This is a genomic window from Agrobacterium sp. Azo12 (genome assembly GCF_029193765.2).
Lineage (GTDB): Bacteria > Pseudomonadota > Alphaproteobacteria > Rhizobiales > Rhizobiaceae > Agrobacterium.
The window spans coordinates 689,172-746,842 of the sequence record NZ_JARFYO020000003.1 but is presented as its reverse complement, the minus strand read 5'-3'; the positions used below and the strand labels follow the sequence as shown (position 1 = coordinate 746,842).

Genomic DNA, 57,671 nt, shown 5'->3' with positions numbered 1-57,671 from the left:
TGCAACCTGATAGGCCGCCGTCGCATCACCGACGATCTTGATATGACCAGGCTGCTCATCGACTGAAACGATACGTCCGGCGGCACGCCGTGCCAGTGCCTTGTCCTTTTCGGCATATTGGCCTTTGCCGCCAATAAGCACCGCATTTTTCGAGCGGGTCTGGCGGCGCCAGTTCACATGCATTTGTGAATTAAAGGCGACATAATAACCGGACTGGATCGCCAGATCTTCGCCATAGGCATAGAGCACAAAGGCGTTCTGATCGCCGTGGCTGTGGCTCAGCGAACCGTACGGGCTGGATTTGAACACGAACTGCAGATGCCGGTCCGGATCTTCCATGTGTTTCTGGATGGTCACCCAGCCAATGTCATTGAACACGGACAGTGCTGGCAGATCACTTGGCGGAACCGCCTCCACCTGCTGGTAGTCGTGGCGATAAACAAGATCGTCAAAATTCAGATCCCACCAGCCGTAATTATAAAAGGCCATTTCGGTACCAGCCGCATCCTGTTTGATGCGATCGAAATACCATTGGTAATGGCCATTGCCGGTCACACCGGCAAACTGGCGCACATTGTAGCCGACCTTCAGACCGGGCAGATCCCCCATGGTGGAATCGTCACCAAAATTGGCGCGGCGCGTTCCCGGAGCCTTGGTGTAGAGCGGAAACCGTCCGGTGTTCTGGAAGAAAGGACGCTGATAGAGGTCGTAACCGATGTAAGAGCGGATCAGGTTAGCGGCTTCGATCAGATACGCCATGCCGGTCATCCAGTAGTGCGGACCTTCGGCCCAGCCACCATCGGTGCCCGCCCATGGGGAATAGAGGGTCGACAGGAACTCAACCGTATAGTCGAGCCATTCGCCACCTTCTTCGCTTTCACCCAGCAGTGAAATGCAGGCTGGTGTCAGAACGGCAGACAGAGAGCGTACGGCGTGACTATCATAGGGGAAGACGTGGATGCGTGCATGCGAAATCACATGGTCAGCAACCTCTCGCGTACGGCGCAGTAAAACGGTTTTGACTGTCTCGCGCTCTTCCTCGCTCAAATGGTCATAAAGCCAGTCATATCCCCAGGCGAGAGCGACAACGACACGGAAGCCAGCCTCGTCATTGTAGGCGCGGGACGTCGCGCCAGTCGGATCCCAGGCGGCAACAGCCAGCAGCCAGTCCCGCGACCTGTCGAGCAGGTCTTCCCGACCCAGAACACGTCCCGCAATCGCCAAATGGCGAATGGCGTAAATCACTTCCTGGCAATCAATATACATTTGCCGCCACAAGGTCGCGACGCGGACGTTGTCGGGGTAGGGTTTCGGTTCAGGCATGATCGGCCGGTCCAACCAGGGTTTGACGGACTTTTCAAAAAAGTCGGACCATCCGCAATGATCGGCATCCTTTGCCACAGCGGCTGAGAAGGATTTTAGCTGATCGCCATTCAGCCAGAGCCTTGGATGGCTGGTGTGGGCGGCGGCATGACGGGCTGCCCGGCCTAGTAACGGTGTTTTTGGCAAAGCAGCGGTGATTTCGAAATCGCGCACCTTGCTCCAGTTGGAAAGAGGTTGTCCTGCATTCTGATCCCAGAGCGCGTAGCTCCAGTGATAATGGCCATCCACCAGCACCGTGTCCGGGGTGAAGAAGTTCCAGGCCAGATCTTCATAGACAGTTGTTTTCGCATCGGAAAAATCGGGATCAGTCGAGATGCGCAGCACATAGCGCGCACCGTCATCAATATCGGGAAGCCAGGAAAAACGCGGTGGATTTTCTGTAGGCGGTAATTGCTCACTCGGCATGTAGCCAATGGTCAGGGAACCCGGGCGCGGTTCATCGAGATGAGCTTGTCTGGCGATCGCCGAGGCAGAGGGACGCATTGCGCTCTAACTCCTGTAAAAACAAAAAAGGAGATGGCGGCGACAGGGCCGCCATCGCGATAGACTGATTTACTGGGCCGATTTGTACTGACGGTCGTAGGCCGACTGCATCATCTTGATGACCTCATCGTAACCCAGTGCGGCCAGCCTTTTCTTGTAGGCATCCCAACCGGCATCGACGTCCTGTGCACCCAGGATCCAGGTTTGCTGCATCTCGGTCATGTAGGTGAGAAGGCTCGGCCAGTAGCGGTCGAAGATTGCCTTTTCCTCGGCGTTCAGCGACACGCCCATGAACTCGTCCTTGAGGCAATTGCACTTGTCGTACATATCGATGCCTTCAAGCGCGATCTTGTTGGTCCACTGGCGTTCATATTCATAGTCCATCCAGTAACCGCGCGGCACTTGTGCACCGACGGCCCAGAGCTGGGCATTGACCGGGTCCTTGTTTTCAAGAACTTCCTTTTTGAACTGCGGCTTGCCGTCGACCATCTCATAGGTCAGGCCTTCGACACCGAAGTTCGACAGGATGCGGCCCTGCTGGGAGAACCAGAAATCGAAGTACTTGATCGTTTCGACTGGATGTTCATTGGTGGCGGAAATTGCCCATCCAACCGGCTGAACACGCAGTCTGCGGGCATCTTCGAAACGCTCCCCAGACGCTGACTTTGGTGGCAGCATCGGTTTCAGCGCAAAACCTTCGATCTTTGGCGCCAAAGCATCATTGTAGGTCGAAGTGCTGGCAAACCAGTCATGGGTCATGCCGCCAAGATCGTTGCCCAGCAAGTATTCACGCGAACGGGCACCACGGGTGAAGACTTCCTTGTCGATCAGCCCTTCCTTGTACCACTTGGCAACGTTTGAGATGCCAGTTTTATAGTTCTCTTCAGCCCACGGATGGCGCAGTTCGCCGTCATAGACTGCAAAGTCTCCATAACGCTCAGAACCTGACACGCGTGCGTCCCAGAGATTGATGAGACGGATCGCATCAATCGGTTCACGGGCAAAGTAAGGAACCTCATCCTTCTTGCCGTTGCCATTCGGATCCTTGTCGCGGAATGCCTTGAGGACCTCATAGACTTCTTCCGGCGTCTCCGGCTGCTTTAGCCCCAGCTTGTCCAGCCAATCCTGGCGGATGAACCAGCCACGGGAATATTTCCCATCCGGCACGTATGGAATGAAATAGAGCTTGCCATCAGGGCCGGAAATCGCGTTGCGAATATCCTTGTGGCTATCAAAGAATGCTTTGAGATTGGGGGCATGTTCTTCGATCAGATCATCAAGCGGAACGAAAGCGCCTTCCAGCCCGTAGCGGATAAAGTCTTCCTTCAGGCCGCCGGAGGCATCGCCGCCTATGATATCTGGCAGATCACCCGATGCGATCAGCAAGTTAAAGGCATCGCGACTGCTGGTCGTTGCCAGTGACGCAACACTACGCACGTGGATGTTGGTGATCTCAGCGGCTTTCTGCTCCACCGGCCATTTTTCTGAGTAGACGTATTTATCGCGGAAGTGAAAATGGATCGTCAGTTCCAACGGGTCTTCTGATATCTTGCCGGTGTCTTGCGCGGCAACAGGCATTGCCATTGTCACGGCTGTCATTAACGCCAGAAGGGGCGTGCCTTTTCGTAGTTGTCTCACAGGTTCTCCTCCCTTGTGCTGCTACTCTTTGACTCCGCCCAGCAGAATTCCTTTTGTGAAATACTTCTGTGCGTAGGGGTAAATGATCAGAACGGGAATGATCGACGCGATCATGATCGCAGAGGTTACCGTTTCGAATGAATATTGGGCTGTCAGTAGGCTTGAAGCGAATTCATCATTCGAATTGAGATCGACGACGACGCGTTTCAGGTAGACCTGCAGCGGGATTTTTTCTTCACCGCGCAACAGGACCATGGCCCAGAAATAGCCGTTCCAGCGCGACACGATGCAGAACAATGCAACGGTGACGATTGCGGGTTTGGAGAGCGGGATAAAAACCTTCCACAACAGCTGCAACTCGCTCGCACCGTCCATCTTGGCGGCTTCCTCGAAGGATTTGGGCACGGCTTCGAAGAAGTTACGCAGCAGGATGACGTTGAATGCGCTCGCCGCGAAGCCAATGATGATACCGAAACGACTGTCGAGAAGACCGAGGTCACGCATGTTGAGGAAAAACGGGATCATGCCTGCGTGGAACCACAGCGTGAAGGCAATCGCGATGTTGAAGAAGGTGCGACCACGCAACCTTTTACGCGACAAGGCATAGGCGCCGGGTATCATGATCAGCAGGCTCATGAACGTGCCGCCAAAAGTGTAGATGAAGGTGTTGCCGTAGGCGATCCAGAACATTCTGTCGGACAGCACATGTTCATAGGCCGCAAGCGTCACATCAACCGGCCACAAAGTCACGCGCCCGGCGGTCACCGCTGCACCCGATGATATCGAGACGGCCGCGACATAGATAAATGGGTAAAGGGTCGACAGAACAAACAGCCCCAACAGGATGGCGTTGGCCCAGCCAAAAATCCTGTCACCACGGGAATACAAATTGAAACTTGCCATTTTTCAGCTCCTCACCACAGCGATGTCGACGAGACTCTTCGGCTGATACGGTTAGCCGAATAGACAAGAACGAAAGCAATGACCGCATTGAACAGACCGGCAGCCGTGGCCAGATCATACTGCGTGCCTTGCAGACCGGTGCGGTAGATGAAGGTCGACACAACGTCGGCCGTTTCATAGGTGGATGGACGGTAAAGAAGGATGATATATTCGAAACCGACCTCGACCAGATTACCGATGCGGATAATCAGCATGATGATGATCGTCGGCAGAATGCAGGGCAGGGTGATCCGCCACATCATTTGCCAGCGCGACGCGCCGTCAACACGTGCGGACTCGTAAAGTGTCGGGCTGACACCGGCGATCGCTGCAAGATAGACGATCGATTCAAAGCCGGATTCTTTCCATACCGACGAACCAATGAACACCGGACGGAACCATTCGGGCTGCGTCAGGAAGTATATTGGCTCAAGGCCAATGCCTTTCAGGAAAAGGTTGACGATGCCGATGGAAGGCGACAGGAAGTTGATGACGATACCGGCAACAATTACCACGGAAATGAAGTGCGGCAGGTAGACGACAGTCTGCGCCCAGCGTTTGCCGATTTCGCTCTGCACTTCATTGAACATCAAGGCCAGGATGATCGGCACCGGAAATGCAAAAATCAGTCCGAGGCCGCTGATCGTGATGGTATTCCAGAAGGCACGTACGAACATGTCATTCTGGAAAAGCTCGATGAAATTCGCAAACCCGACAAAGGGACTTTTTTCGATGCCGCGGAAGATAGAAAAGTCCTGGAAGGCGATGATCAGGCCGTACATCGGCTTGTAAAGAAACAGCGCAAACCAGATGGCCATCGGTGCCAGCAGCAAATAGAGCTGCCAATCGCGGCGCACATCGTGCCACACATCATAAAGTGATTGTTGGAAATGCTGTTTCATGACCGCGTCTCGCTTGCGGTCTTGAGGGATCGACCTGTTTCGGAATCGAAAACATGGATGCGGGTCGTATCGATAGCGAGCTCAGTCACACCATTGAGCCCGTGGTCCGCGTAAAGCGTTTCAGCCTTGGCGATAAACGGCTGGCCGTCGGCCTTACCATGCAACAGAGCCTCCGCTCCAAGTGGCTCGACAAGTTCGATGTTGCAGTGAAGAACCTCACGCCCTTCTTCCGTTTTTACGGACATGATTTCAGGCCGGATACCGAGCTTGACCGACTGCCCCTGCGTTGCATTTTTTGCAAATGCATCGGGAATTGTGAGGCTCTGGCCAGAGCTGCCGGCAATCACGGCTTTGACGCGGCCGTCCTGTTTGTCGATTGTCGCATCCAGCAGGTTCATCGGCGGTGACCCGATAAAACTTGCAACGAATGTGTTTGCCGGCTCGAGAAACACTTCCATTGGTGAGCCGACTTGCTCGATATTGCCGCGGTTCATGATGACGATGCGGTCGGCGAGCGTCATCGCCTCGACCTGGTCATGGGTCACGTAAACGCTGGTTGCCTGCATGCGCTTGTGCAGTTGCTTGATTTCGGCCCGCATATGGGTGCGCAATTTGGCATCGAGATTGGAGAGAGGTTCGTCGAAAAGAAAAATCTTCGGGCGGCGCACGATAGCGCGGCCCATGGCAACGCGCTGACGCTGGCCTCCCGAGAGGTCGGCTGGCTTGCGTGCCAGATATTCCGTCAACCCCAGGATTTGTGCGGCTTCGGCAACGGCATTGTCGACCACATCGCGTTTCTCGCCCCGTACACGCAGGCCAAAAGCAATGTTCTCAGCCACGTTCAGATGGGGATAAAGCGCGTAGTTCTGAAACACCATCGCAACATCGCGGTCTTTGGGCGCGATCTTGTTGACGACGCGCCCGTCAATCGAGACGGTGCCGTCGGAGATATCTTCCAGGCCTGCGAGCATGCGCAGTGTGGTGGATTTTCCGCAGCCCGATGGCCCGACGAGCACAACGAATTCTTGCGGTTGAATGGAAAGGTTGATGCCATGTACGACTTCGAGAGCACCGTAGCGCTTGACGACATCGTTGATTTGAACTGCAGACATGAAAGGCCCCTCCTCAAAAGCCTTGAATGTTCAGTCAGGCAGGGGCCTTGGCTCCTCTTGACACACGCTTTCTCGTGACGCGCGTATTGACCTGCTCGATGAAGGTCCAGATTTTGGGGTTCTTGGAGAGTTCTGCGATCTTGGATTCCAGCGATCCCAGATGACACTGGACGGCATCACGCGCCGCCTCGACATTGCCGGACTCGATGGCATTTACGATCGCTTCGTGTTCTTCGATGACCTTTTCGGTGCGACGCACCGCAAACACCCTTTTCAGGTGGCGCATGCGGTCCATTTCACCCTTTGCCTGATTAACGACGCTCCAGGCGCCGGGCAGACGGGCAGCGGTGAATATTGTGCGGTGAAACTCTTCATCCAGCAGGAAGAAATCGGTAAATTCCTCATCTTCCGCAGCGGTACGCTGCTGGGAAATACAGGTTTTCAGCCGCGCAATATCTTCAAGCGAATGCCGCTTGGTCGCCTCTATGACAGCACCTTCTTCCAGTTTGAAGCGGATGAAGCAGGCCTCCATGTAACGCTGCACATCAATCGGCGAGATGTAGGTTCCGCCCTGCGGCACCACCGTCACGAAACCTTCCTCGGCCAGGCGGATGATGGCCTCGCGCACCGGCGTCTTGCTGACATGCAACAACGCCGCAATTTCCTTCTCAGACAGCGCCCGTCCCGGAAGCAACTTCACTTCGACAATCAATTTGCGAAGCAAGGCGTGGATCCGGTTGGTCATGTTTCCATCGACCGGCAAGTCCTGTGGTGTGACAAGATCGGAGAGGGGCAACGATGGAAATTCAACAGCGTTAGACATATCAACAACCAAACTGAGATATCAGAATATAACTTGACATATCTGCTGTTTTTTAGAGAGTCAAGCTTGTGATGACGATGGAGACGTCACCCCGGCCGAAATTCATCCGGATTTTCTCGGAACTCGTCTTCATCCACAGGGTCAAATGCCTTGATTACAAAGCCTTTTCAGCCGAATGGGCACAACATACGGAAATGACAATGAACAGTTCGAACAGCGAGAAATGACCATGAACCCCGATACTCGTGACAAATTGATGGGCGTATCCGTCGCAACACTGTGCTCGGCGCTTTACAAGCGCGGTCTGAAAAACCAGACTATCCAGGATGTGCGGCCAGTACGACCAAAGGGCCGCAACATGGTCGGCCCGGCATTTACGCTTCGCTATATGCCGGCGCGTGAAGATCGTAATCCGATGTCCGTGTTTCGCGACCCGAAACATCCACAACGCCATGCCATCGAGACCTGCCCTGAAGGCTCGGTACTGGTCATGGATAGCCGCAAAGATCCGCGCGCGGCTTCGGCCGGCGACATTCTGATCACAAGGTTGATGGTACGTGGCGGGGCAGGTGTCGTCACAGATGGCGGGTTTCGCGACGCAATGACGATTGGTGAACTGGACATTCCAGCCTATCACAACCGTCCATCCAGCCCGACAAACCTGACACTGCATGAGGCAATTGATATCAATGTGCCGATCGGCTGCGGTGACGTGGCGGTATTCCCGGGAGATATCATGGTTGGTGACGACGACAGCGTTATCGTCATACCCTCTGAAATTGCCGATGAGATTGCTGATGAGGCCGTCGAGATGACGGCGTATGAGGATTTCGTCACTGAACGGGTCAAGGCAGGCCAGACGATTATCGGTCTTTATCCGGCAACGGATGAAAGCAACCTGGCCCTGTTTGCTGAATGGCGAAGCCAGAACGGGCGGTAACCCGATCCGGGCGCGATTTTGATCGCGCCCACTTCAGCATTAGACGGCGTGAGGCAATGCGCCCTTACCGGTCATTTTGTCAGCGGAATACGCTACCCCACAGGAAGCAGCTTTCGTGCGTGACTGATATGCCGGACCCGACACCATGAGATAGGAGGTCATGATGGCCTCGAGCCCGGGGAGAGGCTGGCAGTACCTGCCAGGCCGCTCAGCAGTGGCCGGCTCTAACGCCTGCCAATTGTGTAATTTCGTGTGTCGACAGGTCGGCGGTCAGCTCACTTTTCAATTCGCCCATCAAAGTCTTGCGGGCTGCGTCCAATTGAAAGGCTGCCGATTTCGAGGAAAGGCTTTCAGCGATCCCAACGGTATATTCGAGCATATTGATTAGCGCGAGGTATTCCTCATGGCGCTCGCTGAGCTGAATGCTGGCATTGATGTTCGTCATGCTATCCTCGATATGTTGTCGAGGTCATTTTTAAGCACGGAAACCGTTTGCGTGCGCGTTGCAAAAGCGTTGCACACGCGAAACGGGATTTATCATACTTGTTCGCCTTCGTTTGCGCGAAACAAACTACGCCACACGGAAATCTCGTTAAAAGTCCAAGTCTTGGCCGATTGAGCAGCAATTGGTCGCTGGATCACTTCAAGCAGGTCAACGGCATCCAGGCGCTTTTGATCAACCCATGCTTGTTTTATTACGTTGCGAAGCACAATCACATCAAAGCCTGCAACTTCCGCGATCCGCGTCCAACTCCTTTCCTTGAAGAAGATGTGACGCGCTGCACGCGAAATATCCAGGCAATCGGCGGCTGCCAGCACACCGAGGTTTTCCGCACGCGCCAAAGTAGCATCAACATTGACCATCGGTATGGTCAGCGGCATGTAGGCCAACTCAGCTGGCCCATGCAGCAAGGCGACATCACCATCGTCATCGCGTCGACCACTGGCATAATCGTCAAAAATCTTGCCAACACCGATCATGCCAAAGGCTGCACATTCTGCGGCACGCAGTGCGCCCATGCTGGCAGCTCCGAACACCCCGATGTTCTGCGAGAGAGCAAACAGAAGTTCCTTATGCCAGACGGGCGGCACAAATTCGAACTGACCATCGATAAGGCCAATCGCCGTTGCACCGTCCCGCACGGCGCGCATGACATCACCCTGGCAGGCAGGAGGCCTGATCTCGACATCCGACAGTTTGCCAATGTCTGGGAAGCTCGGACCGACAAAGACGACTTTCATTGCAAGGCTCGCGATATCGCCCGGCCACCAAATCTCTGGCGACGTTCACCGTCGGGGTTTTCAAGCTGCGGCACAACAACCTTTACCACCGCTGCGGGCAACCAGTCGGGCGAGATATCAACCGCGTAGATGTCAGGGATAGCTTTGGTTCGCAGGCGCTCTACAACCCGCTGTAAAGCCTGCTCAGCGCAGCTGGCAGTAATGCGGGGCAAATCTTCGAGGTGCATGGAAACCGGCGCATCGAACGCGGCAATGATGGTCGGGTCAGCCGGTTTGCTAAAGGTCTTCGGCATGACGTCATCTCTTGCTCCGGCAATGAAGGTCATGCGTGACTGCACGGCTTCGGTAATCGCCCGCATGACAGCGATCTCAGGAGAGATGGAACATCCTGCCCCAAGTGTGATGTCAACGTGGCGGAAGCCCTCACCGGCTTGCGGTTGATGTCGCGGCTTCAGAAGCGCAACCACACAGGGAACCGCGAGGTCGCTGGTGATGTCGAAAACAGCGATTTCCATGTCTGCAGCCGAAATTCTGCCGAGCAAACCCTGCAAGTCGGGATTTACGATCTGGCTGGTGTCAATTCTTGGCTGATAGCGCTTCGCTGACGTTGTTACCTGCCACAGTGTCATGGCATCGCGTTCAACACGCTCCAGCAACCCATGCAGTGTCGCTTCGATCAAACTATTGCCGGACGCAAGTCCATCCGACGATTGCCAGAAACGCGGCGCGATCAGCGTGCGGTCGAGTTGAATGGCTTCCACAGGCAGCCAGACTTTTTGTCCTGTCAGCAAATTGGTCGCACTTGCCCATAAAACCGTCTCGTCATCGCGGATCGGCATTGATTTTACAGCCAGCAGGCTATCCAGCGTGTTTACGACCTCGCCAGCCGAGCGGAGAGATGAAGGCGTATCAGATACTATCTGACAGGCCGGGGTGGCGGCAACGGCACGTTCAACGGCTTCCATCACAGCTGACGTTCGCGCAGCATCGTCATTTATGCCCTTGCCTTGCGCAATCACAATCGCTTTGGCGTTTGGCGTACAGGCACACCAGACCGGCACACCGATACGATCAAGGCTGGTTTGTTTGGCGACCCTGGTAATACCAAGCCGAGACAGAATAGGAGAGACCCGTTGAAAGGTCTCTCCCGCAGAACATGAGCGGAAATCGACAATGTCGATTTCTGACGGATCAGGATTCATGATGTCCGGATGCGGCGACCTCAGCAGACGAAAATGCGACCGCAAAGTTTACACCCTTGACGATTGTCGAGCCCTGCTGGCGAAGCGTCTGAGCGTTGGCGAGGTCACTACCAGCAGGAGGCGCGCTCAGTGGAGAAACGGTGCCTGATGTAAAATCCACGAGCCAGAGCTGTTCATCTCCGGGAAGTCCAATAACTGCAACCTTAGACACGATGTTCTCCTTTGTTAAAAACCGGCCTTGATCAGGCCTTCCCGGTAAAGCTCTGTCTGCCAGGGCTCCTTGTGGGGTACCATCTTGAGCCAACGCTCGAGATCGAAATCAGGATTACTTTTCAGAACGCGCAACCTGCAGGTACGTGCCTTTGCCATATCGCCAAGCATACCCCAGCATGCCGCAGCAAGACGTGATGCCGGTGCGCTATCGCGCATCTGTCCGATGTAATCCAGTGCCTGACGAAACTCGCCAAGGAAGTAACTGGCGCCAGCCGCAGTCCACAGGTAGGTGTCCGGAGACAGAGGATTGAGCGCAATGGCCGAACTGATCTTGTCCAGCGCAGCTTTGGGATCACTTGCGTGAACAAGGCTGTCTGCGTGACTGTAGAGCACGTCGGCATAGGTCGGGTTGAATGTTTCGGCCTGGCCAAGCGCCGCCAAACTGTCGTCGATTTTTCCGCCATAGAGCTGGCTGACGCCGAGTTCCTTGTAGGCGCCGGCAAATTCGGCATTCTCGGCTACGGCTATCTTGGCCTGCTCTTCGGCATGCTGGAGAAGCTCGCTGTCGCCTCTCGCCGTCAACAGCCATTCCATGGTCAGTGTTCTGGAAATTCCAGCCCGCGCAGCAGAGAAGCTCTTGTCACCATCAAGAGCCTGCCGGAAATGCCGGCGCGCTTTTCTGATCGATGGCAGATCCAGTTTGGAAAGGCTCTGCAGGCCACGCAGATAGGCGTAATAGGCGTCCGGACGGCTATGATAATCGGCCACATTGGACGTGCGACCACCGACCTTGTCGAAGATCGACTTTTGAATGACCTCGGCGATTTCGAGCTTCTGGATCGCAACTTCGTCGGGTTTCAACTGAAAACGGGTTGCCCACAACACCTCGTCACTCGGCATGAAGATCAATTGCACAAACAACTGATCATCAGACCGCTTCGTGTCGAGTGCATACATGACCGAATGTTTTTCGAGAATCCCGGCCTTGTCTTTCGAGGCGCGAATACGTTCGGCGGTGTAGGGGGCAACCACCGAGACCGATCGGCTGGTGCAGAGGCCAATTGTCAAATCTTCAATCAGCGCGTTGGCCACGGAGCCATATTGCTGGGCACTGTGAAGTGTCTCAGGGGGCAGCAGTGCAATTCGCGGCGGAACGGTAATGTCAAAGGCCGTCTTTACGCCCGATGATTGAAGGTTGGCAGGCTGCGGCGCTAAAAAGCTGACAAGAGGACGGGCAACTGCAGCAGTTTGCTGTTCTCCCAATTCCACAGGCGACGAAATCGTTCTTCTGACCTCCTCGTCGTCAGGATCGCATTCAAGCAGCAACACTGCAGCACGTCGAAGATCGGACCGCCTCTGGTCGGAGGCCGGTAGCGTTTGAAACTGCATGAATTCGGTACGCAACTGGCCGACCAAACGCGTGCGGACGTCACGAACCCAGGCATCCAGCGCACTTGATCCGTCGCCATGCAAGGGAAGAAACTTCAAAGCCACGGCATCTGTGGCTGCTTTGAGGCGTTCTGTGGGATCTGTCAGCGCAGACATCGCCAGATCACAGCGCATGGCCTGCGGGGCAAGGGACAAGGTCGTGCCGTCTGCTACAACTAGCGGGCCTGAGGGATCGGTTGCCATTGCCAGGCGCCGAAGCATGGAGCGCATATTGGTGGCTGCGGCCTCTCCACGGTCAGGCCATAAAAAGCTGGCCACTTGCCGCCGGGCGACCGGCCTATCCATGTCATGAAGATAGGCCAGAAACACCAGTGACAGGCCGGGCACAGATAAATTCTGCCCAGCGCCGTCGCGTAGACTGCTGTCACCAAGTGTCGTTAAAACAAAGCCCATATGGTATCAGATGGAGGCGTTATTATGATCTTCCTCACCCGCACTGGACGGGTCGTTTCTCAGCGTCCGGACGAGATTGAGAACGCTCTGACGCAAGCGCGGGCTCTTGATCGAGTTGAACGCGGTCACCAAGGCAATCGTCTCCTTGGAGCTCATCAATTCATTAAACTCGCCCATAGGGGAGCCGGCACTGTTGACCAGTGCGTTTGGGCCGTTTTCAAAGAAAAAGCTGATCGGGACCTCAAGCACTTCGGAAATGTGCTGTAGTCGGCTGGCGCTGACCCGGTTGATACCCTTTTCGTATTTCTGAACTTGCTGGAAGGTTAGGCCAAGTCCATCGGCGAGCTGTTCTTGCGACAGACCAGCAATCGATCGACGAAGGCGAATACGAGAACCAACATGAACGTCAATAGGGTTGGGAAGTCTATTCATTGCAGTGATCCCCAAAACGTTTCGTTGCAGGAATCTATGCGTGAAAATTCCGGGTTGCGCAATCTACTTTTGCCAAAGATTTTCTACTCTCACGCGACCATTCGGCACCAACGCGCAGTTGATTGTATCAGCTCTGATGGCTCGATAGCGCACTGCGAGATCCGGCGATCAACGGGAGTGACGTTATAATGACCGGCAACAACAATACTGCCCAGGCGACGCCATAACCAAAATAGTCGGCCAGCAGTCCGAACAGGTAGGGTCCAGCCGCCATCACGGCCAGGCAGATCGTCGAGGCAAAGGCGATTGTAGAGGCAATCGAACTTTTCGGCGCACTCTCGGCAATTTGCAGCAGGTAAAGCGGAAACCAGCCAATCCCAAAAAATCCAAGGACGAGCAAAATGGCTGCAATCGTTATCGTTGACGATCCGACCGGCAGGACAGCAAGAAGGACAGCCGACGCCGCAGCAATGAGTGAAACGGCGCCAAAGGATCTGGCACGTAGACCCGGCCAAAGCCGATCACTCAGCCACGGCAACAGGATGCGGCCGGGTATGCCTGCAAACTGGGTTGCCGCAAACAATGACGATGCTGCGATCAAACCGAGTTTCAACCCGTCTGCAATAAAGCCGATCATGTGGGCCGTGAACGTAAATTGAAATGCTGACATTGCGATGCCAAGGCGCAGTACGGGCCAGAATTGTGGATCCTGACCGACAATCCTTGCCAGCGACAACAGGCGCAGAGGTGCGCTCTTTGAAGACGTAAACTCGCTGCCCTCGCGGTAAAGCCCGAAAAACAAAATCGCACCCAGCATGGACACTGCAGCACCCAGCCAGGTTGCAGCCTGCCACCCGTAATGGATTGCCAAAAGCGGCAACAAAGCTGCGGCAATCATCGTACCGAACGGAACGGCAGCCTGCCGAAAGCCGGTGGCAATTCCACGGTGCGATGGGGGAAACCAGCGCATGACCGCTCTCGTGCCACCGGGCTGCACCGCAGCATAGGTTCCACCGAGACATGCCATGCAGATCAAAAGGGCGACAAAACTGTCGGCGATCGTGGCGGCACAGGCCATGGCAATTGCCATGCCGATCATCGCCAAGCCGACGATCCTCCGCTCGCCATAAAGGTCGATTGCGCGACCGAGTGTAAACATAGTGACGATCTGCACCCCGTTCATGACGGTGACGGCAAGTGATGCGGAGGCTAGAGATATACGAAATGCCTCCCGCCAGAACGGCACGAGGATATAGACGCCTTGGGAGACAAAGGAGCCTGCGGTCTGCGTTCCAACCGCAATCGCCAAGATGGCCCAGATATTGGGACTTGTATCGATAGAGGATGGTGAGGGTTGGGGGGATAAGCGACGCAGCATAATAGGGCTCCAGACAGGCAGATCACACCTGAATAGCCATCCGCACCCATATTTGAAATTAGGGCTTGCGCGTTACAGCGATAACGGTTTGTTATAGATGACATGCGCTCCCTTGATCCTGAAGCCGTCGAAGCCTTCCTCCTTGTTGCTGAACTGCAGTCCTTCACGCGCGCCGCAGGTGTCATGAACACCACCCAGGCTGCGATATCCCTGCGTCTGCGTCGGCTGGAAGAATTGTTGGGCGTACGCCTTATTGAACGCACACCTCGGCGCATTCGGCTGACCAGCGCGGGCGAGCGTTTTTTGGAACCGGCCCGCGACTATGTCAGCGCCGGTCTACGTGCCCTTGATGTATTCGGCGCAGAGCCCATGCGCCTTGCGGTTGGCGTCTCACATCATCTGATCGGCGCCGATCTTCCCCATTTGTTGCGATTGATCAGCGAACGGGAAACCGGCATCACCTTGCATTTAAGGACCGCTGGCACAAGAAACCTGCTGGAACTCTATGATGCAGGCGAATTGGATGCGATCGTGGTGTTGCGCCACGACGATATCAGACGCGACGGCGAAGTGCTGTCGCAGGAAAATTTCGGATGGTTCTGCTCACCGGGTTTTCAACTGCAGCAAGGTGCGCCCTTGCCACTTGCCCTGCAGCCAGAGCCATGCAACCTGCGTGCAATGGCATTGCGCACTCTGGATGCGGCAAAACTGCCCTGGCGGGAAGTGTTTGTTGGCACCGGCGCAACGGCAGTCGGGGCAGCGGCGGAAGCCGGTATTGGCGTAGCTCTGATGGCGCGCAGCGCGGCACCGTCAGGTGTGATCGAAGTGACTGCCCGCACACTTCCACAACTACCTCCACTGGACGTTTTGTTGGTCTCAAATGTCACCGGGGATCTTGCTCCGGCTGCATTACGACGGATTGCCAAGGCGTTCCGTTCATCCGCCTCGGGGTCGTAATTTTCATGGAGCAACGACAGAACTTGCCTCACAATGGTCCATTTCATTCACACTCACGCGATATTGCTCGATAATCGATTGTCAAAAAGACATCTTTGTCCCACATCGCATTATAAAAATTGTCTTCACAACCAGGATCACAGCTGAATGCACATTAGATATGGTCTCATCGCCCTAATCCTCGCAATCGCTCCACCTGCTTATTCGTTTGAAGGTGCGGCACCGGTTCTGGCACCAAAAGAGCAGCAGGCACAGGCCGCGCACCTGAGTTCGCTGTTTCTCGCCCGCAATGCCTACAAACCGGTCGCCCTGGACGACGCCCTGTCCGCCAAGGTCATGGACCAGTATGTCGACGCCCTCGATCCTGACCGGAATTTCTTCTTGCAGGCCGACATCGACAGCTTCATGGCCAACAGGACCAAGCTCGACGACGCTATAAACACCGAAAATCTCGATATCCCGTTTTCGATCTTCAACGTCTATTCGCAGCGCATGATCGACCGCATGAGCTATGCGCGGGAGCTGTTGAAAAAGAACTTCGATTTCAGCGTACAGGAAAACTATTCGCTGTCAGAAGACAAAGGCCCCTGGCCACAAACACAGTCCGAGATCGACGACATCTGGCGCAAGCGCGTCAAGGCCGATTGGCTGCGTCTGAAACTTGCAGGCCAGTCCGACGCGGCGATCCGTGATACGCTCGATAAACGCTACAAAAACATTCTTGAACGCGTTTACACCTACAAGAGCGAAGACGTTTTCCAGTCATTCATGGCTGCCTATACCGCATCAGTTGACCCGCATACCGACTATTTCGGCGCAGCTGCATCCTCTGCTTTCGACATTTCCATGAAGCTTTCGCTCGTCGGCATTGGTGCCGTTCTGCAGGAGCGTGACGGTTACACCACCGTGCGCGAACTCGTACCAGGTGGCCCAGCACAATTGTCGGGACAGCTGGCTGTCGGCGACCGCATCGTCGGTGTCGGCCAGGGCGAAGAAGGTTCGATTGAAGAAGTCGTTGGAACGCGCCTTGATGCCGTCGTGCAGTTGATCCGCGGCGAGAAGGATTCCGTTGTCCGTTTGGATATCCTGCCGGCGGCCGCTGGCGACGCAGCCACACACCGGGTAATCCATCTGGTGCGTGACAAGGTCAACCTGGAAAAGCAGGCCGCTCAGAAGGCAGTTCTTCCAATCACCAGCGAAGGTGTAACACGCAAGATTGGCGTGATTACCCTGCCGACATTTTATGAAGACTTTGATGCTCGCCAGAATGGCGACAAGGACTATAGAAGCGCAAGCCGTGATGTCGCCAAACTTCTTGCCGAGCTAAAGCAGGAAAAGGTTGATGGTGTACTGGTCGACCTGCGCGACAATGGCGGTGGCTCATTGTCCGAAGCAATCGAACTCACAGCATTGTTCACTGGTAAAGGCCCTGTGGTCCAGCAGCGTAACGCCGGTGGTAAAATCAAGATACAGGGTGATGATGTCTCCAAAGCGGCCTGGACAGGTCCGGTCGGTGTGCTGATCAACCGTGCATCGGCGTCAGCATCGGAAATTTTTGCCGCAGCGATACAGGATTATGGCCGTGGCGTGATTATCGGTGAACAGAGCTTCGGCAAGGGCACCGTGCAGACAGTTGTCGACCTTGATCAGGTAGCACGTAACAGCGAACCAAGATTTGGCCAACTGAAGTTTACCGTCGCCCAGTTCTTCCGTGTCGATGGCGGAACAACGCAGTTGCGCGGCGTGACACCAGACATCATCCTGCCTGGCCTCTACGATCCGAAGAAACTCGGCGAGGCAAGCTATGACAACGCCTTGCCATGGGCACAAATCAAGCCTGCGAAATACAAGGCTGATGCCAAAATTGCCAATGTCCTGCCGCAGCTGCAAAGTCGTCATGACACCAGAGTGAAAACAGATGCCGATTTCCAGCGCTTTGTCGAAGATGTCACCGAGCTGAAGGAACAGCGCGAAAAACGTGCGGTTTCCCTCAACGAGAACGAGCGCCGCAAGGAACTGGCAGCTGCTGAAAAGCTCCGTAAGGCGCGTCAGGAAGAAGATGGCGGCTTGTTCAGCCGACAGGATGACGGCCTGCAGGCCGACGAGCGTGGCCTTCAGGCCGACATCGCACTGGAGAATGCCCGCAAAAACGCCAAGGATGTGCTGCGCAACGAAGCAGCCTCCATCGTGGCCGATCAGTCGGAACTGCTCGATACGATCCGCTAAGTTCGGCTGAAACCAAACAAAAACTGTTGGCAGGCATTTTACCAATGCCTGCCAATTTCATATCAGAGACTGCCTTACCGGCCTCAGTTGAGGATAAAGATCGCAGCGTTCAGGGATGTCGCGTAACACAACCACAGGGCATAAGGGCCAAAACACCAGCGGGCCGTCTGATCCGTGACCTTGCGCATAAACGCGATGACGGTGATCAACAGGCAAAGAATGATAAAAAGTCCGAGGCCAACCTTGTGAAACCCGAAGAATACCGGCGTCCACGCCCAGTTCAACAGCATTTGCGTCATCCAAAGACGAAAGGCTGTAGAATTAAACCCTTCGGATATTGTCACCCGCCAGCCTGCAACCGCAATCAGGATGTAAACCAATGTCCATGCGGGTCCAAACAGCCAGTTCGGTGGGGTAAACCACGGTTTGGCCAAGGCCTCATACCATTCACCCGGCTGGATCGTCAGGCCTATGGTAAAGCCAACGCCCAAGACAACAACAAGGAAGACGACCAGAGACGTGTAGTGGGTGCGTGATGCTGTCAATGAACTGCCCTTTTACATGACACCGCGTATGGACGCCGAACGGAGCCGTCAGTGTCAGCGATCAGCTATCCATTCTGCTTGTTGCTCGAAACGGTCAAATCCGGTTCTGGTTCCCAACCGAAAACGCTGCGACCGCCCCATTCGTGAGAATGGGCATATTCACCGGCAACAATCTCCTTGAGGTCGGGTCCAGTGACATAACGCTCCATCTCACGTGCTTGTGCATCAAGCCGCTGCAGTGCCTGCAATTCTTCATCACGTCCCAGGCGCGCCTTGCTGACCGCGGACTTCATGACCCGGATGGTTTCGTCATAGACCTTCAAGGGTACCGGGAACGGATGGCGGTCCTTGCCGCCATGCGCCAGCGAAAAACGGGCCGGATCAGAAAACCGACAGGGCGTGCCATGCACGACCTCTGACACCATTGCCAAAGCCCGCACGGTTCTAGCTCCCACCCCCGGTGTCAGGATGAGGTCTTCAAAATCCTTGGGTCCACGGTCGGCCGCTGCCGCCAGCGCACCATGGAGCCGTCGCATATTGACGTCTTGTTCCCTCACATCATGGTGGTCAGGCATGATCAGATGCGGCAGCATCGGTTGTGCGACCGGTTCTTTTGCTTTTGCCGAAGGTTCCAGAACAGACAATTCCTGCAGGATACGATCGGGTCCGAGCGCCGACAAGAGATCGACCTGACCAATACGCGACGGTGCCGCTCTGCTATCGGCGAGATTGACGATGTTGCCCTGCTGTCTGCCTTCGATTGCCGAATGCGGGGAATCGACAAAACTGCTCATGCCCTCCGACAGCCAATGGTAGCGACGCGCCTGACGTCGTTCGCCATTCATGCCTTGCTGAACAACCACCCATTTGCCGTCATTCGTGACGATGAAACCATGCAGATAGAGATCAAACCCATCCTGCACGGCGGCGCTATCGACCTTGGCGACCAGACGGCTGGTATTGGCCAATTCGTCGCCATTCAGACCGGTTCGGCTGGCAATGTCTATCAATTCATTGGGTGTTTTCCGCGAATGCTGGCCACGTCCTCCGCAGACATGAATGCCCAATTCGCCCGACATCGGCGTTAGCCCACGTTTCAGCGCACCGATCACGCTGGTGGTAATGCCTGAAGAATGCCAGTCCATGCCCATCACACTGCCAAAGGATTGGAACCAGAAAGGATGGGCGAGGCGCCGCAAAAGTTCATCACGACCGTAATGGATCACGATCGCTTCGGAAATGATGGCGCCAAGGCGTGTCATCCGGTCGCCAAGCCAACGCGGGACGTGACCGCTATGAAGGGGAAGATCAGCACTGCCAGCTCGTTTGAACATGGTCTTCTTATAGATCTCCGGCAGTCACGCTCACAAGCAAAATCGCATGTCACAGAAGTCAGGATCGCGGCGCGGTGACCAAAAACACAGCCCCCTGATCGCCAGTATCTTGCAGCGTAACATCTCCGCCATGTGAGGCCAGCATGGTGCGGGCGATCTCAAGTCCCATGCCCGTGCCGCCATCTTGCCGCCGGGTGGAAAAAAACGGCTGGAATATGCGCTCGCGATTGGCTTGCGAAATGCCATTGCCATTGTCGGCGACCAAAATCCGCACGATCTGCGCATCGCCTTGCACGTCGAGATCGACACGCGTCGCACCATTCTGGAAAGCATTTTCGGCGAGATTGCCAAACACCACGGCCGCAGCTTCAATCGGCAGTGCAAACCGAATGCCCGCTTGGCCGGAAAGACCAATCATATGGTGTGGAAACCGATCGCGCAGCATGTTGCAGACATCATCTGCCGTGCTTTGATCGGCGGGAATAGGGATCTCGGCATAGGCCAGTTCCCTCAATCTGGCCAGCAACAGGTCCAGCCGTTTGGAATCGGCAATGATGTTGTCAAGAAACCGCTGGCGTTCCTCTTTGGTCATTGGCTGCTCGTCGTCGTCATCACGCATCAACTCGGCCGCACCACGGATTGACGTCAGCGGCGATTTAAGCTCGTGTGATACATGCGCCGCAAACGAGCGCACATATTCGTTGCGATCGACCAACTTGCTGGCAAGATCGAGAAAACTTTGCGACAGGGTCGCAATCTCGTTTGTGCCGTAACTGTCAAGCGGCTGGATTGCCGCCCGTCCCCCGCGCGCGATTTCATCGGAACGCGAAATCAGCGCGTTGATCGGCCCGGTAATGTTGCGGCTAAGCACATAGGCAACACCGAGTGTGACCAGAAGCACGCCCAACAACGCTCCCGCCTCCGTTGTGGTCGTCAGGGACGCCGTGCTATCGATGGTGCGAAACCAGATGATGCTGATAATCGGCAGCGCCATGATCGACAGCAGCACCGAATACACGATCAGGGCCAGTCGTGGCCGCCATTTTGACTTTACCTGCGGTGCCGGCATGTCAGTGACCCCGCTCAGTATCGACGCGCAGCTTGAAACCGACACCATGGACTGTCGTGATCACGCTGTCGGCGCCAACAACTGCAAGTTTTGCCCTGATGTTACGGATGTGGCTGTCAATGGTCCGGTCGGCGACGTAAGTTCCCGGGCCGTATGCCGCCTCCATCAATTGTTCACGGCTGAACACCATGCCCGGACGCGCCATCAGCGTTTCGAGAATGGCAAATTCCAGCGCGGTTGGGAGAACGGCATTGCCCGCAAAGGTCACAGTCCTGCCAGCACTTTCCAGCCGCAGTTCCCCAACGGTTAAATCCTGTTCGTTTCGACCTGCTGTGCTTGTCGTGCCGGTTCGTTTGAGAATGGTTTTGACCCGCGCGACCAGTTCGCGTGGGCTAAACGGTTTGGTGACATAGTCATCGCCACCGATCTCGAGCCCCAGGATCCGGTCGATTTCCTCGTCCCGCGCCGAGAGAAACAGGATGGGAATAGAGGATGTCTTGCGGATTTGCCGGCAGACGTCTAGGCCGTCCATGTCAGGCATACCGATATCAAGAACGATGAGATCGATTTTGCTCGCACGAAACGTTGCCATCGCCTGTGTGCCGGTTCCGGCCGTAGCAGTCGCCATGCCAGCGCGTTCAAGTGCAAAACAGATCACCTCACGGATGTTCGGCTCGTCATCGACGACAAGAATGCGCGGCACCATAAGGTCTCCTGATAACTCCAATGCGTCGGTGATATCGCTGTTTCATTGTTCGATCAAAGCGGTAGACCGAATATAGTTTGCAATTCTGTGGTCCCGGTAGCTCCAGCTTCGCCAATCCAATGAGCGCATTGCAAACCTGGTAGCAAGACGATCCCGCACGCGCTTGGCTATCTCGTGCCTCCAGTCATGTCCTGGCATTTTTGCAACATAGATATCGATAGCCGGGATTGCCGATGGTCCAAGTGAATTGAGGTAATACAAGTCGAGTGGTGTGCCCAACTGACTGACCTCCGCACTGTTTTCGACATTAAAGCGGGCAATGAAGCCCGAGAAATCGAAGAATGCAGAGATGTAAAGAACAGCCAGCAGCGTCGCGAAGTTCATGGAAATCAGCCATTCATTGGACCGACGCAGTGCAATGCGCAGCAGGATGAAGACCAGACCTGTCGCCACCAGGCCCATCCAGATACCGGCTGCCATGCGCAGACCTGTCAGCGAATAGGTTTGTACGTAAAGATCGAGCCTGAGAATGGACGATAGGCAGAGCAGGACATTCTGCAAAATCCAGGCAATGACGAGCATGCGGATCAGACGGCTGCTGTCACCGGGACCGCCACTGCGCATGGCAATCAGCACGAAGGCTGCTGCAAGCAAGGCGGTTGCCACAAGCGGATAGGCACCACGATGGGCATATTCCGCATGGCTCATATCGGTCGGCAGTTCCGCGCCGCCCCACAGATACAGCACATCCAGCGTCGTCTGCATGGCAAACAGCAGGTTGAAGATCCACAGGCACCGGAGGAGGGCGGTGTGATCGAGAAAGCCTGTCGATTGATGGCTGACCTGCGGGGTTTCCGTTATGTGATGTCTGATTTTGCGTATCAGGCGCGGACGCAGTATCGCCGAGATACCGATTGCCGCAAACAACCAGAACCCGATGCGCGTTATATCAAAGAGGTTTATCAGAAAGCTGAGATCGATATTGTGCAGCCCCATCGCGATCAATGGATTGGCCACCGTGAACAGCAGCAGGAACACCAGTCCCATGCCGAGTGGCAACAGCCAGCCGGCAAGCGACGTCAACGTCGTTCCGAAAATTGGTTTTCCCGAATGCGAGACGAAATAGCGGCGGTAGAAGTGCGGCAAACGCAACGGCACCAGTGGAATGAAGCGAAGCAGTGTCAGCGGTACGGCCATTGGTGTTTTCGGCAATAGATTTGTACAAAAAAGCGCGATGGAAACGACAGCCGTCATCGCAAAGATAACACCTGTTACGCTTGGGGTTTCCAGTAAGGGTGCTGCGGCCAGTGCAGAAATACCCAGGCAGGTGGCTGCCTTGATGCCGCTCGGTGGTCGGCGTGCTGTCATGAGAACGGCTGATGTCAGCGATAGCGACAACAGGAAAAGGTTAAGGCCCGGCGCCTGCTGGAAAATCAGATAATCGGCGACTGCAATCGTAGCAATGAACACCAGCAGCAGTTTTTTGTTGGCAAGAGTACGGCCTGGGGCAACAGTTTGCTTGTGTGTCAGTTGCATATCGGCACCTCACGCTTTTGCGACTGAAGGTGTCGAACCCTGTCTTGGCTTATAGGTGAAGGCGGAATGCGGGTTTCAAGGTTGGAATTGTCTTCCAACCACCAACTTTCTTGAAGCAGACGGTAGGGCAGGCGGGGAAGGGCGGCTTGATCAGGGATGAGGTGCTTTTTCATATGAACAGGCTAGGCCCGGCGTTTGCAGATTTTGTGCAGACGATGAGCAGCTATTCAGGAATTTATACGGCGCGAACCTTTTGATGACTCCGGAATAAACGCGTTTGCCGGGGTGTCAGGCATTGCGCTGTGCGGCGGCACCTGCTGCAATCATCATGATGATCTCATCAAGCTCATGCCCGAGGCGTTCTGGCGGCAAGCCGACAAATCGCGCTTCCAACGTGATGCTGATGATGCCGTGGACGGCACCAAACAGCGTGCGGGCACGCACGGCGCGATCCTCCGCACTCATATCCGGCTGCAATTCCGCCAGAGGCTCGGCAATGATGCTGAGCAAAAACAGATGCTCATCGAGATGCCACTGGGGGGCGGGTGACTCTTCAGGCGGATAATGTTCGAACAGCGCTTTCCAGAGATTGCGATTGGCCATCGCAAACTTCAGATAACCTTGCCCGAGATTGCGCAACTTGTCGGTTGGTGACTTGTCCTTGACCTCAGCCAGCGCCAATGACTGCTCGAGAGCCTTTAATGTCGTTGAATTCACATGGATGATCAGATCATTGAGATCCGTGTAGGCACTATAGAGACCACCCAGCGCACAGCCGGCATCCTGCGTGACATCACGTGCCCGCAAATTTGCCAATCCGTCGCGTTTTATGCGGTCACGCGCCGCGTCCAGCAATCGGGCCTTGAGATCTTCCCGTTTTTCTTCCCGTCGACCCATGCCAGCCACCTCGTAAAATTTCTGAACACCGTTCAAATAAATATTGAACACCGTTCATTTTTATGCGAAACAAAAATTCATGAACAACGTTCATAAACGGGAGAGGCCCAATGTTCAACCGGATCACAACAGTTTTACGTGGCCGCCTCGTCACCGCAGCCTGAACCTCATTTCAACACATCAAGGAATTAAAACCGTGAACGACAGTTTTCAGAAACATTCCTCCACCTGGGTCAGCTTTTCCTACATCTCCTTCGGTGCTGCCGCTTTCATGCTGGTGCTTGGCATCTGGATGATGCCACTTGATCTCTGGGGCAAGGGATATCTCGCCATGGGCATTCTCATGCTCGTTCAGACCACGGTCAACATGACCAAGACCCTGCGTGACAATGCTGAATCGGAAAAGCTAATGCGCAAGATCGAAGACGCAAAGACTGAAAAACTGATGGCAAAGTTCAACCGCGATAGCGACAGCTAAAATAATATTAACCACACCCTGGGGTTGTTTTAGCTGTCAATAATTACCTAACGCCTCCATGGTTTTCCTGTCGCGATCGAAAAGGAAAGCGCCAATGCAAGATAGTCTGATTAAAACGAGGAAATTCGCGCCGCTGTTCTGGACGCAATTTCTGTCCGCGTTCAACGACAACTTTCTCAAACAGACATTGATCTTCCTCATTCTGGCGAAGATGGCTGCGGAAGGTGCGGCCCTCGTGACCCTGGCAGGCGGCATCTTCATTGTGCCCTTCTTGGCGTTATCGGCACTTGGCGGTGAACTCGCCGACAAACACGACAAGGCACAGATGGCCGAAAGGTTGAAATTTGCCGAAATCGGCATCGCCGCCATCTCGGTTATCGGCATCGCCTTTTCATCGATCACTGTGCTGATGGTTGCGCTGTTCGGTTTCGGTGTCATCTCGGCACTGTTCGGACCGATCAAATACGGCATCCTGCCGGACCTTCTCGAAACAAAAGAACTGCCAAAGGCCAATGCCTGGATTGAGGGCGGCACCTTTATCGCCATCCTTACCGGTACGATCGTTGCCGCCTATGCCTTCGCCGAAGGTGACAGCGTCTGGATCTTCGGCCCGATGATGATGGTGCTGTCGGTTCTATGCTGGTTGTCGGCCCGCATGATCCCGCGTACTGGCGCACGGGCACCATCGCTGATCATCGACAAAAACGTGCTGCGTTCCAGCATGACTCTGGTGAAGGAACTGCGTGAGGATAGCCGCGTCTGGCGCTCAGCACTGATGAATTGCTGGTTCTGGTTTGTCGGCGCCTTTGTCATGTCGATGTTGCCGATCATGGTCACCGAAATCCTTGGTGGTTCCGAACTGATCGTTCCTGCCTATCTGGCAACCTTCGCAATCTCGATTGCAATCGGCTCGGCGATTGCCGGCTGGATGTCGGCCGGTCGTGTCGTTCTTCTGCCCGCACCTGTTGGCATCGCCATCGTTGCCCTGTTCGGTATCGATCTTGCGTGGAATCTCTGGGGTCTGCAGTCGTCAGCACATGCCGATACCATGGCCGCCTTCTTCGCCGGTCAAAACACCATTCGTGTGGCGATCGATCTCGCTGGCATGGCCATCGGTGGCGCATTCCTCGCCGTTCCGACCTTTGCTGCCATGCAGACCTGGGCCGATGAGACACGCCGTGCCCGCGTTATTGGCGGCGCCAATGTTCTTTCAGCCCTGTTCATCACCAGTGGCCTGGCGCTGGTTGCCATTCTACAGGCGATTGGCGTGTCGGTGCCAATGATCATTCTTGGCCTGTCGCTCATCAATCTCGCTGTGGCTTGGCTGATGCTGAAGTTTCTGCCAACCAACCCGTTCCGCGATTTTATTTCGATCCTGTTCCGCGCATTCATGCGACTGGAAGTTGAGGGACTGGAGAACATCCGCAAGGCTGGTCGCGCACCGATTATTGCCCTTAACCACGTCAGTTTCCTAGATGGCGCGCTGGCGTTGGCCATCACCGAAGAAGAGCCAGTCTTTGCCGTTGACTACAAGATCGCGCAGGCCTGGTGGGTGCGCCCATTCCTGAAAATGTGCAAGTTCCTGCCGCTTGACCCGACCAAACCGATGGCGACACGTTCGCTGATCAAGGTGGTGCAGGATGGCAATTCTATCGGTATTTTCCCCGAGGGGCGCCTGACGGTGACCGGCACTCTGATGAAGGTTTACGACGGCGCCGCCATGGTGGCCGACAAGACCGGCTCGATGGTTGTTCCTGTTCGTATTGATGGGCTGGAAAAGAGCTATTTTTCACGCCTGTCCGGCGGCCAGGTTCGTCGTCGCTTGTTCCCCAAGGTCAAAGTCACCATTCTAGAGCCGGTTCGTCTTGATGTTCCAGATGAACTGAAAGGACGCAAGCGTCGCATTGCAGCCGGTGCGGCACTCTACAAGATCATGTCGATGTTGCTGTTCAAGACGACGGATACCAACCTCACTGTTCTCGAACGCATCATCAAGACAGCGAAGGAGAAAGGTGGCAGCAAACTTGCCGTCGAAGATCCGATCAGCGGTCCGCTGTCCTACGGCAAGTTGCTGACCGGTGCTGCCGTACTCGGCGCAAAGTTCAAAGCCTTGTTCCCGCATGAAAAGAACCTCGGCGTCATGTTGCCGAATGCCAACGGCACAGCCGCCACAGTTCTCGGCGTCATGTCGGCAGGCAAGGTCCCGGCGATGTTGAACTTCACGGCTGGTGCCGCCAATATCCTGTCGGCCTGCAAGGCGGCGCAGGTGAAACATGTGTTGTGCTCGCGTGCATTCGTCACGCAGGGCAAGCTTGCTCCGATCATATCAGAACTGGAAAAGGACGTGACCATTGTCTGGCTAGATGATCTGCGTGATACAATCACCACTTTTGACAAGATCAAGGGACTGATCCGTCGTTACAAACCGCTGGTGAAACAGACAGCGGAAGACACGGCCGTGATCCTGTTTACCTCGGGTTCGGAAGGTGCGCCAAAGGGTGTGGTGCTGACGCACCGCAACATCCTGTCAAATGCAGCCCAGGCCGCGTCGCGCATCGACTTCCACTCCGGCGACAAGGTGTTCAATATTCTGCCGGTCTTTCATTCCTTCGGCCTGACCGCTGGAACCGTCCTGCCGCTGGTCGCCGGTGTCCCGGTCTATTTCTATCCGTCGCCGCTGCATTACCGCATCGTGCCGGAGCTGATCTACACGTCCAATGCCACCATCATTTTTGGCACCGACACTTTCCTCAACGGTTACGCGCGCACCGCACATCCCTATGACTTCCGTTCGATCCGCTACATCTTTTCCGGTGCCGAACCGGTCAAGGCGTCGACACGCGAAACCTATATGGAAAAATTCGGCCTGCGTATTCTGGAAGGTTACGGTGTAACGGAAACGGCACCAGTCATTTCGCTCAACACACCAATGTTCAACCGTTCCGGCACCGTCGGCAAGATCATGCCCGGCATGGAATGGAAACTGGAACCAGTGCCGGGCATTGATGAAGGTGGCCGTCTGTTCATCCGTGGCGCCAATGTCATGGCCGGTTATCTGAAGGCCGAAAACCCCGGTGTGATCGAACCGCTGGTAGACGGCTGGCACGATACGGGCGATATCGTCACCATTGACGAAGACGGGTTTGTCACCATTCGCGGCCGTGCCAAGCGCTTTGCCAAGATCGGCGGTGAAATGGTGTCGCTGGCAGCGGTGGAAGCACTGGCAGGCCAGTTGTGGCCGGGCAGTCTTTCCGTCGTCTCATCCGTGCCGGACGCCAAAAAGGGTGAGCGCCTCATCCTGCTGACGGATGCCCCTAGTGCGACGCGTGCAACCTTTGCAAGCTTTGCGAAGTCGAAGGGCGCTATGGACATGATGGTACCCGCCGAAGTAACTATTGGTGCCGTGCCGGTTCTTGGTTCGGGCAAGGTCGACTTTGTTGCCGCGAGAAAACTCGCTTTGTCGACGCAGCCGGGTAGCAACGCGGCCTGATGTTTCAAACCCTGCGGACGGCAAGCAATTTGCCGTCCGTATCCATGTCTCATCAGACATGAAGGGGGAAGTGGGCGCTCGCTCAAAGCGTGCTCTGCCACTTCCGCGATGAATGCATCAAACACCGACCGATTGATGCCGCCGTCTCCCGCCGCGGCGGCATCCTGAAACATCTGACGACCCGATCAGATTTCCTTGATTAGCTGCTCGGCAATCCGTACGCTGAGTGCTGCGCCTGTCAGCGTCGGGTTCATGCACGATGCCGATGGCATGACGCTCGTCCCGGCAATGAACATGTTGGGATGGTCGTGTGTACGACAATCACGATCAACAACGGAATCTGTCGGGTCATCACCCATGCGGGTCGTGCCCATGACGTGCTGGCGGTTCTGCCATTTCACATCTGTGGACAGCACTTCGGCATCTAGCAGTTCTGCGATCTTGTTGAGATCCTGCAATCCGCGATCACGACCCGCATTCCAGTAGTCGGTCACGCTGTAATAGAGGACCGGGACAGGAATGCCGAGTGCATCGAACTTTGTTTTCGATGGCGTGACGCGGTTTTCGGCCAGCGGCAGCGGTTCGAAATCGATGGCCCAGTTCAAGGAACGTGCCGAATATTTTCGGATCTGCTCATCCAGCTTGGAACCGAGAATACCCTTTTTGATGAAACCTTCAGTCATCTGCGCGGTCGGAACAGTGTTGCGCACCTTGATCTTATAACTGGGGTAGTCCTTGCGGAATTCGCCATCACGCTGGTTGAGATACACCAGCAGTTCCGTTGGGCCTTCACCCGGCCACATATCTTCCTTGGTCAGCATGTTCATGCTGATACCGGTATGGTCCATGAGGTTACGACCAACCTGATCCGAGGAATTGGCGATGCCGTTTGGATATTTTTCCGATGTCGAAATCAGCAACAGTTTGGCGGATTCAATACCATAGGCAGCCAGCACGAAATATTTTGCCGTCAGACGATGCTCGGAATTGTCGGGCTTCTTGTACCAGATGGCGGTGATCTTGCCGTCGTCACCCGCTTCGATCTTGTAGACCGGCGAGTTGTCGAGCAATTTGGCGCCGTGACGTTCCGCTTCGTCGATATGCATCGAACCATCGTATTTTGCGCCGATCGGACAGACCGGATTGCAATTGTTGTTGCCAGCGCATGTCGGACGATTGCCGTAAGGACGCGAAGCGCGACCATGGGGCTCCAGAACCGGGTTGAAGCCACCGACCAGCAGCTTTTCTGCCAACGTGTCGAACATATAAGTGGAGTTCAACTGCTTCATCGGGAACGGCATGGAGCGTGGTGGCATAGGGCCACCGCCCTGACCGCTTTCGTCCTGTCCGTCGGTGCCGGTGACGCCCAGCTCCAGTTCGGCCTTGTTGTAATATTGTTCTAGATCGTCATAGGCAATCGGCCAGTCACGACCGCGGCCGTAAAGGCTCTGGATCTTGAAGTCGTTGGGTATCATGCGCCAGAGCGCCGAGCCGAAATGCCAGGTCGTGCCACCGACCACACGCAGATAGGAGGTGTTGTATTTGACCGGCCCCTCATACTGCAGATAGTCACCATAGGTGGATGGCGCCCACGGCATGCTTGGAAAGGGAGAGCCCGCACCTTGCAGCTTGGCGTTGGCGAGCGACAGTTTGACCGGCGCATTACGGTAGGTCTCGACGATTTCGCGGCGGTTGACGCGGGGACCAGCCTCCAGCACGATCACCTTCTTGCCCGCCTTGGCGAGATTGGCGGCGACAATGCCGCCCATTACGCCAGAGCCGATAACGATCAGGTCGGCATCATAGGATGTGTTTGCCATTTCAAGTGTTCCTGTCAGATCTTGCTGCCGGGCTTAGGTCCCCAGGCATTGGGGCCTGGACCATAAGACGGAATGGTGAGAAGGCCCTTGGTCGGGCGGTACATCAGGGAATCGGCATATGTGATAAGCTCGGCATCTTCCGGCTCGCCAACCACACCGAGATACCACGCGGAAACGATCTTGGTTGCAGCCTTCATCAACGCGGGGTCGGTGCCGGAAAGGGCGAGAAAACCATCCATATCCGACACACCTGATTGTTTGATGAGGTTTGACAATGCCGCCATGCTTGCATCCAGCTCGGCATCACGTTTTTTCAGTGCGGCCAGAAAACGGCCGCCGATAACCGGATCGAGTGTGTAGCCGGTCAGGAACTCTGACAGCTGTGTAAAGGACGTGACAGCGTCATCTGTGGCAGCGGCCGAAAGTGGGCCAGTCAGGTCGGCAAATACCGCCAGACCGGCAATTGCGACAGTGGTACGCAGGAAGCCGCGACGCGAGACATGTCCTGTGGCAGACGGGGAAAAATTATCGAGAGGCATCAGGATCTCCGAGGGAGCTGTAATGCAAAAAGGAAGGGAAGGTCTTAAGCCTTAAGAGGCAGGCGAACGACGACGTCGGATCAACAGCCAGGAGATCAACCCGACCACAAAGACACCACCAGCAATTGCTGCAGGAGCAGCAAGCGGCGCGAGCCTGACAATCAACGGCTTTTCGCCACCCTCACGAACAAGAGCGACATCTGCAGCACTGACCTTGACGACGGGATTACCGTAATTGGTCAGAACATAATTGCTGACATCGGCAATATCTTCGTCAGACAGACGATCCGTGTAGGAGGCATCAGGTCCAAAAGCCGGCATGAAGGCAACGTTGTCGCCAACTGTGCGATGGACGCCGTAAAGGACTGTTGCAATGAGATTGTCGGCTCGGTGCGCAGCAGTTGCGGTATTTTTAAACAGCGATGGGTAGTGCAGGTTACCCTGGCCTTCCGGCTGATGGCAGGAAGCGCAGCTGCCACTGAAAATATGGAAACCGTTTTCGTTCGGCTCCTGTCCAGGCAGTCCACGCAGCGATGCTTCGATTTCTGTCGACGGCTTGCCGAGATCGGCACGCGATTGTTCGTCGCCGGACGCACTGGCGGGCACATCCCTCAGATAGGTGACGATGGCCTTAAGGTCTTCGTCAGGCAGGTGCTGCAGGCTGTTCTCAACAGCTTCGGCCATAGGCCCGGCGGCCTGTGCCTTGCCGGGGACATTGCCGGTCTTGAGATACTGTACAAGGTCGGCATCCGACCAGCCGCCAATGCCGGCCACCTTGTCAGAGGTGATGTTTGGCGCAAACCACGGACCGATCGCTCCGCCAGCCAAAGGCAGGCTGCCGTCTTCGGCCATAAAACCATTTCGCGGTGTATGGCAGGTTCCACAGTGCTCAAGTGCCTCGGCGAGATAGGCGCCGTGGTTCCATTCCGCGGACTTAGCCGGGTTAGGTTCAAACCGCGTCTTGTCGAGGAACAACATGTTCCACACGGCCATCGATGTGCGGATGGAGAACGGGAAGGGCAGTTCGGTCTGCTGCGGCTTATGGTCGTCCGCTTTCACCTCATTCATGAAATAAGCGTAGAGCGCCTTCATGTCTTCATCGGTGATCTTGGCATAGGCCGTATAGGGCATGGCCGGATAAAGATGGCTGCCATCCTTGGCGACACCGTCACGCACGGCGCGCGCGAATTCCTCCTCGCTGTAATTGCCGATGCCATCCGCTTTTGACGGTGTGATATTGGTCGAGAAAATCTTGCCAAGCGGTGTGTCGATGCCATAGCCACCGGCAAAAGGCGTTCCGCCATGCGGTGCGGTATGACAGGCAGCACAGTCGGCAGCAGTCGCCAGATAACGACCACGCGCAATGAGGTCGGAAGAGGCGCTGTTGGTGTCTTCCGCAAGCGCTAGACCGGACGTAGCGGCCAGCGCGGTCAGACAGAGAAATATGGGTGACAAGGCGGGAAGAAGCTTGGGCATAAACAACGTGCTTTCATCAAGCATGAACGATAAGTGCCAAACCGTGCTTCTCCTCCCACGAGCAAGGCCGATACGTGTCGCCGCGGCCCAGATAGCAACATCGCGGAAAACACCAGTCTTTCCGAAGCAATTCTTGCGCGAAAACGCTTAATTGGATAATTCCTTACGGAAATATCAGCGTGTCGATGTGTCGCGGGTACGACTTGACGAGTGTCATAACGCCGCCCTCGCCATCTTGACTAGGCAGTTTTTTCTATAATCAGATTTCACCATACGTGAAAGGTTGGATGCGATGAAATTTGATCTGACGGACCTTCGTATCTTCCTGTCAGCAGTTGAAGGCGGTAGCCTGACAGCTGCGGCAGCGAAGAACAATATTGTTGTGGCAGCGGTGAGTGCCCGGCTAAAAAAGCTGGAAGAATCATTCGACCTGCCCCTGCTAGAACGCACGGGAAGAGGTATTCGCCCGACACTTGCCGGAGACATGCTGACGCGGCATGCCAGACAGGTTTTAAGCAGCGCACAGCGCATCGAGATCGAACTGAGCAATTTCTCGCACGGGCGCAGCGGTAATATCCGTTTCCTCTCAAACACAAATATGCTGGCAGAACATCTGCCAGCAGTCATGGGGCGATTTCTGGCCGAACATCCTGACATCAGCATCTCAGTTGCCGATAAACCAAGCCTCGAAGTGGTGGCGCTGCTGAGAAACGGCGAGGCTGATATTGGCATCGTTGCGGCATCTGCCGACATGAACGGTTTGGAGCGATGGCGTTTTGTGCCCGACAGACTGGTGCTGGTTGTGCCAAAGGATCACGCGCTGCTGGACGCCACCGATTTTTCACGCGTACTCAGCGAGCGCATGATTACCTTGCAACAGAAGGTCGCCTTGTCACAGTTCCTGCGAAGGCGAGCCATCGAGCTTGGACGAGATGTCGATATTCGCATGCGCATGGATGGGTTTGAGGGCGTCTGCGCCATGGTCGCGCAAGGGGCAGGCGTTGCAATCGTGCCGGAAAGCGCTGCCCTCCGTTATGGTCGCTTCATGGATTTTCGCATGGTGCAAATCCTCGACGATTGGTCCGACCGCGAACTTTATCTATGCGTTCGAAGGGAAGAACATCTTCCCCACCATGGAAAGAAGTTTCTTGCCCATTTGCTATCTTATGTCAGCGAAGCATCCGCATCACCCTTGCCCTGTCAGGATTGATATTCTGGGTGTCTATATCTGATAGGCCTCGACGGTCAGGGAAGCCTTTTCTCGTTGAGTGGCGATGATGCAACGATCATCGGCGGGTTTGTCGTAGGGCTGGTTCTGCTGCAGGTACTTGTTATTCGTTTCGGCATTGGCATGGGGCTGAAACAGGCCGCCAAATTACAGGCGCAGAAACTTGCCAAAAGCGGGTCCTGACAGCCGCATAAGGAACTCGGCTGTCAAGCGGTCATATCGCCTATCGGTTACAGACGGCCGTGATGCGAGCGCTTTCAATGCTGTTGGCGTGAACCGTAAATCCGGTCAACGAATTGCTTGGATTCTCCGGCAGATCAAGCTTGTAGACCGACAGGGCGTGGACCGTGAAAATGTAGCGGTGAACTTCACCCGATGGCGGGCAAGCGCCGCCGAAACCGGTAACGCCGTAATCATTGCTGATTTGCGTGGCACCCGCTGGCATCTTGCCGTTGGCGCTGGCATTGAGCTCTAGGGAAGTGCCGTGGCCGGGATATTCACGACATTCCAGTGCCACCAGCCCGAACCGGTTGGCGCATCCGGATCATAAGCCGTGATCCCAAAGCTTTTTGTACCTTGCGGTTTGTCGTAACTGCAATGACAGCGGGACAGACCGTGTCTGGCGTCATCCAAAGACAAAGCGTTGCATTAAGAAATCTGGCCGAGCGGAGTGGTTTTCCGAGATCGCATTCAATTCAGGTTCGGTACTGCGCTCCAGTATACCGGTGCGCACAAGGCAGGAACTCAGGCCTGCGCCTGCAGCACCTGCGATGTCATGCTCGATACTGTCGCCAATACAGATGATGCGATCTGAGGCGACGCCACCCAACAGAGACTGCGCCTTCTGGTAGATTGCCGGATAGGGTTTTCCAAACCAGCGCACGACACCGCCAAGCTCCTGATAGGTTGCCGCAATACTGCCAGCGCCGGGTGCCGTGCCACCGCCCTTGGCAAGCTTATGCCGGTCAGGATTGGTGCAATAACAGGGCACGCCACGGCGCGCTGCCGGTTCCAGCCGCTCTCGATATAGGGAGAGCGGAATTCGTTCAGCCTCGCTACCGGAGATGATCACCACATCGGCCAGAGCCGCATCGTCAACGCTTTTAAAACCGAGGGAATCAGCCAGATTGCTGTCGTCGCCGCTCGATATCGTCAGGCAACGCGTCGTGCTTTTCCCTGCCGTTTCCTCTGCCAGAATATCATGTGCTACATCGCCGGATGTTAGAAAGCGATCGAAACCGGAACGGTCAAAGCCGAGCTTCACAAGGCGGTCGGCATTGTAGTCACCGCTTCGGCCAGAGTTGGAGAGGATAATGATGGATTTTCCCAAAGCCTTCAGTCGCACCAACGCGTCATTGGCGCCAGGGTAAGCCCGCTCGTCATCCCGTAACACACCGAACTGGTCGACGAGAAAGGCGTCATATCGTTCAGCCAGATCAGTCAGCGTCGTCCATGGAGGAAGGCTCATGACCATCGTGCCTTTCCGGCCAGCGCCAAGGAGGCAGTGCCGACAGCCGCCTCGGCTGACCGCGCGGCAAGCAAAGGCACCCCGAGCGCCTTTTGGCGCATGTTTGTCCAAGCGGGATTGGCAGCTCCGCCGCCGACACTGCGCACAGATTGAAGTTTCGGACCGCCAAGTTCGACCAAACGGTCGTACCCCGATTTTTCGATGGAGGTGATACCTTCCAGAATTGCCTGGAAAAACACCATATCATCGGCCGGGCGAGGTTCCAGACGCGGCGGATAGGACGGATCATTGATGGGAAAACGTTCGCCGGGCTTGTTCAGCGGGTAATAATCAAGGCCGGTCGGCTTATCTGGCTGCAGAAGCGGTGTCATGGCTTTCAACTGTTCACCATCAAAGAAGCTGCCGATAACCGCCCCTCCGGAATTCGAGGCTCCGCCAGCGAGCCAGAAGTCCAGAATGCGATGCGAATAAATGCCATAATCAGCAGCATCGATCGGACTGGCTGAGGCCAACTTGATAACCAGTGTCGAACCAAGCGCGGTCACGCCGTCACCAATGCTCGACGCGCCGGTTGCGAGAAATGACGCGCAGCCATCCGTCGTTCCGGCATGATAACGGCAAGTCGCGGGGATGCCGAACAAGCGAGTTGCGGCACCGATTTCCGAAATAGGAGCGCCAGCACGTTTGACCACGGGCAGCAGCGCGATATCCATGCCGCAGGCATCCAGCCAATCCGGCCAACGCTCGGTCACGAGATCATAACCGGTTTTCAGCGCATTGTTTTCGTCACTGGTTGCTGCCGACACGCCAAGCTTGAGCAAAATCCAGTCAGCCTGATGCACGACTTTGCTTACACCGGGTTGGCGCGACAGATGAATAGCACGGGCCAGTGCGGAGGTTGCACCCCGAGCGGGGCTGTTGGTTGGGGCTTCTGACGCGATCTTCTCGACAATCCCAAGGTCGGGGCAGGGGTCGTTGTACATTAACGCATCGCCAACCGGCTCACCACTGGCATCCAGCGCCACCACAGTACCTGAGGTGCCATCAACCGCTAACCCTTCAATATCCTTTAACGGCAGGCGGGCGGAAAGTTCTGCCAGACAGGATTGTACCCCCGCCCACCACACGGAGGGCGAACGCCCGGCCGCAGCATTTGGAAATGAAAATACGGCCATATCCAAAAGAGTGCCATCGGCCGCGAGCGCCGCAGCACGAACCCCTGAGGTGCCGAGATCAATGCCCAGCGCTTTGGCTGGTTTTGCCGTCGCAGTCATGTGCGCTGACTCGCCTTGCGATCCAGAGCCTGACGGTATTGTTCGGCTTCCCAATGGGTCAGTTCATATTCCTGATCCGGCCCGAGATAGACAACGGGTGCATCTTCGGGAATGCGAGCAACGACTTCGGCAAGGCAACGCGCCATGACGCGCCCACCATCCGTCAACTCATTTGCCAGCAGAACACCGAGATCAGGCGCCAGAAGCATTTTGGGGACGACCAGATTTTCTGACTGCCGTGCTTCACAATAGGCTTTTGCCGTCTGCCCCTTGGCCAAAACACCAATTTCCGTACCCAGAAAAATGACGTGATCCGGATAGAGAGACCCACCTGTCGCCAGTTTGACGCTCGCAGGATCAAGGGCAGTCTTGTGGCTGCCACGATCTTCCGCAGCATGGAAATTCGAACCCGCCGCTAACGCTATCAAAGCTGCGACATCGACCTCTGCGACAGGACGTTCCGGCATCGTTAACGCCTCCGTGACACGGGTTATGCGATCGCGCACCTGTTCCACGGTCTCACCCGTAACGATAATGCCGTGATTGTAGAGGATGAGAACATCAGGCCGGTTTGCGGCAACCAATTCGATTTCACGGGCAAGCGGGGTGCCGGGTCGACGATAGGGAATGGTTGCCCAGGTCAAATCCGGCAGAATTGCCATGCGCTCAGCGATCCGTTTTTCACGATCCTCCAAGACGGACAGCGCAATTGCATTGACGCAGTGATAATGCGCCACCACAGTTTGGGGCAAGGCCGCATGAAAACTCGCCTCGATTGATGGACGCAGCCCCGACGCATTCAAGTCGGAGATGATGAAATCTGTTGCTTTTTCGGCGCTTGGATCCCGTGCCCTGAGCGCGTCGACCAGCGGAGCGACTTCAAGAGGCACCATGATGTCGCGTGTGCCGGCATGGGCAAGCCATGTGCCCGACGCCTTCACCCACATCATGCCGTCGTGCTTGATGGACGTGTTGCCGCCGGCGCCCTGCGTTTTCAGCACATCACTGCCGATCTGCCGCGACAGATCGAGAAATGCCTCGAAGGCTGGAATGTCCTGCGTCCGATTGCCCGAAGTCATGCCGGCCTCCTCCTATGCCGTAGCGTCGCATCACCATCGTTTGACAACGAAATATGAGCGAACTTTTCTGCAAAAGTTATTTTCATGATCACAAAACGTCAATAGTGAATAATTTTCGTCACAACTATTGATAAGGTAGATTGATTATGATTATCTTCATTCATCGGCGAGGGAGACGCCGGGAGGAACCGTCTTGAACGACACCGAACGCCACAAAGCCATTACCGACCTTTTGCGTGAGACACCGTTTGCTTCGGTACGGGATCTGCAGGAGCAGCTTGGCGTTTCTCCAGCCACAATCCGTCGTGATATCGACAAGCTGCATGAGCTTGGCCGTGCACGCAAAGTCTATGGTGGCATTTCTGCGATGGAGCCGGGTGACAGCATCCGCCTGTCAGCACGCCCCTATGACGAAAACCGTGACATTGCCGTCGAGGCAAAACGGGCCATTGCGGCCATGGCTGCCGATCTGGTGCGCGATGGCGATTCCATCATCGTGCATGCCGGTTCGACCTGCTACCAGCTTGGCATTCTGCTGGCTCAGCGCAATCTGCGGCTCTGGACCAACTCCATGCCGCTTGCAGCCTATCTCGGCGAACATGGCACCTGCCAGCTTTCACTTGCAGGCGGCGACCTATACCGCGAACCGGGCATCATCCATGATCCGACAGCCGGCTCCCCAGGCTTTTTTGCCTCACGTTTCTTTGTGGGGACGCAGGGCATCAGCGGCAAGGGGTTGCTTGAATCCCATCCGCTGCTGGTCAAGGTGATTGGCGAACTTGCAGCCTGCGCCGACGAGATTGTTCTTCTGGCTGACAGCCGCAAATTTTCAATTCAGCCACGTAATGCCGTGCTGCCTCTGTCGCGCATCGGTACCATCATCACCGATGATGGCCTGACGGATACCGCCTCGAAAATGCTGGAAGACGCTGGCGTCAGCATCATGATCGCCAATGTCGGAGGTGGGGCATGAGCGAAAATCCTCTTGCAGTCTTTGATCTCGGCAAGACCAACTCGAAGCTTTTCGTCGTTTCGGCGGATGGTCAGGTGATTGACGAGGCCCGCACGCGTCCCATCTGGCGCGAACAGGATGATCTGCGTGTGCTGGATGATGGTGCACTTTTCAACTGGATGAAAAGTGAGCTTGCCCGTGTCGTTGCCGGGCATGGCGTCGACCGCATCACCTTTTCCGGCCATGGCTGCACATTTGCACTGACGCGCGGCGACCAGTTGGTTCACGCCATTCTCGACTATGAACAGGAACCACCTGCCGATATCGCCGCACGGATCGATGCGATGGCACCGGATTTCAGCGAAACCTTTTCGCCGCCGCTGCCGCTTGGTTTCAATTATGGACGACATCTGCTCTGGCTTGATGCCCGTGATCCGGCACTGATCGCCGAGGCAGAGGCCATTCTGTGTTACCCGCAATTCTGGAGCTGGAAATTTTCCGGTCGTGCGGTGAGCGAAGTCTCTTACCTCGGCTGCCATTCCAATCTGTGGGCACCACTAAAAGACGATTTCAGCAGCCTCGTTGACCGCATGGATTGGCGGAAAAAAATGCCTGAATTTGCAAGTGCAGGCACTGTCATTGGAACATATGCTGTGCAGCTCGAAGACGGCCGCAGCATTGATGTCGCCGTCCATAACGGCGTGCATGACAGCAATAGCGCGCTTTATTTCTACCGTTCGCTTGGCTTTTCGGATTTCACGCTGGTTTCAACCGGCACCTGGGTCATCATCTTCAATCCGGCAAGCCCGCTGGAAACACTGGATGCCAAGCGCGACATGCTGGCAAATGTCACCGTCGATCACCAACCGGTCGCCACGATCCGTTTCATGGGTGGCCGTGAGTATGATGTTGCGAGTGGCGGGTGGACGAAGCCTGTATCAGCCGAAGCCGTCGCATCGGCTATCGCCAAAAAGACGTTTGCCTTGCCATCCTTTGCGCCTGGCGGCCCCATGCCCGGCCACAACGGCCACTTCATTGGTCCAACCGTCGATGGCGAAGAGCGCGCTGCCGTTGCCATGCTCTATGTCGCATTGATGACCGACCTGTCACTCGACCTGATTGGTTCAAAGAATACGATCGTCATTGATGGCGGTCTGGTCAAAACAGGGCTTTATGCCTCGGTTCTTGCAGCCCTCAGACCGGATCAGACCGTGCACACCAGCGCCAACCCTGAGGGTAGTGCCTTTGGTGCGGCTGCGCTCGTCTTTGATGCAGGTGGCCACAATCCTTTCGTCAATGATTGCGCCACGGCCACGGCGGCTACCATCGCCGGACTTGAGGACTATCGCCTGACATGGCGCCAGCATGTCGATGCCCTGACAAGCCACACGCAAAACGATGCAAAGGAGAAGTGCGCATGACCTTGACGGCAAGCCAGCAGCACCCGCTCCTTGAAATGCGCGAGATCAGCAAGACATTCGGCGTCTCAAAAGCCCTGTCCCAAGTCAGCCTGACTGTACATGCCGGTGAAGTGCATTCACTGATGGGCGAAAACGGCGCCGGCAAGTCGACCTTGATGAAAATCCTGTCCGGCGCCTATACGGCTGATCCTGGTGGTTCGGTGGTGATCGATGGAGCGCCCGCCTTGCTTGGTGATCCACAGAGAGCCAAGGCCCTGGGCATTGCCGTTATCTATCAGGAACTTTCACTCGCACCCAACCTGACCGTCGCGCAAAACATGTTCCTTGGTAACGAGCCTTCCCGCTTCGGTGTTGCAGACCGGGCAGAGATGCGCCGTCGCGCAGAACCCATCCTGCAGCAACTCGGTATTGGTTTCGGCCCAGGGCGGCGCGTCGCAGAACTGTCACTTGGCGAACGGCAAATGGTGGAGATTGCCCGGGCGCTCACGACCAATGCGCGTATCATTGTGATGGACGAGCCTACGACCTCTCTAACAACACGCGAGACCGACCGGCTGTTTGACGTGATTGCCCGTCTGAAGGCGAAGGGCATCGCGATCATCTATATCAGCCACCGCATGGAAGAGATCTATCAGCTTTCCGACCGGGTGAGTGTGCTGCGTGACGGCGCCTATGTCGGCACGCTGGAACGGTCAGAATTGTCGGCAAACAAGCTTGTGTCGATGATGGTCGGGCGCGATCTGTCTTCTTTCTACAAAAAAGAGCACCGGCAAGTGACGGGCGAACGCGCTGCTGTCCTGTCGGTCAACAATGTCGGCGACGGCATTAGAGTGCATGACTGCTCTTTTGATGTGCGTGCCGGCGAAGTGCTTGGCGTTGCCGGTCTGGTTGGATCAGGCCGGACAGAACTTGCTCGCCTCGTTTATGGTGCCGACCACAAGACAACAGGCAGCATTACGCTCAACGGCAAACCGGTCGCCATCACGTCCCCGCGCGCAGCGCTCGATGCTGGCATTGCCTATCTGACAGAAGACCGCAAATCGCTCGGTCTGTTCCTCGACATGTCGATCAGCGACAACATCAATATTGGCGTCATTGCAGGTGATGCCAAGTCCGGTGGCGTACTCAATTTTTCGAAGGCGAGGGAACGGGCCGCCCATGCGGTGAAATCCCTGTCGATCCGCACCGCCGGGACGCAGATCAATGTCGGTGCCCTCTCAGGCGGTAACCAGCAAAAAGCGCTGCTTGCACGCCTGCTGGAGACAAAACCGAAGGTCATCATTCTGGATGAGCCGACCCGTGGCGTGGATGTCGGCGCGAAATCGGAAATCTACCGGATCATTGATGAGCTTGCCCAGAACGGCATCGCCATCGTCGCCATATCAAGCGATCTGCCTGAAATCCTCGGCATTGCTGACCGAGTGCTGGTCATGCGCGAGGGGCGCATCGCCGGTGAGGTCACCGGATCACCAGAAGAACCGATCGGACAGGAAGCGATCATGGCACTGGCAACCGGCACGGCCGGCCACGCAGCCTGACAACGACAACAGAAAAAGAAGTGGGAGCGTAACAATGAGCGCAAGTGAAACCGAACAGACCCGGATGGAAAAGCTAAAACTGCGCTCAACGCTGACAGCGCTCGGCATGCTACCTGTTCTTGTTCTGCTGGCCATCGGCTTCCACTTGATCAGTGGTCGGTTCCTTTCCGCCAATAACCTTTCCATCGTCATGCAACAGGCATCGATCAATACGGTGCTTGCAGCTGGCATGACCTTCGTCATTCTGACCGGTGGCATCGACCTGTCGGTCGGGTCGATCCTGGCGGCTTCCGCGATGATTGCTGTGATTGTGTCTCTTGTGCCTGATCTCGGCATGCTTGGAATTCCGGCCGCCATTGCTGCCGGCCTTGCCTGCGGTTTCCTCAACGGTGCCATCATCGCCTGGCTGAAGCTGCCGCCTTTCATCGTCACACTGGGTTCACTGACAGCCATTCGCGGCGTTGCCCGTCTGCTCGGCAACGACACCACGGTGTTTAATGCAGATTTGCCCTTTGATTTTATCGGCAATGGCACGCTGTTCGGCGTTCCGTGGCTGGCGGTTATCGCGCTGACGACCATCGTCGTGTCGTGGTTCATTCTCAAGCGCACGGTGCTCGGCACATGGATCTATGCCGTGGGTGGCAACTCGGAAGCCGCCAGACTGACCGGCATCAAGGTGCCACTGGTTCTGCTGTTCGTCTACTCAATGTCTGGCCTGTTGTCCGGTGTTGGCGGCGCGATGTCTGCCGCACGCCTTTATGCGGCCAATGGCCTGCAGCTCGGTCAGGCCTACGAACTTGATGCCATCGCGGCGGTCATCCTTGGCGGTACAAGCTTTGTTGGCGGGGTCGGTTCGATCTGGGGCACACTGATCGGCGCCCTCATCATCGCCGTGCTTTCCAACGGCCTCATCCTCGCCGGTGTCTCTGACATCTGGCAGTACATCATCAAAGGCCTTGTCATCATCGTCGCCGTCGGCCTCGATCGCTACAGGCTGCAAGGGCTTGGCCGGACCTGATTTCCGGCTGAACGAACCGGTTGGGAACCGGAAACAACCGCGCAAAACGCGCATTATGGAGGAAAACATGCGTCTTATGTCCAAGTTGCTTATCGGCACCGCCATGGCTGCCGCCCTTTGCATGCCCGCAGCCGCCAAGGACCTCAACAAGATCGGCATTTCGGTCGGTCTGCTTGGCAACCCGTTCTTTGTTGCCACCATCAAGGGCATTGAAGACCGCGCCAAGGAGATCAATCCGAACGTCGAAGTTATCTCCGTTTCCGCCGACTATGACCTCAACAAGCAGGTCTCCCAGATCGACAGCTTCATTGCTGCCGGTGTCGACATCATCATGCTGAACGCAGTTGACGCCAAGGCCATCGCGCCGGCCGTCAAAAAGGCAGAGGCCGCCGGCGTTGTTGTGGCAGCGTTTGACGTTTCCGCTCCGGGCGCCAACGTCACCGTCATGACCAACAACGTCAAGGCTGGCGAAGAGGCCTGCAACTACATCGCCGAAAAGATCGGCGGCAAGGGCGACGTTGTCATCATCAACGGACCGGCCTCGTCCTCGATCCTCGACCGCGTTCAGGGTTGCAAAGAAGCGCTTGGCAAACATGCCGATATCAAAATCCTGTCCGACGACCAGAATGGCCAGGGTTCCCGTGAAGGCGGTCTTGCCGTGATGCAGGGTCTGTTGACCCGGTTTGACAAGATTGACGCGGTTTTTGCGATCAATGATCCGACAGCAATTGGCGCTGAACTTGCCGCCAAGCAGCTCAACCGCAGTGAGTTCATCATTACCGCTGTCGACGGTGCACCAGACATCGAAAAGTCGCTCGCCAGCGGCAATTCCATGATCAAGGCATCCGCTTCGCAGGACCCATATGTCATGGCCGGTCAAGCCTTGAAGCTTGGCGTGGACGTGCTGAACGGCAACAAGCCCGCTGAGCCGATCGTGCTGCTCGATCCACAGCTGATCACCGCAGACAACGTCAAGGATTACAAGGGCTGGACTGCAGCTCGCTAATCTCCTCCAGACCGGACTGGCACCACAGGTCTATGCGGTGCCAGTCCGACTTTTTTTCCATTCAATTCAGAAAGTACCGGGATATGTCGAAGATCGGTGTGCATTCCTTTGTCTGGAGCGCTGGCTCCTCGCGCGGCGAGCTTGAAAAGGCGCTCGAGAACACGCAAAAGCTGGGCTACAAGCTGATTGAGTTCTCTTATCTCGATCCTGCTCAGGTCGATGTTTCCTGGCTTGCAGGCCGTATCCGTGAACTCGGCCTCGACGTTGCCGTCAGCATGGGCCTGCCACCAGAAGGCGATATCTCGAGCGATGACGCATCAGTGGTGGCCAACGGCGTCGATATCCTTGACCGGGCTGTCGCGCTGGTGCGCGATCTCGGCGGCAGCAAACTTGCAGGCATATTGAGTTCCTCCCATGGCAAGCAGGAACATGTGCTGACCAGAAGATCATGGGATAACAGCGTCTCAGCGCTGACCAAGGTGGCAGACCGCGCCAAGGCATCCGGCGTCACACTCAATCTCGAAATCGTCAATCGCTTCGAGAGCAATATGCTCAACACCGCCGCACAGGGCATGGCCTATATCAAGGATACAGGCGCCTCGAATGTGCTGCTACATCTCGATACATTTCACATGAACATTGAAGAGGCCGATGTTGGTCTCGCCATCCGTCACGCGGCAGACAAGATCGGCTACATCCACATTGGCGAAAGCCACCGTGGTTATCTCGGAACCGGCACAATCGACTTCCCGGCAATCTTTGACGCGCTGGTAGCAATTGGCTGGAATGACTATGTGACGTTCGAATCCTTCTCAACCACCATCGTCGATAAAGATCTGTCACTGAAGACGGCCATCTGGCGCAATTTGTGGGACGATAACGTTGCCCTGGCCAAACATGCGCACCGCTTTATCGAACTTGGGCTGGAAACAGCCCACCTCAAAGGCCAACTGGTTCGTCAGGCTCATCTGCCAGTTTAACGAACAGACCCAACACGCCTTAAAGGTCGTCGGCGGCCCACACATCTGAGCCGCCAACTTCTTGGGTCGCGCTTATTCAGCCTTTGCTTCGATATCGACCCGGCCTAACAGATACATCGGATTTTGCGATGCGGCTGCCAGATCAAGAACACCAAGGCCGTTCGGACCTTTGGCCTTGATCGTGACAGTCAATGTACCTGGCGCGTTGATGAAGCGAAGAACGGCGTCAGCAGCGCCCTGGAGTTGTGGCTGTGTGGCCGTGATTTCCTGCAGGCCCATGGTCGCACCTACTGTCAAGATGCCTCGTACCTGATCTTCGGTCATGTCGTTTTGCGCCGCGTAAAGCTTCACGGCCTTGTCAATCAGACCTTCGTCCTTGATCGTCATCTTCACTTCGCGACCAGCGAGGCCAAAAAGCGCCCCTTGCATACGTGTTGTATCGAACGAGAAAAACTCCTCGCCAAAGCCACTCACCAGACCGGAAAAATTGATGCTGCCGATATCCTTGCCATTCGCAGATATTTCCTTGATGACGAGGTTCTTGTTTGCTTCATCCCAATTTGCAGCAAGCCCGTAGGAGACGGTCAGAACCTCCATACCCATCTTGCGCAACTGCACGAAGGTTTCATCCGAAGAATTCTCAGGGATTGGAAGCGTCAAATCTTCCTGTTTGATCGTGATGTCGGTTGGAATGCCGTTAAATGGCTTGGTCAGTGCCATCTCATAGTTCTTGAGTTGGAATTGAACGCGCTCAGGCACAGTTGCCGCCGCCGCTTCATCACCTTCTGCCGTATCATCTGTCTTTGGGGTCGTCACATCAACATTGATACCTGCAGCGCGAATGGTGCCCAATTCCGGCATCAGTTGGCTGAATGCAAAGCTGGCCATCTCGTCTTCTTCAAGACTCACAAACTTGCCGAAGCCCTCGAGCGACGAACCCCAGTCGAAACCCGTAAGGCTGGCCTCAGCAACTTCGATTTTGTCGTCGCCATTACCCATTTTCAAGCCGTGCAGGCCGACATTGAGCTTGCGACCGTCCATTTGCAAAAAAGTACTATCAACGACCAGCTTTAGCTTCTTTCCTTCTTCATCGCTCGCCGTGTTAGGGGCGTCGACAGTCAGGCCGCGCAGCTCCAAATCGGCCTTGCCCATCATGTCGACGAGAGAAAGAAACTTGCCAAAATATGCCTGCCTCTCTTTAGGTGAGAGATCGTCATAGTTTGTCGCTGTTGAAAGTGCCTTCAAAGTCTCCAGAAGGGGCTCCGATGGCATGCGCGAGCTGACCCCCTTGCTGATCATCTCATCATAAGTGAACTTCGTCTCACCGTCTGAGAAAGCAATTTTGCTGACCGTAACCGGTCCATAGACAAGCTTTGCGTCCTTTTCGTCAGGGCCAGCCTTTTCAGTGTACAGCCGGACAAGATAGGCAACATCAATGGTCTCACCTGCGATAGCACCGGTGGTGATCAGCATATTCTTCGTTTTGGTCGCGGCATCACTCTCCGGCACATCGACCGTGACATCATAGCTGCTGCTATCGACCGAATATTGGGCGATCTTGCCATCGGCCACCCCTGTGAAGACAACATCTTTGTAAACCGTCTTCTGACCGGTATTGGCGACTTTTTGAGTAGCGATGGTTTCAGGAATAAAAATACGCTTTGCGGAAAAGCTTGCAATCACTTCAGCAGGAGAGGCGTCGTGCGGGATATTTTTATTGAAAGCCGGCTCTTCCCAGCGGATATGCGGTATCGAAGCGTTGACCAATTGTGTCTCGACTTCAACGCCATTTACCTGCAGATCGCTTTTGAGGAACAGAAATTCCTGGCGGCCATCGGCCGCCGCAATACGCAGATTGCCGCCATCGGCTTGTGGCAGCACAAAGTTGCGAACATGAATGCGTCCGAGAAAATCAACCTTGACGACCTCAGCTGTGCCGCCAGTGCTGGCGATGAAATCCTTCACTTTGCCTTCGTAGACAGTCTTAACCCCGACGACGCCGACGGCTGCAACTGCGATCACTGCAACGGCTGCAAATAGCGCCTTGCGCCGACCCTTGACGGTCTGCTTGTTTGCTTGTTCCACGAAGTTGGTCCTTTTACTATACAGAATTGAAACGAAACGTCTTTTAAGCACGCGAAAGTTGCTTCGCAAGCCCGGGCGGAGACAAGCGCCGGTGATAAATCAACACCTTGCAAAAACATGTGGCCACCCATGCCATGAGTGACCGGGCCTGGGATCAAATTTGCGGCAGCGGTATCACAGCCAAGGACCGCAAATATCGCGATGGCACCATCAGGATCACGCGGAAAACTTCACGGTCACGCCACGTTGGCGGAAATAGGCCTGCATCAACTTACGGCCGGAGCGGTTGTTATGGGCCAATTTTGCCGGATCAAAAACCGCTTCCTTGGCGCCTTCACGCGCCAACGCCTGCTTGAGGTCAGCAATATGCAGGTCAATGTCAGCATTGTCCGACTGGATCGATGCGTAAATCTTGTCAGTTACCTCAGCTACTGTCTGGTCGCTCACGGTACTTATCCTCTCATTCGTAAAACCGGCCGGATATCACAAATTTTCTGGCTGTCCTACTGGATGAGTGATGTTCACAGAATCTTAATAACGGAAGTCTTCCGCAAGTTTCGACTGATCTTTTCCGTGAACCAAAAGTGATCATCTATTTTTGCATAGCTCCACTGCGCTATTGGCTATTTCGAAGGCACGCATTTTATCGTATTCATTAACTCAACGAAGCGATGCACCTCCTCCCGCAAAGCTTCGTCATCAGACGTCCCACTCCTCCTCCCAAGGGACGTTTGGCAGAATAGCGGAATCCTCCTCCCAGTCGCTATTCAATTCTTTCGAAAGCCTGCCGCACCTCCTCCCGCGGCAGGCTTTTTCGTTTCTCGCTATAGTTTCAGATATTTTTCGAGGCAGTACTCTGCCAGCAAAGCAAAAAATCGCGCTTTTAGCGCGGTGGAGTTGGGCTGCAATCAACGATGTCGTGTGGCTTGCGGCCGGAATGCAGAAATCCTTCCCTTCGTTTTAGAAGGAAAGGACAGTCGTTAGACAAAAAAGCGATCAGCCGCCAAAGCCGAAGCCATCAGGAATGTCTGTCAGCGTAATGCCGAATGGCTCAAGGCTTTTCAGGATCCAGGTCTGATTGTTGCCAATACGGCGGTTATATTCTGCCCAAGCAGACACGAATGTCTTGAAAGGCTCGTCCACACTGTAGTTGAGGGCAATCACCGACGGTGTCGACAACACCGGAGTAGGGACCTGTACGGAACCAATGTTTGGTGCCTTCTTTGAAATCACCAGCCCGTTCAACATGGTGTTGACCAAGCCCTCGGCTTTGCCCGTGGTAACAGCGACAATGGCTTCGTCACGGGTCTTGAAACGCAGAATATTGGCCTTAGGCAAATATTGCTGGGTGATCAGATCCTGTGCAGAACCAAGATCAACGGCAAATGTATATTTGGGATCGTTCAGTTCATTCCAGGTCTTGCCATTGAGTTCTTCTTTTGAGGAAACAATGACAAAGCTGTTGTAATAGGTCGGATCAGAGAACGACACCGACATGGCGCGGACTGGCGTTGCAGTAACCGCAAAAGCCATGTCGACCTTGCCGCTTTGTACATCGAGGATGGCATTCGCCCAGCTGGATTCAACCACTTCAAGTTTGACGTCGAGCGTCTTGGCAATGTCATTTGCCATGTCGATGACAAATCCCTGCCACTCGCCCGTGCGTGGATCCTTGTTGAAATAGGGCGTTTCATTGAGAATAGCCGGGATACGAAGGACGCCGCGGCCACGGATATCATCGATTGTTCCAGCTGAGGCAATGCTGCTGCCCAACAGTGACAGTGCCATCACTGCCGCACCACAGAGCTTGGAAAATAATTTCATAATCTCGTTCTCCTATGTTCCCCGGAATATTTTTTACTGTCCGCGACCCGTGCTCCTGGAAGTCCAGTCCACATGGCCAAGCGGTCGAGAACCAGCCTATCCGCGATTTGACAGGGAACAATGCTAGAGACTCGGACGTACTTATCGGCTTTTTTATATGTCGTGCTCACAGCGGCGGAAGCGAAAGCTCGCTCGCCCGTGGAGGATCGAGCACCGGCCCGACAAGTTCTCGGCGACAGTCATCGAACAACTGCTGTACCATCGGGTGTTTCTGCAGAAATCCTGCGGTTCCGAAATAGACGCGCACCTCTGGCAGATTGGTGAGTTTTTTACTGCGGATCGTGTGATCTTTCGGCCCGACACACCACGATGGAATGATCGAAAAGCCCAGCCCCTCGGCCACACAACGCTTGACGCTGGAACTGCCTGAAGTGGACACAACAGGCTGCACGATTGCCCCGTCACGCGCCAGAAAATCGACGGCAAGATTTCGAAGGGTCTGCCCGGGCTCGTAGGTTATGAACGGCCGCCCCTCCGCCCAGCTTGGTATATCCTGCGGGTCAGGAAGGTCGCCCCAGCTTTCAGGATAAACGCAACTCAGCCTGTAGCTGCCAAGCAATCGCTGCGGTACGACCGGATCACCAAAATATCGCTCGGAAATACAGACATCGAGACTGCCGTTTTTGACCAATTCAGCCAGCACGGTATCACGTTCATACACCGCGAACTCGATTTCCGGAAAAACCTCGCGGAACCGCGACAATATGTTGGTGAAAAGGTAATAGAAAATCGCCTGTGGCATGCCGACGCGAAGTGACGAACGTTGGTTCTCAATCAGCTTTGTCAACCGTTCGAGCATGATATCAAGCTCTGGATGCAACAGATTATAAAGTGCGCGCCCGCGCGGCGTGAGCGATATCCGCTTGGCGCCCTGTTCTGAATCGATCAGCTTACCCTTGAGAATCTGCTCCAGCCGCCGGACGTGATTGGCGGCTGATTGGTAACTCAAGTTGAGTTCTCGTGCCGCACCGGAAAACGACCCCAGGCGCGCCACCTGATAAAATGTCTGGATGAGTGTAAGGCTTATCTTGGCCATGACTTTGGTCCCCCTCCCTCTTTTCTAGAGAGTGATGAGTTTTTAGCGGATACAAATTTCGTGACCAAGTAACGTCATCATCTTGTATCGACGGACAAGGCCAGCCTCCGCCAATATCGGGCGACAAGCAACAAGGTCGGCCAGAAATTTATGCAATCCCGCTCTTCATTCAGCGTTATCGTCGTCGGATCCGGCATCGTCGGTGCTGCGACTGCCTATTTTCTGGCCCAGCGTGGCGCAGAGGTAAGGCTGCTTGACGCATCAGCACCTGCTGCCGAAGCAACCGGGGCTGCAGACGGCGCCGTCTCGGTCGCAAGCAAGCGTCCAGGCCCAATGATGACCGCAGCAATGAAGGGTGTCGCACTCTATGGGCAGCTGGCGGATGAGGGCCTGCTTGCAGGTGCATTCAAACGGCGCTCGACCTTCATCATTGCAACGTCGGACGATGAATGCGCTGTGTTGGACGCCCATTCGGCAGCACTTGCGAGTGCCGGGGTCACTGTAAAGACGCTCAGTGACGCGGCCTTGCACCATTCATTTCCGGCACTTTCGCGACAGGCGAAAATGGCTGTCGAGGTGCATGGTGAAGGCCACGCCATTGGCTATCAGATCGTTCACCGGCTGCTGACCGCAGCAAAAATCAAAGTCGACCGCGATACGCAGGTTCAGGGCATCCGCGTTGAACAGGGCGGTAACCGTATCGCCGCTATTGCCACCAACCGCGGTGATCTCAGGGGCGACGCGGTTGTTATTGCGGCCGGCAACGGATCCGCCAAACTCCTTGGTTTGTCAGATGTGCTGACACCAAGAAAAGGCCAGCTTCTGGTGACCGAACGGGCACCGGCACTGAATGCCCTAATGCCCGGCGCCATCATGTCCGGCCGCTATCTCCTGAGCAAAGGCAGCCAGAAAGGCGCGCAGGCAGCAGCATCGCGTGGCCTCGGACTGGTTATTGATCCGCTCACCACAGGGCAGTTCCTGATCGGCGGTACCCGCGAAGATTTCGGCCGCCGCGAAACCAACGATATCGATGCGGTGACGCAGATATTATCCAGCGCCGTCGATCTCGTTCCCGGTCTGGCAGGGGTCAGGCTGTTACGGAGTTTTTCGGGCGTTCGCACCGCTGTTATTGATGGTCTACCGCTGGTAGGGCGAATTCCCGGTCTCGAAAACGGCTATGTCGCAACAGGCTTTGAAGGGGATGGCATTTGCCTTGGCCCAGTAACCGGCAAGGCTATCGCGCAACTGATTTGCGATCAAAAAACTGATCTTGATATCTCCGCATTTAATCCTGCCCGCTTCAACAGTTGTGGAGTGGCAGCATGACCGCAATGACGTTTGAGTGGATGGGACAGAATATTCCGTTTCGTGCGGGTGAAAGTGTCGCGGCAGCGTTGGACGCAGCCGGCATCCGCAGCTTCGGCCATGACGGACTGGGACAGGAAACACGGTATTTTTGCGGCATCGGCGCCTGCCAATGTTGCGCCATGCGCATTGACGGCACAGTCCGGGAAGCCTGCATCACTCCGGCCAAAGTTGGCATGCGGGTGGAGCCGATGGAGAACAGACATGGTTGAACCAGATGTTCTCGTGATCGGTGGTGGGCCCGCCGGCATGGCTGCGGCGACGGAGGTCGCGCGCGCCGGTTATATGGTTGAACTCGTTGAACAACGCGACACTCTCGGCGGTGCAATCTACCGCCAACCGATTGCTGGCGTTGAAAGGTCATGCCACACGGCGCAGACACAGGCTCGTTGGCATGCGATCCTGAGTAAATTTTCGCAAGCCCGTATCCCGGTGCACCACAATTCGGTTTTCCTCGGCGTGGATGGCGACGGAGTGGTCTTGCTGGACAACAGGCGCACGGGACACATCGAGCAGCGCCGTCCACGGGGTGTCATCATTGCCTGTGGTGCTGTCGAAAAGGTCTTGCCAAGGCCGGGTTGGCATCTTCCCGGCGTGTCCACCGCCGGTGGTTTGCAAGTGATGATGAAAGAAACGGGCAGGGCACCGGAGGGGAATATCCTTCTTGCGGGAAGTGGTCCCTTGCTGATTGCAGTTGCCGCGCAGATGGCCAGGTTGGGCAATCCACCGGTTGCCATTGTCGAGGCAGGTGATCCACTCCAACAAGTGGGACCCTCTTTTGCAATGCTGCCCCATCTTTCACTGCTGCGTGAGGCAGTCGGATATCTTGCGCATATATATGCCCGGCGTATTCCGTGGATACGTGCTGCACGCCTGGTGGCAATCGAGCGCAATGAAACTGCACTCCTTGCAACCATTCGCAGCGAGGATGGCAAATCCCAGACTATCTCGGCGGATCGCATCGGCCTGCATGATGGTATTCGCCCGAACGATTTTGGACTGCCGCCAGAGGTCACAGACAGCCCGTCAGGCCCGTTCGTTCTGCGGGCAGGTGATTGCCGCGAAGCTTTGGGTGCTTTTGCTGCCAACGCCGATGGTAAGCGGGCGGGCCAGGCAGCCGTTACCATACTTTCGGGCAAAGGGACGGCAGCGAACATCTCCAAAACAATCAATCGTGCCCGCAAGGCGCAGGACATCTTGGTAGCGCTCTTTGCACCATCCGGTCAATCATCGGTCTTCAACCAGTTGCCTGACGAAACCGTGCTTTGCCGATGCGAAGGCAAGACAATCGGTGATCTTCGCCAGCTCTGTGACCGAGAAGATCTGCTGAGCGGACGCGAAGTCAAACACAATGGCCGGTTTGCCATGGGTGCCTGTCAGGGCCGTTTCTGCGCGGCAAATACCGCCGCTCTCATGGCTGAACTCAACCCGGGCGACCGTGCTGCGACAGCACAGGACCTCACCGGCCGCCGCTGGCCGTTACGTCCGATTTCCATCGCGGCGCTGACTGGCGCCAACTCCACTCCCCACGACAACAATTGAAAAGGTTTACCGAGATGACTCAAGCGCAGCGATTGATACTTGATACAGCCAAGGTGATCCTCGTCCGCAATCCATTCAACGATGCACCGGTTGGTGAAATAGCCGTCAGTTCACCTCTCGAGATCGCCGCAGCCATCACACGTGCCAAGGCAGCCCAGAGCGAGTTTCGCCATTCGACTCCGGCGGTTCGTCGCGCAATGCTGAATGCACTGGCGCTGGAAATCGCCGCCGACGCTGAAAATCTTGCCAAGACCATTTCCAATGAAATGGGCAAGACAATCCGCGAGGCGCGTAACGAGGTTCGCAGAGCACAGAACACGCTGCGGCTGTCAGGAGATGCGGCAACATTTCTGGATGGTGAAGCACTGCACTGCGCTATCGTCGAAGGCGGCGCCGACCGTCTGGCAACCATTACCTACGAACCAGTCGGTGTAATCGGCGCCATCACACCATTCAACTACCCCCTGAACCTGCTTTGCCACAAGTTGGGCCCGGCAATTGCTGCTGGAAATGCAGTCGTTGCAAAACCATCTCCCAAGGCACCACTCGCCGCAGCACGCCTGCGTGAACTTGCCTTGAAGGCTGGATGGCCCGCCGATCTTTTCCAGGTGGTACATGGTGCAACTGAGGCGGCCCTTTCATTGGCCAGGTCACCGATTGATTTGCTGTCTTTCACCGGCGGTCCGGCTGCCGGACTGGCACTCAAGAACGCCAGCGGGTTGATCCGCTGCCTCATGGAATTGGGTGGCAACGATCCGCTGTTTGTCCTGCCCGACGCAGACCTCGACAAGGCAGTCGCCACCACCATCGGACATCGTTTTGAGATTGCCGGTCAGAGCTGCGCAGCCGTCAAAAAGCTCTATTTGCACCGCGACATCGAAAAAACCTTCACAGAAAAACTGCTGGCAGCCGTTGATGCCGTGGAGTTTGGAAACCCGTCGGATGAAGATACCGACATGGGCACTGTCATTGACCTTGCTGCAGCCAAGAATGTCGCTGATCGGATCGCGGCAAGCGTTTCCGGATCGGGCGCAAGATTGCTAACAGGCGGTTCCCATGACGGCACGGTATTTGCTCCGACCGTGTTGACCGATGTCACGGCAGATGCGCCAGTCATTGCCGATGAAACATTCGGTCCGGTTATCGCAATCCGGTCGTTTTCCGACCCGGCTGAAGCGATTGCCGAGGTCAATGCCGGTGCGTACGGATTGCAGGCGGGTATTTTCACCAATGACCATGCGCTGATCAAGACCTTCTCAAGGGATCTTATTGTCGGGGGCGTTATGGTCAATGAAGGACCAGACTTCCGGGCCGAACACGTGCCGTTTGGTGGCGTGAAGCGCTCCGGACTTGGCCGTGAAGGTGTTCGCATTGCTCTACGCGAGATGTCGGAACCAAAAGTCGTCATCGACTGAGGAGTAACACCATGCGCATTGCTATTCTCGGCGCATCCGGCAGGGTTGGTACTCGTCTCATTGAGCTCACCCTTGCCAATCCGGGACTGGAACTGGTTGCGGCACTCGTTTCGCCGCAATCGAGGCTGGCTGGTACGCCGGTTGCCGGTGGCAGCATTGAATATCGCCCGGCGGAACGCTGGATAAAGACCCGCAGCGATGTGATGATCGACTTTACCACTCCGGCAGCAAGTCTTGCGATGCAGGACCTACTTGGTCCGAAGAGCATTCCAGTGGTCATCGGAACCACCGGCTTTACATCGGAAGATGATGCGCAATTGACGGCATTTTCCACCAGCCGACCGTTGATGATCAGCGCGAATTTCGCCCATGGTTTTGAAGCATTCCGGCGTTCAGTGATCGATTTTGCCCGCCGCATGCCAGACGCCACAGTGACGATCAGCGAAACCTATCATGCCCGCAAGAAGGCGGAGCCTTCTGGCACGTCGCGGCTTCTGGCACGGGATCTGTTTGAGGCACAGAGCCTCACCATGGGGTTTCCCGCACCAGAGCCGGTCATCCTGATTGATCGTATCGGTGAAACAGTCGGTATCAACGAAGTACGCTTCACCATGGGATCGGCCCGTACAGTTTTCAGCTACCGCGTCGAAACACTGGCGGCTTACGCGGAAGGTGCGCTGGCCGCCGCGCAGTGGCTGGTTTCAACACAACACACCGCGGGGCGCTACAGCCTGGCCAACAGTCTGGCCGATTGAACGAGATAAAGAGAGGAACTTGGACCATGCAGAACATTCATGACCGTTTCAACGGAGTTTTCACTGCCCTGATTACCCCTTTCAAGGATGGCAGCGTCGATCTGCCCGCCTACGATGCATTGGTTGAGCGCCAGCTCGAAGCCGGTGTCGCCGGACTTGTGCCTGTTGGCACAACCGGTGAAGCAGCAACGCTGAGTGACGATGAAGCCGATATGCTGATTGCGCGCACCGTCAAGCTGGCCGCCGGCCGCGCGATTGTCATGGCTGGAGCAGGCGCCAATGACACCAGGAAAACGATCGAAAAAGTGAAGCACGCCGAAGAAGCAGGCGCCGATGTGTTGCTGATCGTTACGCCCTACTACAACAAACCGACGCAGGCCGGACTTCTGGCTCACTACAGTGCAGCCGCAGAAGAAACCACGTTGCCGATCATGCTTTACTCGGTTCCGGGCCGTTGCGGTGTCGAGATTGCGCCGGAAACCTGCGCCGAACTCATGTACCGCCATGACAACATCATTGCAATCAAGGAAGCTGGCGGCTCAGCATCGCGTGTGACGCAGCTTCGCGCGGCATGCGGGGAGGGCTTGATCATCCATTCCGGCGACGATGGTCTGACCCTTCCGTTCCTGTCGCTAGGTGCCGCCGGCGTTACCAGTGTTGTCTCCAATGTCGCCCCGCGCGAAATGGTCCAGCTTGTCGAAGCCTGGAAGTCGGGTGACACGGCGCGCGCGCTGGCGCTTCACGAACTGATCGCCGAACTGACGGACGGCATGTTCATCGAGTCCAATCCCGGCCCGGTCAAGGCTGCCCTGGCACTCTCCAACTTGGCGGGACCGGAAATGCGCCTGCCGATGGTGCCTGTATCGGACGTGAACCGCGAAAAGCTCATTGGAATTCTAGGTCGTTTTGCCAGCGCGTCTGTCGCCTTCCAAGAAATGCGATAAGCAGCGCCATCAGCTTTGCATTGTCCGCCTGTAGCGGACATAGCACTATCAAATCGTCAGCTGCTGTTACCTTGCGGCGGCTGACGCGAAAAACAAGGGAACAACAATGACAAAACGAACCGATGAGAAGCTGCGGTCCCCGCGCGGGTATTGCCCGTTTTTATGCGCGGCCGTGACAACCGGAGGTGAGCGATGAATTACAGCTGGGACTTCCACTCCGTATGGCAGTACTGGGACCTCTTTCTCTGGGGCCTCTGGATCACTGTCGTCTATACATTCGGCTCGATATTTTTTGGCATCATCATCGGTTTTGTGACCTGTGCAGCACGGCTTTCCGGCTGGAAAATCTTCTCGGCCATTGCCCGCATCTATCAGGAAATCTTTCGCTGTACGCCGCTCTTGGTGCAGCTATTGTGGTTCTATTACGCATTTCCGTTGCTGATCGGCGGCTCGATCGACAATCGCTTGGCAGCCATGTTGACGCTGTCGCTTTATGTCGGTGCCTTTTACGCTGAAATCTTCCGGGGCGGCATTGTTTCGATCGACAAGGGACAGCGCGAAGCGGCGTCCGCTATCGGCATGAGCCCATGGCAGTCGATGACCCGCATCATCCTACCGCAAGCGATGAAAAGGGTGCTGCCATCCTTTATCAACCAGTCGGTCATCCAGTTCAAAAACACATCGCTGGTGTCGGTCATTTCGGTTGCTGACCTCGCCTACATGGCAGCGGTGGTCAACGGCCAGACCTACCGGCCGCTGGAATCCTACACTTTAATGGCTGGCCTCTACATCGCCATGCTCCTGCCGCTTACCCAGGCTGCAGACTGGATCGAACGACGCCTCAGAGTCAGCGACTAACGGAACGGATGCATGAACATGACACAGCACACACACGACAATGTCCCTGTCATCGAAACGCAAGCGCTTCGTAAGGCATATGGTACGCATGAGGTTCTCATGGGGCTGGATCTCAGCCTCAAGCGCGGCGAGGTGGTCGCACTGATCGGACCCTCGGGCTCTGGCAAGTCAACCTTCATTCGTTGTCTCAACATGATGGAAACGCCGACCGGCGGCACGGTTCGCTTTCGCGGGAAAGTCGTTGGCCAGAGTTTTCGTGACAAGGGAGAGGCGGTCGGCATCGGTACCTTGCGTCGCCATGTCGGCATGGTCTTCCAGCATTTCAATCTATTCCCGCATAAAACGGTGCTGCAAAACGTTACCGAAGGGCCAATCGTGGTCTGCAAGAGGCCAAAACGCGAAGCGGAAGAACTTGCGATGGATTTGCTCGGGCAGGTGGGATTGGCCGAGAAACACGCATCCTATCCGGCTCATCTGTCGGGTGGCCAGAAACAGCGTGTGGCGATTGCCCGGGCACTGGCTATGGAACCCGAGGTCCTGCTGCTTGACGAAGTGACGAGCGCGCTTGACCCGGAATTGGTCGGCGAGGTTCTGGCGGTTATTCGTGGGTTGGCCGACAAAGGCATGACCATGGCAATCGTGACGCACGAAATGGCTTTTGCCGCCGATGTGGCAAGCCGCGTGCTGTTTCTTGACGGCGGCGTAATTGCTGAAACCGGAACGGCAGATGAAGTCATTCTGCGCCCGAAAAATCCGCGCTTGCAAGGCTTTGTCCAGCGGTTCAGGGGGCAGACATTGTGACAAAACTCAACGTCAGCATCGTCGGCGCCGGAGAAATCGGCGTCGCCATGGCCCGGACCTTGTCGAAAAGTGGCGAATTTTCCATTCAGGTCATTGACCGCTCGGAAGAAGCTTTGTCACGCTTGCAACAGATGGAGATAGATGCCTCTGTCAAAGCTGTTCGACACGGAGAGGATTTGCAGACCTATCTGAGAGGGCAGGATGTTGTCGTTGCAGCGGTACCTGAGCCGGCGGTAGCAGATGTTACACAGGCCGCGGCCAGAGCGGGCGTTCATTATCTCGATTTCACCTGCCCGAGGCCGGAAACACAGGTGATACTGGAGCCATTGTCAAAACATAGGGCGGTTTTCAGCGGATGCGGCGTTTCTCCCGGTCTGATTGGCAATGTTACCTGTGGCCTGCTCAAGTCTTTTTCACCGGTCACCGACGTCATCATGCGTGTCGGCGCCATCCCCCGTTATCCCACCAATCGTCTCGGTTACGGGCAAATCTGGAATGTTGACGGGCTGATCGATGAATATACCCGGCCGAGTGCCGCGATCAGGGATGGGCAGTCGGTTCTGCTGACACCCCTGGAAGATTACGGCCGGTTGCGTATTGACGGAGTAAGCTACGAAGAGTTCATCACATCCGGTGGGGTAGAGGCGCTATCGATCTTTTCGCATGCCGCACCGAAAAACCTCACCTTCAAGACCATCCGTTATCCGGGGCATCTCGACTATATTCGTTTTATGCTTGATGATCTCAACCTGCGTCATCGGCGCGATATGCTGCGTTCGCTGCTCTACAATGGCCTGCCGGTTATCGAAGACGACATTCTGCTCCTTGTGGTAACTGCACGCGGCTATCGTGGCAGGTTGCCCACCGAACGGACAAAGTCCTATCGGTTTGCACCAAACAAGGACGTTGGCCCGTTCAACGCACTGATATCAGGCGCAACAGGTTATGCGGCCGCCCTGTTGTCCATGTTAAGCCAAGGCAAGATTGAACCGCACGGGCATGTCGAACACCACCTCATTGATACGGATGCGCTTCTGGCATCGCCGTTTCTAAGGCCACTTTTGCAGTAACTGGTAGTCTACTATTCATGCAAAGGTTCGGACGATATCCTCGACCAGCCTCTTCAGCGAAGCAGTAGAGCCAAACGGCCAATGGGGCGTGGAGGCAAGGTGCACATGCCCCTGCGCCACAAGCGGCAGGACCGGCCATAGAGCGGCATCGCTTAACTCGCTCGGCAATTGCTCTGACAACAGGAATAGCGACGTTTCGCTATCCAGAGCGGCCAGTCCCTCGAGATCAAAGGTGGTGAAGCCGAACGGCTGCGGGTCCATGTCCAGCGCGGTTGAAAATCCGACCCGGCTCAGCAGCATCGATATGGCAGAATTGGGCGCAAAGACCCGGAGACGCGGAACGCCGG

Annotated in this window: 52 protein-coding genes and 1 pseudogene (2 of these 53 cut by a window edge); 22 read left to right on the top strand and 31 right to left on the bottom strand. The window is 55.7% G+C overall.

Annotated features, from left to right (window positions below):
• The 6 genes from PYL13_RS25455 to PYL13_RS25430 form a co-directional block, all read right to left on the bottom strand.
• On the bottom strand, positions 1-1,866 hold the 5' portion of the coding sequence (locus PYL13_RS25455; protein ID WP_275642740.1) for an alginate lyase. The gene continues 465 nt to the left of window position 1, outside the view; 1,866 of the gene's 2,331 nt are visible here — the first part of the coding sequence; its start codon is at positions 1,864-1,866; the stop codon falls past the left edge of the window.
• A gap of 69 nt (positions 1,867-1,935) precedes the next feature.
• Positions 1,936-3,465 (bottom strand): extracellular solute-binding protein, encoded by a 1,530-nt coding sequence (locus PYL13_RS25450; protein WP_275643065.1) that lies wholly within the window; start codon positions 3,463-3,465, stop codon positions 1,936-1,938.
• A gap of 60 nt (positions 3,466-3,525) precedes the next feature.
• Entirely contained in the window at positions 3,526-4,407 is an 882-nt protein-coding gene (locus PYL13_RS25445) for a carbohydrate ABC transporter permease (RefSeq protein WP_192490729.1), read from the bottom strand.
• An 11-nt stretch (positions 4,408-4,418) separates the two neighbouring features.
• Positions 4,419-5,348 (bottom strand): ABC transporter permease, encoded by a 930-nt coding sequence (locus PYL13_RS25440; protein WP_192490730.1) that lies wholly within the window; start codon positions 5,346-5,348, stop codon positions 4,419-4,421.
• Positions 5,345-6,460, bottom strand: coding sequence for an ABC transporter ATP-binding protein (locus PYL13_RS25435; protein ID WP_275642739.1), 1,116 nt, complete (start codon positions 6,458-6,460; stop codon positions 5,345-5,347). The genes PYL13_RS25440 and PYL13_RS25435 overlap by 4 nt, the downstream gene beginning before the upstream one ends.
• Before the next feature lie 34 nt (positions 6,461-6,494).
• Positions 6,495-7,283, bottom strand: coding sequence for a GntR family transcriptional regulator (locus tag PYL13_RS25430; protein ID WP_275642738.1), 789 nt, complete (start codon positions 7,281-7,283; stop codon positions 6,495-6,497).
• A gap of 229 nt (positions 7,284-7,512) precedes the next feature.
• Here PYL13_RS25430 and PYL13_RS25425 point away from each other — a divergent pair, with 229 nt between their 5' ends.
• Positions 7,513-8,223 (top strand): ribonuclease activity regulator RraA, encoded by a 711-nt coding sequence (locus PYL13_RS25425; RefSeq protein WP_275642737.1) that lies wholly within the window; start codon positions 7,513-7,515, stop codon positions 8,221-8,223.
• Between the two features lie 208 nt (positions 8,224-8,431).
• On the opposite strand, the gene PYL13_RS25420 is transcribed toward PYL13_RS25425, so the two are convergent.
• The 7 genes from PYL13_RS25420 to PYL13_RS25390 form a co-directional block, all read right to left on the bottom strand.
• Positions 8,432-8,668, bottom strand: a complete 237-nt coding sequence (locus tag PYL13_RS25420) for a hypothetical protein (protein WP_192490733.1) — start codon at positions 8,666-8,668, stop codon at positions 8,432-8,434.
• A 92-nt stretch (positions 8,669-8,760) separates the two neighbouring features.
• Positions 8,761-9,465: a TfuA-like protein gene (locus PYL13_RS25415; protein WP_275642736.1), complete on the bottom strand. Its 705-nt coding sequence runs from the start codon at positions 9,463-9,465 to the stop codon at positions 8,761-8,763.
• A complete protein-coding gene (locus PYL13_RS25410) occupies positions 9,462-10,667 on the bottom strand; it encodes a YcaO-like family protein (RefSeq protein ID WP_275642735.1) in 1,206 nt (401 codons plus the stop codon). Before PYL13_RS25410 ends, PYL13_RS25415 begins: the two co-directional genes overlap by 4 nt.
• Positions 10,657-10,878, bottom strand: a complete 222-nt coding sequence (locus PYL13_RS25405) for a hypothetical protein (protein ID WP_192490736.1) — start codon at positions 10,876-10,878, stop codon at positions 10,657-10,659. Before PYL13_RS25405 ends, PYL13_RS25410 begins: the two co-directional genes overlap by 11 nt.
• A gap of 14 nt (positions 10,879-10,892) precedes the next feature.
• On the bottom strand, positions 10,893-12,722 hold the full coding sequence (locus PYL13_RS25400) for a hypothetical protein (protein ID WP_275642734.1): 1,830 nt from the start codon (positions 12,720-12,722) through the stop codon (positions 10,893-10,895).
• A gap of 6 nt (positions 12,723-12,728) precedes the next feature.
• On the bottom strand, positions 12,729-13,154 hold the full coding sequence (locus PYL13_RS25395) for a helix-turn-helix domain-containing protein (protein ID WP_250983903.1): 426 nt from the start codon (positions 13,152-13,154) through the stop codon (positions 12,729-12,731).
• A 127-nt stretch (positions 13,155-13,281) separates the two neighbouring features.
• A complete protein-coding gene (locus PYL13_RS25390; protein WP_275642733.1) occupies positions 13,282-14,532 on the bottom strand; it encodes an MFS transporter in 1,251 nt (416 codons plus the stop codon).
• A gap of 93 nt (positions 14,533-14,625) precedes the next feature.
• On the opposite strand from PYL13_RS25390, the gene PYL13_RS25385 reads away from it, so the two are divergent.
• Positions 14,626-15,489, top strand: a complete 864-nt coding sequence (locus PYL13_RS25385; protein WP_275643064.1) for a LysR family transcriptional regulator — start codon at positions 14,626-14,628, stop codon at positions 15,487-15,489.
• Between the two features lie 147 nt (positions 15,490-15,636).
• On the top strand, positions 15,637-17,715 hold the full coding sequence (locus PYL13_RS25380) for a carboxy terminal-processing peptidase (RefSeq protein ID WP_275642732.1): 2,079 nt from the start codon (positions 15,637-15,639) through the stop codon (positions 17,713-17,715).
• Between the two features lie 83 nt (positions 17,716-17,798).
• On the opposite strand, the gene PYL13_RS25375 is transcribed toward PYL13_RS25380, so the two are convergent.
• From PYL13_RS25375 to PYL13_RS25350, 6 genes are all read right to left on the bottom strand, one after another.
• Entirely contained in the window at positions 17,799-18,260 is a 462-nt protein-coding gene (locus tag PYL13_RS25375) for a TspO/MBR family protein (RefSeq protein WP_275642731.1), read from the bottom strand.
• Positions 18,261-18,325: 65 nt separating this feature from the next.
• Positions 18,326-19,594: a DUF763 domain-containing protein gene (locus PYL13_RS25370; protein WP_275642730.1), complete on the bottom strand. Its 1,269-nt coding sequence runs from the start codon at positions 19,592-19,594 to the stop codon at positions 18,326-18,328.
• 58 nt (positions 19,595-19,652) lie between these two features.
• Positions 19,653-20,663 (bottom strand): sensor histidine kinase, encoded by a 1,011-nt coding sequence (locus tag PYL13_RS25365; protein ID WP_275642729.1) that lies wholly within the window; start codon positions 20,661-20,663, stop codon positions 19,653-19,655.
• A 1-nt stretch (position 20,664) separates the two neighbouring features.
• Positions 20,665-21,369, bottom strand: a complete 705-nt coding sequence (locus PYL13_RS25360; RefSeq protein ID WP_275642728.1) for a response regulator transcription factor — start codon at positions 21,367-21,369, stop codon at positions 20,665-20,667.
• Between the two features lie 42 nt (positions 21,370-21,411).
• A complete protein-coding gene (locus PYL13_RS25355) occupies positions 21,412-22,905 on the bottom strand; it encodes a DUF4153 domain-containing protein (protein ID WP_275642727.1) in 1,494 nt (497 codons plus the stop codon).
• Positions 22,906-23,193: 288 nt separating this feature from the next.
• A complete protein-coding gene (locus PYL13_RS25350) occupies positions 23,194-23,802 on the bottom strand; it encodes a TetR/AcrR family transcriptional regulator (RefSeq protein ID WP_275642726.1) in 609 nt (202 codons plus the stop codon).
• A gap of 196 nt (positions 23,803-23,998) precedes the next feature.
• On the opposite strand from PYL13_RS25350, the gene PYL13_RS25345 reads away from it, so the two are divergent.
• Positions 23,999-24,280, top strand: coding sequence for a YiaA/YiaB family inner membrane protein (locus PYL13_RS25345; protein ID WP_275642725.1), 282 nt, complete (start codon positions 23,999-24,001; stop codon positions 24,278-24,280).
• A gap of 94 nt (positions 24,281-24,374) precedes the next feature.
• Positions 24,375-27,770, top strand: a complete 3,396-nt coding sequence (locus PYL13_RS25340; protein WP_275642724.1) for an acyl-[ACP]--phospholipid O-acyltransferase — start codon at positions 24,375-24,377, stop codon at positions 27,768-27,770.
• A gap of 185 nt (positions 27,771-27,955) precedes the next feature.
• On the opposite strand, the gene PYL13_RS25335 is transcribed toward PYL13_RS25340, so the two are convergent.
• Genes PYL13_RS25335 through PYL13_RS25325 form a run of 3 tightly spaced genes read right to left on the bottom strand, consistent with a single transcriptional unit; the run spans position 27,956 to position 31,605 of the window.
• A complete protein-coding gene (locus PYL13_RS25335) occupies positions 27,956-29,590 on the bottom strand; it encodes a GMC family oxidoreductase (protein WP_275642723.1) in 1,635 nt (544 codons plus the stop codon).
• Between the two features lie 14 nt (positions 29,591-29,604).
• On the bottom strand, positions 29,605-30,129 hold the full coding sequence (locus PYL13_RS25330) for a sugar dehydrogenase complex small subunit (RefSeq protein ID WP_275642722.1): 525 nt from the start codon (positions 30,127-30,129) through the stop codon (positions 29,605-29,607).
• 51 nt (positions 30,130-30,180) lie between these two features.
• Positions 30,181-31,605, bottom strand: coding sequence for a c-type cytochrome (locus PYL13_RS25325; protein WP_275642721.1), 1,425 nt, complete (start codon positions 31,603-31,605; stop codon positions 30,181-30,183).
• Positions 31,606-31,897: 292 nt separating this feature from the next.
• On the opposite strand from PYL13_RS25325, the gene PYL13_RS25320 reads away from it, so the two are divergent.
• Together PYL13_RS25320 and PYL13_RS25315 are read left to right on the top strand one after the other, a co-directional pair.
• A complete protein-coding gene (locus PYL13_RS25320) occupies positions 31,898-32,815 on the top strand; it encodes a LysR family transcriptional regulator (RefSeq protein ID WP_275642720.1) in 918 nt (305 codons plus the stop codon).
• A 54-nt stretch (positions 32,816-32,869) separates the two neighbouring features.
• A complete protein-coding gene (locus PYL13_RS25315; RefSeq protein ID WP_259148374.1) occupies positions 32,870-33,016 on the top strand; it encodes a hypothetical protein in 147 nt (48 codons plus the stop codon).
• Positions 33,017-33,056: 40 nt separating this feature from the next.
• On the opposite strand, the pseudogene PYL13_RS25310 reads toward PYL13_RS25315, so the two are convergent.
• From PYL13_RS25310 to PYL13_RS25290, 4 genes and pseudogenes are all read right to left on the bottom strand, one after another.
• Positions 33,057-33,466: pseudogene (locus PYL13_RS25310) on the bottom strand (YbhB/YbcL family Raf kinase inhibitor-like protein).
• Complete coding sequence (locus PYL13_RS25300) at positions 33,459-34,301, bottom strand: TIGR01459 family HAD-type hydrolase (RefSeq protein ID WP_275642718.1); 843 nt, start codon at positions 34,299-34,301, stop codon at positions 33,459-33,461. Before PYL13_RS25300 ends, PYL13_RS25310 begins: the two are co-directional and overlap by 8 nt.
• Positions 34,298-35,575, bottom strand: coding sequence for an FGGY-family carbohydrate kinase (locus PYL13_RS25295; RefSeq protein ID WP_275642717.1), 1,278 nt, complete (start codon positions 35,573-35,575; stop codon positions 34,298-34,300). The genes PYL13_RS25300 and PYL13_RS25295 overlap by 4 nt, the downstream gene beginning before the upstream one ends.
• Positions 35,572-36,654, bottom strand: a complete 1,083-nt coding sequence (locus PYL13_RS25290; RefSeq protein ID WP_275642716.1) for a class II aldolase/adducin family protein — start codon at positions 36,652-36,654, stop codon at positions 35,572-35,574. The genes PYL13_RS25295 and PYL13_RS25290 overlap by 4 nt, the downstream gene beginning before the upstream one ends.
• Before the next feature lie 193 nt (positions 36,655-36,847).
• On the opposite strand from PYL13_RS25290, the gene PYL13_RS25285 reads away from it, so the two are divergent.
• From PYL13_RS25285 to PYL13_RS25260, 6 genes are all read left to right on the top strand, one after another.
• Positions 36,848-37,627 carry a DeoR/GlpR family DNA-binding transcription regulator gene (locus PYL13_RS25285; RefSeq protein ID WP_250983924.1) on the top strand — a complete coding sequence of 260 codons (780 nt, stop codon included), beginning with the start codon at positions 36,848-36,850 and terminating at the stop codon, positions 37,625-37,627.
• Positions 37,624-39,027 carry an FGGY-family carbohydrate kinase gene (locus PYL13_RS25280; RefSeq protein ID WP_275642715.1) on the top strand — a complete coding sequence of 468 codons (1,404 nt, stop codon included), beginning with the start codon at positions 37,624-37,626 and terminating at the stop codon, positions 39,025-39,027. Before PYL13_RS25285 ends, PYL13_RS25280 begins: the two co-directional genes overlap by 4 nt.
• Positions 39,024-40,565: a sugar ABC transporter ATP-binding protein gene (locus PYL13_RS25275; protein ID WP_275642714.1), complete on the top strand. Its 1,542-nt coding sequence runs from the start codon at positions 39,024-39,026 to the stop codon at positions 40,563-40,565. The genes PYL13_RS25280 and PYL13_RS25275 overlap by 4 nt, the downstream gene beginning before the upstream one ends.
• A gap of 34 nt (positions 40,566-40,599) precedes the next feature.
• The gene (locus PYL13_RS25270) at positions 40,600-41,583 is read left to right on the top strand and encodes an ABC transporter permease subunit (protein WP_250983927.1); all 984 of its coding nucleotides are present in this window, start codon (positions 40,600-40,602) and stop codon (positions 41,581-41,583) included.
• A 67-nt stretch (positions 41,584-41,650) separates the two neighbouring features.
• Complete coding sequence (locus PYL13_RS25265; RefSeq protein WP_192490762.1) at positions 41,651-42,589, top strand: ABC transporter substrate-binding protein; 939 nt, start codon at positions 41,651-41,653, stop codon at positions 42,587-42,589.
• An 83-nt stretch (positions 42,590-42,672) separates the two neighbouring features.
• Entirely contained in the window at positions 42,673-43,569 is an 897-nt protein-coding gene (locus PYL13_RS25260) for a sugar phosphate isomerase/epimerase family protein (protein ID WP_275642713.1), read from the top strand.
• A gap of 72 nt (positions 43,570-43,641) precedes the next feature.
• Here the strand turns inward: PYL13_RS25260 and PYL13_RS25255 are convergent, their stop codons facing one another.
• The 4 genes from PYL13_RS25255 to PYL13_RS25240 all read right to left on the bottom strand — a co-directional run bounded on the left by PYL13_RS25255 (position 43,642) and on the right by PYL13_RS25240 (position 48,574).
• Entirely contained in the window at positions 43,642-45,654 is a 2,013-nt protein-coding gene (locus tag PYL13_RS25255) for a hypothetical protein (RefSeq protein WP_275642712.1), read from the bottom strand.
• Between the two features lie 216 nt (positions 45,655-45,870).
• Complete coding sequence (locus PYL13_RS25250) at positions 45,871-46,101, bottom strand: hypothetical protein (protein WP_250983930.1); 231 nt, start codon at positions 46,099-46,101, stop codon at positions 45,871-45,873.
• A 549-nt stretch (positions 46,102-46,650) separates the two neighbouring features.
• Positions 46,651-47,478 carry a transporter substrate-binding domain-containing protein gene (locus PYL13_RS25245; protein ID WP_275642711.1) on the bottom strand — a complete coding sequence of 276 codons (828 nt, stop codon included), beginning with the start codon at positions 47,476-47,478 and terminating at the stop codon, positions 46,651-46,653.
• 166 nt (positions 47,479-47,644) lie between these two features.
• Positions 47,645-48,574, bottom strand: a complete 930-nt coding sequence (locus tag PYL13_RS25240) for a LysR family transcriptional regulator (RefSeq protein ID WP_275642710.1) — start codon at positions 48,572-48,574, stop codon at positions 47,645-47,647.
• Between the two features lie 150 nt (positions 48,575-48,724).
• Here PYL13_RS25240 and PYL13_RS25235 point away from each other — a divergent pair, with 150 nt between their 5' ends.
• The 9 genes from PYL13_RS25235 (at position 48,725) to PYL13_RS25195 (ending at position 57,324) form a co-directional block, all read left to right on the top strand.
• A complete protein-coding gene (locus PYL13_RS25235; protein ID WP_275642709.1) occupies positions 48,725-49,900 on the top strand; it encodes an NAD(P)/FAD-dependent oxidoreductase in 1,176 nt (391 codons plus the stop codon).
• The gene (locus tag PYL13_RS25230) at positions 49,897-50,151 is read left to right on the top strand and encodes a (2Fe-2S)-binding protein (protein WP_259148398.1); all 255 of its coding nucleotides are present in this window, start codon (positions 49,897-49,899) and stop codon (positions 50,149-50,151) included. The genes PYL13_RS25235 and PYL13_RS25230 overlap by 4 nt, the downstream gene beginning before the upstream one ends.
• The gene (locus PYL13_RS25225) at positions 50,144-51,481 is read left to right on the top strand and encodes an FAD-dependent oxidoreductase (RefSeq protein WP_275642708.1); all 1,338 of its coding nucleotides are present in this window, start codon (positions 50,144-50,146) and stop codon (positions 51,479-51,481) included. Before PYL13_RS25230 ends, PYL13_RS25225 begins: the two co-directional genes overlap by 8 nt.
• A 14-nt stretch (positions 51,482-51,495) precedes the next feature.
• On the top strand, positions 51,496-52,896 hold the full coding sequence (locus tag PYL13_RS25220; protein ID WP_275642707.1) for an aldehyde dehydrogenase family protein: 1,401 nt from the start codon (positions 51,496-51,498) through the stop codon (positions 52,894-52,896).
• Between the two features lie 11 nt (positions 52,897-52,907).
• The gene (locus tag PYL13_RS25215; RefSeq protein WP_275642706.1) at positions 52,908-53,651 is read left to right on the top strand and encodes a 4-hydroxy-tetrahydrodipicolinate reductase; all 744 of its coding nucleotides are present in this window, start codon (positions 52,908-52,910) and stop codon (positions 53,649-53,651) included.
• Between the two features lie 26 nt (positions 53,652-53,677).
• Complete coding sequence (dapA, locus tag PYL13_RS25210; protein WP_275642705.1) at positions 53,678-54,595, top strand: 4-hydroxy-tetrahydrodipicolinate synthase; 918 nt, start codon at positions 53,678-53,680, stop codon at positions 54,593-54,595.
• 192 nt (positions 54,596-54,787) lie between these two features.
• Entirely contained in the window at positions 54,788-55,453 is a 666-nt protein-coding gene (locus tag PYL13_RS25205) for an amino acid ABC transporter permease (RefSeq protein ID WP_250983939.1), read from the top strand.
• A gap of 12 nt (positions 55,454-55,465) precedes the next feature.
• Positions 55,466-56,254, top strand: a complete 789-nt coding sequence (locus PYL13_RS25200) for an amino acid ABC transporter ATP-binding protein (protein ID WP_192490775.1) — start codon at positions 55,466-55,468, stop codon at positions 56,252-56,254.
• A complete protein-coding gene (locus PYL13_RS25195; RefSeq protein WP_275642704.1) occupies positions 56,251-57,324 on the top strand; it encodes a saccharopine dehydrogenase family protein in 1,074 nt (357 codons plus the stop codon). Before PYL13_RS25200 ends, PYL13_RS25195 begins: the two co-directional genes overlap by 4 nt.
• A gap of 15 nt (positions 57,325-57,339) precedes the next feature.
• Here PYL13_RS25195 and PYL13_RS25190 read toward each other — a convergent pair whose 3' ends face one another.
• A protein-coding gene (locus PYL13_RS25190) for an ABC transporter substrate-binding protein (RefSeq protein WP_275642703.1) crosses the window boundary here: on the bottom strand, positions 57,340-57,671 show its 3' portion. It continues 544 nt past the right edge of the window; 332 of the gene's 876 nt are visible here — the last part of the coding sequence; its start codon lies beyond the right edge, outside the window; its stop codon occupies positions 57,340-57,342.

Coding starts and splice junctions, on each gene's coding strand:
- PYL13_RS25450 (WP_275643065.1), bottom strand. CDS start 3,465: ATGACAGCCGTGACAATGGCAATGCCTGTTGCCGCGCAAGACACCGGC.
- PYL13_RS25445 (WP_192490729.1), bottom strand. CDS start 4,407: ATGGCAAGTTTCAATTTGTATTCCCGTGGTGACAGGATTTTTGGCTGG.
- PYL13_RS25440 (WP_192490730.1), bottom strand. CDS start 5,348: ATGAAACAGCATTTCCAACAATCACTTTATGATGTGTGGCACGATGTG.
- PYL13_RS25435 (WP_275642739.1), bottom strand. CDS start 6,460: ATGTCTGCAGTTCAAATCAACGATGTCGTCAAGCGCTACGGTGCTCTC.
- PYL13_RS25430 (WP_275642738.1), bottom strand. CDS start 7,283: ATGTCTAACGCTGTTGAATTTCCATCGTTGCCCCTCTCCGATCTTGTC.
- PYL13_RS25425 (WP_275642737.1), top strand. CDS start 7,513: ATGAACCCCGATACTCGTGACAAATTGATGGGCGTATCCGTCGCAACA.
- PYL13_RS25420 (WP_192490733.1), bottom strand. CDS start 8,668: ATGACGAACATCAATGCCAGCATTCAGCTCAGCGAGCGCCATGAGGAA.
- PYL13_RS25415 (WP_275642736.1), bottom strand. CDS start 9,465: ATGAAAGTCGTCTTTGTCGGTCCGAGCTTCCCAGACATTGGCAAACTG.
- PYL13_RS25410 (WP_275642735.1), bottom strand. CDS start 10,667: ATGAATCCTGATCCGTCAGAAATCGACATTGTCGATTTCCGCTCATGT.
- PYL13_RS25400 (WP_275642734.1), bottom strand. CDS start 12,722: ATGGGCTTTGTTTTAACGACACTTGGTGACAGCAGTCTACGCGACGGC.
- PYL13_RS25395 (WP_250983903.1), bottom strand. CDS start 13,154: ATGAATAGACTTCCCAACCCTATTGACGTTCATGTTGGTTCTCGTATT.
- PYL13_RS25390 (WP_275642733.1), bottom strand. CDS start 14,532: ATGCTGCGTCGCTTATCCCCCCAACCCTCACCATCCTCTATCGATACA.
- PYL13_RS25380 (WP_275642732.1), top strand. CDS start 15,637: ATGCACATTAGATATGGTCTCATCGCCCTAATCCTCGCAATCGCTCCA.
- PYL13_RS25370 (WP_275642730.1), bottom strand. CDS start 19,594: ATGTTCAAACGAGCTGGCAGTGCTGATCTTCCCCTTCATAGCGGTCAC.
- PYL13_RS25365 (WP_275642729.1), bottom strand. CDS start 20,663: ATGCCGGCACCGCAGGTAAAGTCAAAATGGCGGCCACGACTGGCCCTG.
- PYL13_RS25360 (WP_275642728.1), bottom strand. CDS start 21,369: ATGGTGCCGCGCATTCTTGTCGTCGATGACGAGCCGAACATCCGTGAG.
- PYL13_RS25355 (WP_275642727.1), bottom strand. CDS start 22,905: ATGCAACTGACACACAAGCAAACTGTTGCCCCAGGCCGTACTCTTGCC.
- PYL13_RS25350 (WP_275642726.1), bottom strand. CDS start 23,802: ATGGGTCGACGGGAAGAAAAACGGGAAGATCTCAAGGCCCGATTGCTG.
- PYL13_RS25340 (WP_275642724.1), top strand. CDS start 24,375: ATGCAAGATAGTCTGATTAAAACGAGGAAATTCGCGCCGCTGTTCTGG.
- PYL13_RS25335 (WP_275642723.1), bottom strand. CDS start 29,590: ATGGCAAACACATCCTATGATGCCGACCTGATCGTTATCGGCTCTGGC.
- PYL13_RS25330 (WP_275642722.1), bottom strand. CDS start 30,129: ATGCCTCTCGATAATTTTTCCCCGTCTGCCACAGGACATGTCTCGCGT.
- PYL13_RS25325 (WP_275642721.1), bottom strand. CDS start 31,605: ATGCCCAAGCTTCTTCCCGCCTTGTCACCCATATTTCTCTGTCTGACC.
- PYL13_RS25320 (WP_275642720.1), top strand. CDS start 31,898: ATGAAATTTGATCTGACGGACCTTCGTATCTTCCTGTCAGCAGTTGAA.
- PYL13_RS25300 (WP_275642718.1), bottom strand. CDS start 34,301: ATGAGCCTTCCTCCATGGACGACGCTGACTGATCTGGCTGAACGATAT.
- PYL13_RS25295 (WP_275642717.1), bottom strand. CDS start 35,575: ATGACTGCGACGGCAAAACCAGCCAAAGCGCTGGGCATTGATCTCGGC.
- PYL13_RS25290 (WP_275642716.1), bottom strand. CDS start 36,654: ATGACTTCGGGCAATCGGACGCAGGACATTCCAGCCTTCGAGGCATTT.
- PYL13_RS25280 (WP_275642715.1), top strand. CDS start 37,624: ATGAGCGAAAATCCTCTTGCAGTCTTTGATCTCGGCAAGACCAACTCG.
- PYL13_RS25275 (WP_275642714.1), top strand. CDS start 39,024: ATGACCTTGACGGCAAGCCAGCAGCACCCGCTCCTTGAAATGCGCGAG.
- PYL13_RS25270 (WP_250983927.1), top strand. CDS start 40,600: ATGAGCGCAAGTGAAACCGAACAGACCCGGATGGAAAAGCTAAAACTG.
- PYL13_RS25265 (WP_192490762.1), top strand. CDS start 41,651: ATGCGTCTTATGTCCAAGTTGCTTATCGGCACCGCCATGGCTGCCGCC.
- PYL13_RS25260 (WP_275642713.1), top strand. CDS start 42,673: ATGTCGAAGATCGGTGTGCATTCCTTTGTCTGGAGCGCTGGCTCCTCG.
- PYL13_RS25245 (WP_275642711.1), bottom strand. CDS start 47,478: ATGAAATTATTTTCCAAGCTCTGTGGTGCGGCAGTGATGGCACTGTCA.
- PYL13_RS25240 (WP_275642710.1), bottom strand. CDS start 48,574: ATGGCCAAGATAAGCCTTACACTCATCCAGACATTTTATCAGGTGGCG.
- PYL13_RS25235 (WP_275642709.1), top strand. CDS start 48,725: ATGCAATCCCGCTCTTCATTCAGCGTTATCGTCGTCGGATCCGGCATC.
- PYL13_RS25230 (WP_259148398.1), top strand. CDS start 49,897: ATGACCGCAATGACGTTTGAGTGGATGGGACAGAATATTCCGTTTCGT.
- PYL13_RS25225 (WP_275642708.1), top strand. CDS start 50,144: ATGGTTGAACCAGATGTTCTCGTGATCGGTGGTGGGCCCGCCGGCATG.
- PYL13_RS25220 (WP_275642707.1), top strand. CDS start 51,496: ATGACTCAAGCGCAGCGATTGATACTTGATACAGCCAAGGTGATCCTC.
- PYL13_RS25215 (WP_275642706.1), top strand. CDS start 52,908: ATGCGCATTGCTATTCTCGGCGCATCCGGCAGGGTTGGTACTCGTCTC.
- dapA (WP_275642705.1), top strand. CDS start 53,678: ATGCAGAACATTCATGACCGTTTCAACGGAGTTTTCACTGCCCTGATT.
- PYL13_RS25205 (WP_250983939.1), top strand. CDS start 54,788: ATGAATTACAGCTGGGACTTCCACTCCGTATGGCAGTACTGGGACCTC.
- PYL13_RS25200 (WP_192490775.1), top strand. CDS start 55,466: ATGAACATGACACAGCACACACACGACAATGTCCCTGTCATCGAAACG.